This is a genomic window from Halopiger djelfimassiliensis, assembly GCF_000455365.1.
GTDB classification, from domain to species: Archaea; Halobacteriota; Halobacteria; order Halobacteriales; family Natrialbaceae; genus Halopiger_B; species Halopiger_B djelfimassiliensis.
The window spans coordinates 454,229-511,899 of sequence record NZ_HG315686.1; the positions used below are offsets into that span (position 1 = coordinate 454,229).

General features: G+C 63.7%; 48 protein-coding genes (1 of these 48 cut by a window edge). 29 read left to right on the forward strand and 19 right to left on the reverse strand.

Annotation, left to right across the window (positions count from 1 at the left end):
- Positions 1–138 precede the first annotated feature (138 nt).
- Both TX80_RS13265 and TX80_RS13270 read right to left on the reverse strand, forming a co-directional pair.
- Positions 139–1,161 (reverse strand): polysaccharide pyruvyl transferase family protein, encoded by a 1,023-nt coding sequence (locus TX80_RS13265; protein WP_049923602.1) that lies wholly within the window; start codon positions 1,159–1,161, stop codon positions 139–141.
- A 14-nt stretch (positions 1,162–1,175) separates the two neighbouring features.
- Positions 1,176–2,675, reverse strand: a complete 1,500-nt coding sequence (locus TX80_RS13270) for a flippase (protein WP_081661599.1) — start codon at positions 2,673–2,675, stop codon at positions 1,176–1,178.
- Positions 2,676–3,042: 367 nt separating this feature from the next.
- Between TX80_RS13270 and TX80_RS13275 the strand changes: the two genes are divergently transcribed.
- Entirely contained in the window at positions 3,043–3,957 is a 915-nt protein-coding gene (locus tag TX80_RS13275; RefSeq protein WP_049923604.1) for an NAD-dependent epimerase/dehydratase family protein, read from the forward strand.
- 2 nt (positions 3,958–3,959) lie between these two features.
- Here TX80_RS13275 and TX80_RS13280 read toward each other — a convergent pair whose 3' ends face one another.
- Positions 3,960–4,928, reverse strand: a complete 969-nt coding sequence (locus TX80_RS13280; protein ID WP_049923605.1) for a sugar phosphate nucleotidyltransferase — start codon at positions 4,926–4,928, stop codon at positions 3,960–3,962.
- A gap of 153 nt (positions 4,929–5,081) precedes the next feature.
- Between TX80_RS13280 and TX80_RS13285 the strand changes: the two genes are divergently transcribed.
- From TX80_RS13285 to TX80_RS13305, 5 genes are all read left to right on the forward strand, one after another.
- A complete protein-coding gene (locus tag TX80_RS13285; RefSeq protein ID WP_049923606.1) occupies positions 5,082–5,837 on the forward strand; it encodes an ABC transporter ATP-binding protein in 756 nt (251 codons plus the stop codon).
- Positions 5,834–7,051: an ABC transporter permease gene (locus TX80_RS13290; RefSeq protein WP_049923607.1), complete on the forward strand. Its 1,218-nt coding sequence runs from the start codon at positions 5,834–5,836 to the stop codon at positions 7,049–7,051. Before TX80_RS13285 ends, TX80_RS13290 begins: the two co-directional genes overlap by 4 nt.
- Complete coding sequence (locus TX80_RS13295; RefSeq protein WP_081661601.1) at positions 7,051–8,283, forward strand: ABC transporter permease; 1,233 nt, start codon at positions 7,051–7,053, stop codon at positions 8,281–8,283. The genes TX80_RS13290 and TX80_RS13295 overlap by 1 nt, the downstream gene beginning before the upstream one ends.
- Before the next feature lie 48 nt (positions 8,284–8,331).
- Positions 8,332–9,516: a thiolase family protein gene (locus TX80_RS13300; protein WP_049923608.1), complete on the forward strand. Its 1,185-nt coding sequence runs from the start codon at positions 8,332–8,334 to the stop codon at positions 9,514–9,516.
- A gap of 80 nt (positions 9,517–9,596) precedes the next feature.
- The gene (locus TX80_RS13305) at positions 9,597–10,667 is read left to right on the forward strand and encodes a quinone-dependent dihydroorotate dehydrogenase (RefSeq protein WP_049923609.1); all 1,071 of its coding nucleotides are present in this window, start codon (positions 9,597–9,599) and stop codon (positions 10,665–10,667) included.
- 81 nt (positions 10,668–10,748) lie between these two features.
- Here the strand turns inward: TX80_RS13305 and allB are convergent, their stop codons facing one another.
- A complete protein-coding gene (gene allB / locus TX80_RS13310) occupies positions 10,749–12,113 on the reverse strand; it encodes an allantoinase AllB (RefSeq protein WP_049923610.1) in 1,365 nt (454 codons plus the stop codon).
- 166 nt (positions 12,114–12,279) lie between these two features.
- Here allB and TX80_RS13315 point away from each other — a divergent pair, with 166 nt between their 5' ends.
- The 4 genes from TX80_RS13315 (at position 12,280) to TX80_RS13335 (ending at position 17,503) form a co-directional block, all read left to right on the forward strand.
- The gene (locus TX80_RS13315; protein ID WP_049923611.1) at positions 12,280–13,242 is read left to right on the forward strand and encodes an NAD-dependent epimerase/dehydratase family protein; all 963 of its coding nucleotides are present in this window, start codon (positions 12,280–12,282) and stop codon (positions 13,240–13,242) included.
- Positions 13,243–13,411: 169 nt separating this feature from the next.
- Positions 13,412–13,765 (forward strand): hypothetical protein, encoded by a 354-nt coding sequence (locus TX80_RS13320; protein ID WP_049923612.1) that lies wholly within the window; start codon positions 13,412–13,414, stop codon positions 13,763–13,765.
- Between the two features lie 801 nt (positions 13,766–14,566).
- Positions 14,567–15,073: a helix-turn-helix transcriptional regulator gene (locus tag TX80_RS13330; protein ID WP_049923614.1), complete on the forward strand. Its 507-nt coding sequence runs from the start codon at positions 14,567–14,569 to the stop codon at positions 15,071–15,073.
- Between the two features lie 144 nt (positions 15,074–15,217).
- On the forward strand, positions 15,218–17,503 hold the full coding sequence (locus TX80_RS13335) for a DUF7282 domain-containing protein (protein WP_081661603.1): 2,286 nt from the start codon (positions 15,218–15,220) through the stop codon (positions 17,501–17,503).
- 39 nt (positions 17,504–17,542) lie between these two features.
- Here TX80_RS13335 and TX80_RS13340 read toward each other — a convergent pair whose 3' ends face one another.
- Both TX80_RS13340 and TX80_RS20155 read right to left on the reverse strand, forming a co-directional pair.
- A complete protein-coding gene (locus TX80_RS13340) occupies positions 17,543–18,046 on the reverse strand; it encodes a DUF7344 domain-containing protein (protein WP_049923616.1) in 504 nt (167 codons plus the stop codon).
- Between the two features lie 301 nt (positions 18,047–18,347).
- Positions 18,348–18,518, reverse strand: coding sequence for a DUF7563 family protein (locus tag TX80_RS20155; RefSeq protein ID WP_449271534.1), 171 nt, complete (start codon positions 18,516–18,518; stop codon positions 18,348–18,350).
- Positions 18,519–19,152: 634 nt separating this feature from the next.
- Between TX80_RS20155 and TX80_RS13350 the strand changes: the two genes are divergently transcribed.
- The 3 genes from TX80_RS13350 to TX80_RS13360 all read left to right on the forward strand — a co-directional run bounded on the left by TX80_RS13350 (position 19,153) and on the right by TX80_RS13360 (position 21,241).
- The gene (locus TX80_RS13350; RefSeq protein WP_049923618.1) at positions 19,153–19,485 is read left to right on the forward strand and encodes a winged helix-turn-helix domain-containing protein; all 333 of its coding nucleotides are present in this window, start codon (positions 19,153–19,155) and stop codon (positions 19,483–19,485) included.
- A 200-nt stretch (positions 19,486–19,685) separates the two neighbouring features.
- Positions 19,686–19,961, forward strand: a complete 276-nt coding sequence (locus TX80_RS13355; RefSeq protein ID WP_049923619.1) for a PadR family transcriptional regulator — start codon at positions 19,686–19,688, stop codon at positions 19,959–19,961.
- Between the two features lie 290 nt (positions 19,962–20,251).
- Entirely contained in the window at positions 20,252–21,241 is a 990-nt protein-coding gene (locus TX80_RS13360) for a DUF1616 domain-containing protein (RefSeq protein ID WP_049923620.1), read from the forward strand.
- 377 nt (positions 21,242–21,618) lie between these two features.
- Here the strand turns inward: TX80_RS13360 and TX80_RS13365 are convergent, their stop codons facing one another.
- Positions 21,619–22,167: a DUF7344 domain-containing protein gene (locus TX80_RS13365; protein ID WP_049923621.1), complete on the reverse strand. Its 549-nt coding sequence runs from the start codon at positions 22,165–22,167 to the stop codon at positions 21,619–21,621.
- 438 nt (positions 22,168–22,605) lie between these two features.
- On the opposite strand from TX80_RS13365, the gene TX80_RS13370 reads away from it, so the two are divergent.
- The 5 genes from TX80_RS13370 to TX80_RS13390 are packed head-to-tail and all read left to right on the forward strand — an operon-like array spanning position 22,606 to position 28,018.
- Complete coding sequence (locus tag TX80_RS13370; protein WP_049923622.1) at positions 22,606–23,184, forward strand: acyltransferase; 579 nt, start codon at positions 22,606–22,608, stop codon at positions 23,182–23,184.
- On the forward strand, positions 23,181–24,350 hold the full coding sequence (locus tag TX80_RS13375; protein ID WP_049923623.1) for a DegT/DnrJ/EryC1/StrS family aminotransferase: 1,170 nt from the start codon (positions 23,181–23,183) through the stop codon (positions 24,348–24,350). Before TX80_RS13370 ends, TX80_RS13375 begins: the two co-directional genes overlap by 4 nt.
- Positions 24,347–25,360 (forward strand): Gfo/Idh/MocA family protein, encoded by a 1,014-nt coding sequence (locus tag TX80_RS13380; RefSeq protein ID WP_049923624.1) that lies wholly within the window; start codon positions 24,347–24,349, stop codon positions 25,358–25,360. The genes TX80_RS13375 and TX80_RS13380 overlap by 4 nt, the downstream gene beginning before the upstream one ends.
- Positions 25,357–26,916: a nucleotide sugar dehydrogenase gene (locus tag TX80_RS13385; protein WP_049923625.1), complete on the forward strand. Its 1,560-nt coding sequence runs from the start codon at positions 25,357–25,359 to the stop codon at positions 26,914–26,916. Before TX80_RS13380 ends, TX80_RS13385 begins: the two co-directional genes overlap by 4 nt.
- Complete coding sequence (locus TX80_RS13390) at positions 26,903–28,018, forward strand: glycosyltransferase family 2 protein (RefSeq protein ID WP_049923626.1); 1,116 nt, start codon at positions 26,903–26,905, stop codon at positions 28,016–28,018. Before TX80_RS13385 ends, TX80_RS13390 begins: the two co-directional genes overlap by 14 nt.
- On the opposite strand, the gene TX80_RS13395 is transcribed toward TX80_RS13390, so the two are convergent.
- Both TX80_RS13395 and TX80_RS13400 read right to left on the reverse strand, forming a co-directional pair.
- Positions 28,003–28,209, reverse strand: a complete 207-nt coding sequence (locus TX80_RS13395) for a hypothetical protein (RefSeq protein ID WP_049923627.1) — start codon at positions 28,207–28,209, stop codon at positions 28,003–28,005. The genes TX80_RS13390 and TX80_RS13395 overlap by 16 nt on opposite strands.
- A 61-nt stretch (positions 28,210–28,270) precedes the next feature.
- On the reverse strand, positions 28,271–29,371 hold the full coding sequence (locus TX80_RS13400; protein ID WP_049923628.1) for a DUF354 domain-containing protein: 1,101 nt from the start codon (positions 29,369–29,371) through the stop codon (positions 28,271–28,273).
- A gap of 158 nt (positions 29,372–29,529) precedes the next feature.
- On the opposite strand from TX80_RS13400, the gene TX80_RS13405 reads away from it, so the two are divergent.
- Positions 29,530–30,447 (forward strand): glycosyltransferase, encoded by a 918-nt coding sequence (locus TX80_RS13405; RefSeq protein WP_049923629.1) that lies wholly within the window; start codon positions 29,530–29,532, stop codon positions 30,445–30,447.
- A gap of 37 nt (positions 30,448–30,484) precedes the next feature.
- On the opposite strand, the gene TX80_RS13410 is transcribed toward TX80_RS13405, so the two are convergent.
- From TX80_RS13410 to TX80_RS13425, 4 genes are all read right to left on the reverse strand, one after another.
- Complete coding sequence (locus TX80_RS13410; protein ID WP_049923630.1) at positions 30,485–31,462, reverse strand: NAD-dependent epimerase/dehydratase family protein; 978 nt, start codon at positions 31,460–31,462, stop codon at positions 30,485–30,487.
- Positions 31,459–32,403 (reverse strand): DUF362 domain-containing protein, encoded by a 945-nt coding sequence (locus tag TX80_RS13415; protein ID WP_049923631.1) that lies wholly within the window; start codon positions 32,401–32,403, stop codon positions 31,459–31,461. Before TX80_RS13415 ends, TX80_RS13410 begins: the two co-directional genes overlap by 4 nt.
- 2 nt (positions 32,404–32,405) lie before the next feature.
- Positions 32,406–33,521 (reverse strand): Gfo/Idh/MocA family protein, encoded by a 1,116-nt coding sequence (locus TX80_RS13420; protein ID WP_049923632.1) that lies wholly within the window; start codon positions 33,519–33,521, stop codon positions 32,406–32,408.
- Between the two features lie 79 nt (positions 33,522–33,600).
- Positions 33,601–34,557 carry a polysaccharide deacetylase family protein gene (locus TX80_RS13425; protein ID WP_049923633.1) on the reverse strand — a complete coding sequence of 319 codons (957 nt, stop codon included), beginning with the start codon at positions 34,555–34,557 and terminating at the stop codon, positions 33,601–33,603.
- Positions 34,558–34,946: 389 nt separating this feature from the next.
- Here TX80_RS13425 and TX80_RS13430 point away from each other — a divergent pair, with 389 nt between their 5' ends.
- Both TX80_RS13430 and TX80_RS13435 read left to right on the forward strand, forming a co-directional pair.
- A complete protein-coding gene (locus tag TX80_RS13430) occupies positions 34,947–36,539 on the forward strand; it encodes an alkaline phosphatase family protein (RefSeq protein WP_049923634.1) in 1,593 nt (530 codons plus the stop codon).
- Positions 36,540–36,604: 65 nt separating this feature from the next.
- The gene (locus TX80_RS13435) at positions 36,605–36,988 is read left to right on the forward strand and encodes a hypothetical protein (RefSeq protein WP_049923635.1); all 384 of its coding nucleotides are present in this window, start codon (positions 36,605–36,607) and stop codon (positions 36,986–36,988) included.
- Between the two features lie 42 nt (positions 36,989–37,030).
- Here TX80_RS13435 and TX80_RS13440 read toward each other — a convergent pair whose 3' ends face one another.
- Positions 37,031–38,338 carry a hypothetical protein gene (locus TX80_RS13440; RefSeq protein WP_049924085.1) on the reverse strand — a complete coding sequence of 436 codons (1,308 nt, stop codon included), beginning with the start codon at positions 38,336–38,338 and terminating at the stop codon, positions 37,031–37,033.
- Positions 38,339–38,727: 389 nt separating this feature from the next.
- Here TX80_RS13440 and TX80_RS13445 point away from each other — a divergent pair, with 389 nt between their 5' ends.
- From TX80_RS13445 to TX80_RS13460, 3 genes are all read left to right on the forward strand, one after another.
- Complete coding sequence (locus TX80_RS13445) at positions 38,728–40,518, forward strand: hypothetical protein (protein WP_049923636.1); 1,791 nt, start codon at positions 38,728–38,730, stop codon at positions 40,516–40,518.
- A gap of 467 nt (positions 40,519–40,985) precedes the next feature.
- On the forward strand, positions 40,986–41,930 hold the full coding sequence (locus TX80_RS13455; RefSeq protein ID WP_049923638.1) for a hypothetical protein: 945 nt from the start codon (positions 40,986–40,988) through the stop codon (positions 41,928–41,930).
- Between the two features lie 460 nt (positions 41,931–42,390).
- Positions 42,391–44,463, forward strand: coding sequence for a hypothetical protein (locus TX80_RS13460; protein WP_049923639.1), 2,073 nt, complete (start codon positions 42,391–42,393; stop codon positions 44,461–44,463).
- Between the two features lie 357 nt (positions 44,464–44,820).
- Here the strand turns inward: TX80_RS13460 and TX80_RS13465 are convergent, their stop codons facing one another.
- On the reverse strand, positions 44,821–45,420 hold the full coding sequence (locus TX80_RS13465) for a DUF7344 domain-containing protein (protein ID WP_049923640.1): 600 nt from the start codon (positions 45,418–45,420) through the stop codon (positions 44,821–44,823).
- A gap of 764 nt (positions 45,421–46,184) precedes the next feature.
- Here TX80_RS13465 and TX80_RS13470 point away from each other — a divergent pair.
- Positions 46,185–47,138: a transcription initiation factor IIB gene (locus TX80_RS13470; RefSeq protein ID WP_049923641.1), complete on the forward strand. Its 954-nt coding sequence runs from the start codon at positions 46,185–46,187 to the stop codon at positions 47,136–47,138.
- Here the strand turns inward: TX80_RS13470 and TX80_RS19490 are convergent.
- The gene (locus TX80_RS19490; RefSeq protein WP_195893082.1) at positions 47,131–47,307 is read right to left on the reverse strand and encodes a hypothetical protein; all 177 of its coding nucleotides are present in this window, start codon (positions 47,305–47,307) and stop codon (positions 47,131–47,133) included. The genes TX80_RS13470 and TX80_RS19490 overlap by 8 nt on opposite strands.
- Before the next feature lie 72 nt (positions 47,308–47,379).
- Positions 47,380–49,110: a methyl-accepting chemotaxis protein gene (locus tag TX80_RS13475; RefSeq protein WP_049923642.1), complete on the reverse strand. Its 1,731-nt coding sequence runs from the start codon at positions 49,108–49,110 to the stop codon at positions 47,380–47,382.
- A gap of 303 nt (positions 49,111–49,413) precedes the next feature.
- Between TX80_RS13475 and TX80_RS13480 the strand changes: the two genes are divergently transcribed.
- A complete protein-coding gene (locus tag TX80_RS13480; protein ID WP_049923643.1) occupies positions 49,414–51,318 on the forward strand; it encodes a DEAD/DEAH box helicase in 1,905 nt (634 codons plus the stop codon).
- On the opposite strand, the gene TX80_RS13485 is transcribed toward TX80_RS13480, so the two are convergent.
- Positions 51,315–51,653: a hypothetical protein gene (locus TX80_RS13485; protein ID WP_049923644.1), complete on the reverse strand. Its 339-nt coding sequence runs from the start codon at positions 51,651–51,653 to the stop codon at positions 51,315–51,317. The two genes, TX80_RS13480 and TX80_RS13485, sit on opposite strands and share 4 nt — an antisense overlap.
- Positions 51,654–52,202: 549 nt before the next feature.
- Here TX80_RS13485 and TX80_RS13495 point away from each other — a divergent pair.
- The gene (locus TX80_RS13495) at positions 52,203–53,933 is read left to right on the forward strand and encodes an ATP-binding protein (RefSeq protein ID WP_049923646.1); all 1,731 of its coding nucleotides are present in this window, start codon (positions 52,203–52,205) and stop codon (positions 53,931–53,933) included.
- Positions 53,934–53,936: 3 nt separating this feature from the next.
- Here the strand turns inward: TX80_RS13495 and TX80_RS13500 are convergent, their stop codons facing one another.
- Positions 53,937–55,058 (reverse strand): DegT/DnrJ/EryC1/StrS family aminotransferase, encoded by a 1,122-nt coding sequence (locus TX80_RS13500; protein WP_049923647.1) that lies wholly within the window; start codon positions 55,056–55,058, stop codon positions 53,937–53,939.
- A gap of 226 nt (positions 55,059–55,284) precedes the next feature.
- Here TX80_RS13500 and TX80_RS13505 point away from each other — a divergent pair, with 226 nt between their 5' ends.
- Both TX80_RS13505 and TX80_RS13510 read left to right on the forward strand, forming a co-directional pair.
- The gene (locus tag TX80_RS13505) at positions 55,285–56,910 is read left to right on the forward strand and encodes an alkaline phosphatase family protein (RefSeq protein ID WP_049923648.1); all 1,626 of its coding nucleotides are present in this window, start codon (positions 55,285–55,287) and stop codon (positions 56,908–56,910) included.
- A protein-coding gene (locus TX80_RS13510; RefSeq protein WP_049923649.1) for a lipid II:glycine glycyltransferase FemX crosses the window boundary here: on the forward strand, positions 56,907–57,671 show its 5' portion. 246 nt of this gene lie beyond the right edge of the window; 765 of the gene's 1,011 nt are visible here — the first part of the coding sequence; it begins with the start codon at positions 56,907–56,909; the stop codon falls past the right edge of the window. The genes TX80_RS13505 and TX80_RS13510 overlap by 4 nt, the downstream gene beginning before the upstream one ends.

A 57,671-nucleotide genomic window follows, 5' to 3' on the forward strand; every position in this document is an offset into this window, starting at 1 on the left:
TCACGTCCTTGTTCGAAGGATTCCCCTCAGCGAGCCACGATGCCGAGAACGAAACCGATTCGACGGGCGAGGGTCGGAGTCCTCCGATACCAGAAAGAAAACGGGATGAAATCAACGTTGCTCAGATGAGTGATCGATTCAGGTCCGCTCCCGCAAGACATCGACAGTTTCGCGTAACTGCTGTACCTGTTGTTCTTTTTGCTCCTCGATGTTCTCGTTCAGCGTTACGGGTCGCTCGGTAATCTCGGAGAGTCCGACGTTATCGAACAGTGCTGCACGCGGCGTATCGAAGTGGAACTGTGCTTGATTCCCGTAGGCAAGCGTTGGAATGCAGGCATGAATTCGATCGGAGTGCGTGACTTCGGTGTTGGCATAAAGGAACAAGTAGTCAGTGATAAGGTCCGAGACGAACACGTTCCCTCGGTTGAAATCACCGTAGCTCTTGATCCGATCCCAGACGTTCCTTACGATGCCCTGATACGGTTTCGAGCGGCCAAGCGGGTTGTGGTCGGGCCTGATCGTTCGGGTATCCGATCGCAACGGCGGCTCTTCGACTTTGTCGAAGGCGGCAACGGAGAACTTCTGGTTGCTCTCCGAAGGAGTATGCCACTCGTCAATGAAGAATGCACAATCGATTCCATTGTACGCGACGTCGACCGTATCAGCATACGACTCGTATGCCGGTGTGTCTCGAGAGATCAACCCGCAATTATCAAGCCGACTGAGTTTCTCGGTGACACATCGACGGGTTTCACGATCGTAGGACCCACCACCGGCACCCAGAAGTACGATCGGGATGTCGCGGGCCTGAAGTTCAAGCAGCGTCGGGAAATACGGCTCTAACGCGACATCGTATAAGACACAGCCCGGGAGGATCGCGAGGTCGACATCCACTAGTTCGCTGATACTGACCATGTTCTGGCGTACTGGATGATCACGAAGCCTCCGTCCTCGGAATTTCTCGCCTGGAGCGCCGAGCTTCTGCCATACATTACCGGCGAGGGGGCCAAGCGCCACGTTCTCCTCGGCTTTGTTCGGAAATCCGGAGATCTCAATGATTTCGGAATCAGGGAACGCTCGTCGGATAATCCGCTTTGCGCCCTTATCGATAAACCCGTTTCCGATGTTCGTGATCCACGTTCTTAACAGAGCTATCTTCATCTATATTAGTTATCTCAGCGCACGTTGGAAAGTGTATCGAAAATATTTTTGACTGTCTCCTTATCCCTACTATTGATGTAATTGAATTTATATAGTGAAAACACCCCCGTAACCAATGAAGTAGCGGCGACAGCAACGACGAACAATACTTCGATTACAAGCCCACCTGTTTCCGGCACTATAACTGAAATAATACTGGCGGAACTGATAGAGACGATCGTATAGAGGACGGAGCCACGGTCGAAGAGATCGAACTGATGATTGAGATAGAGATCTCCCGTTTTGAGAAGATTCATACAGAGATAACCAACCAGAGAAGATATCGCAGCTCCGACTATTCCGTATACTGGAATCAACAGTATGTTCAGAACGATATTAACCGAGACGGCGATGCAGTTGTATACGAATACTGTTCGTGATTTTCCGAATCCTAAAAGCGCTTGACCGTTCGGACCTAAAACAGAATCAACGAGTTTTGCGCCTGCTAGTATTGAAATGGGTACGTAAACTGGATCCAATGCGTAATCATTCCCAAACAAATCGACAAAGAATGCAGGCCGAAGAATAATAACAGATAGCAGTGGTGTCGTGAAAACGAGTATCCACCTCGTGGCCTGATTGTAAAGTGGCGGAATCAGCTTTTGTTTCCCGTCAGAAACAAGCTCGGAGATACGGGGGAACAATAGAAATGAAAACGACTTATGAAACACTGTAAGCAGCGATGCGATCGTCACGGCGACTTCGTACTGGCCAACAGTTGCAGTGGCCGAGGTGAAATACCCGATCATCAACTTATCAGCCCTTGTTAAAAGAATATATAACGAAGAAGAAAACAAAAGGGGAAGACTAAACGAAAAGAACGAGAGTACGCCTACGTTCGTATCAATCGTGGGACGCCATCCACTCCAACAGACAAACACGAGACCAAAGACAGCGGTAGCGACGTAAGCAACCACGATTCCGAGAACAACAGCGATTCCGCTTCCAACGATCAGTAACCCAGCCACTGCGGCAAGCAGGCGGCCGCCTGAGAGTGCTATTTTCGAGACGAGCGTGTACGAGACGGTGTCTTGGTAGCCCCGAAGAGTTCCCGCAGATAGCTTGATTATCGCATAAAACGGAAGGGCAACAAGGGTAATTATCACAAAACCCCTCGAGACTGAGTCAGCAAAGACGGTTCTCCGGATGTAGTCGAGAGAAAGCATTCCAACGGCCGTTAGCAGAACGGACGTTACAATGACAGTCGCAATTGAGACCGTAATATACGTGTTTTGTTCGCTATCTCCACGACTTGTGGAAGGGAGGTGTTTTACGAGCCCTTGGTTGAGTCCGAAAAGACACCCCATCACAGCGATATCAAGCACTGATAACATCAAGATTATTGCCCCGAAAACGTCTTGAGGAAGTCCTCGAGCCAAGGCAATCCGCAATAGATAGAACGCAAACATGCTCACACCGGTCCCGAACAGAACGATCAGTCCGGATCGACCAATGTCAGTTGCATCGGATGTCATGGCTGAACAGCGCGAGTCATATTGTGGTGACTTCCAAACCGGTGTCTACAGAACAATGGATAGTAGCTCCGCTCGTAGACTGGGGTTCCTTGGATTTCATGTGATAAGTATCCATCATGGAATCCATTTACCGGCTCGACGACAATCATTAGTTTAATCTTCCATGGATAGCAAATAAGGCTTCCTAAATGAATTAATAAGCCGCTCCGGGTCAAGCCCCGAGGCACTCAGCCTGCGCCGCCTGTAGAAAGACACCACAGAGACATAAATTGTTAGTATACTTACTGTTGGAAAGGAGTTTAGGATGGATATTTTAATTATATTACACCGATTTATTTTTATACCACTGTATATCAATAATACATAAATGGAAATACTGATTACAGGTGGCGCTGGGTTTGTGGGTTCACACCTGGCTGAACGACTTCTTCAAGACGGACACGAGGTTACGATCGTAGACGATCTATCGAACGGCCGTCAGCGGTGGTGTCCTACCGGTGCCGCGTTCGTAACCCGGGATCTGACAACGCAATCCGCTATCGACGACGTCATCACGCCCGATATTGACCTCGTCTTCCACCTTGCATCACGGAAAGCCGTAAACGACGACAATCCGCGGGATCAGTTCCGTGAGAACACCGAGATGACTTACGAACTCGTCGAATCGATACTCGAGGCCGGTGTTCCCGAGTTCGCCTTCACTTCGACATCGACCGTTTACGGGGAGGCACCGAGACCGACGCCCGAAGACTTCGCACCGCTCGAACCGATCAGTTCCTACGGGGCGAGCAAACTCGCATGTGAGGGCATTCTTTCCACGGCGGCACACTCTCACGAATTGACGGTCTATAACTTTCGGTTCGCTAATATTGTCGGTCCACGGCTTCGCGGTGCGGTGATCCCAGATTTCATCGAAAAACTCCGTGATGACCCGGAATCGATGACCATTCTGGGCAACGGCTTGCAAGAGAAATCATACATGCACATTGATGATTGTATCGACGCCATGCTCCACGTTTGCGAACACGCTAATGAACCAATGGCAACCTATAACCTCGGTACCCGAACCACCACGTCTGTCGATCGCATCGCGGACATCGTCGCCGATGAAATGGGGGTCGATCCCGATTACGAGTATACTGGCGGGGACCGCGGATGGACCGGCGACGTTCCAAAAATGCGTCTTTCTATCGAAAAGCTGAAATCACTCGGCTGGACGCCATCCCTGGAAAGCGATCAGGCAGTTCGCAGTTCCACGCGAGAGTTGCTGGACGAACTCTGAGATCAGTCGTCACTGACGATTTTCGTATATTCACTGACAACAGCGTCCTCCAGATCGATCCCCTTTACGTGCGTTGCCTGATCGATGATTGCGTTCCGAACGGAACAGTCGGTGATCTCCGTTTCGGGAAAGATAATTGCGTTCTCCAATTCCGCGTTCCGGAGTATCGCTTTGTCCATCACGTACACGTTCTCTCCGAGAGAGCAATCGACGGTCGTCGCCGACGGCGAAACATGGGAGTCTCCGTTGAGGATCCACTCCATGGCATCGAGATAGCTGTCCGGTGTTCCAATATCATACCATGCACCGTCGAATGGAAACGCATACACCGACTGACGAGACTGTAGCCAATCGATGAACCAGCCTGGTTCGTCGGGATTGTTATCCCCTGCAAGATACTCATCGAACAGATCCAGCGTCTCCTCGGGGAGAGCATAACACGCAATCGATACCAGGGTACTCTGTGGATCGTCCGGTTTCTCCTGAAAATCAACCACGCGATCTCCCTCGAGTTGAACGAGTCCGTACGCTTTCGCTTTTTCTCGACTTCCGACATCGTAGGCAGCAAGCGTCGGTCCGCCGTGTTCGTGAAAACAATCGATGAACGCCGTCAGATCGAAACTGATGAGATTATCGCCAGCGACGATCAGCAGATCATCGTCGATATCTTCCCGATCGATGAGCTTCGAAAGCGCCCAGACCACGCCCTGTTTCTCCGCTTCAGCGGCTATCGGTTCGACGGAAACGCTTGGTTTTTCAAACGCCTCATTTGAAAGGTGCTCCCGAAACACCCCGGCGAACCGTTCGTTCGTACTCACGTATACGTCGTTGATTCGGTCGTCCTCTTCCAGTTCGGCGAGAATCCGATTGATGATGATCGAGTCCCCCAACGGCAGCAGCATCTTCGGACGATCCTTCGTAATCGGCCACAGTCGGGTCGCGTACCCTCCTGCTAACACGACTGCATCCATTATTTTATACTCACATAGATACCAAATAAATTTTCCTAACTAGTTGATGTCCGATAATTTATCTCTCCCTGTCGATTCGGAATCGACCCTTCGGGATACATAGCTTACCATCGAACCGCACCAGTTAATTACTGCCGATGGACTGATTAACGTATGGCGTCTCCCGCTGTCAAACCTACGACTGACTCACCCTCCGTCGTCAGCGCAGCCAACGTAACGAAAACGTACACGAGGGGGTCGGACCCAGGACGGATCGGTCGCTGGCTCGGCCGTCCCGAAGCGCCAACCGTCCGCGCAGTCGAGGACGTTTCGATTACCGTCGAACAGGGCGAAATCGTCGGACTTGCCGGTCCAAGCGGAAGCGGGAAATCGACGCTCCTGCATCTACTCGGCGGCTTGGAGCGTCCGACCGAGGGAACGATCCGGTTTCAGGATTCGGATCTGGCATCGCTGTCGAACCGAAAGCGGACCCGATTACGACTCGAGCACATCGGGATCGTCTTTCAGCACTTCCATCTGATCGAGTCGTTGTCCGCTCGAGCGAACGTTGCGCTCCCGCTCGTCGAACTCGGCGTCGGAACGCGGAAACGCCGCGAGCGAGCGACTGCGTTGTTAGAGCGGGTCGGACTCGGCGATCGGACGGACCATCGGCCGGGGGAGCTAAGCGGTGGGGAGCAACAACGGGTTGCGATCGCACGCGCGCTCGCGACCGATCCGACGCTTGTCATCGCCGACGAGCCGACGGGCGAGTTAGATACCGACACGGGACGGCGCGTTCTCGAGGAGTTCAAACGAATCGCGGACGACCGAGCGGTCGTTCTCGCGTCACACGACCGGGAAACGCTGGGGATCGCCGATCGTCTCGTTCGACTCCGCGACGGAACGATCATCGATACCGTAGATACATGAGCGTTCGTCAACTGCTTACCCGCTGGATCGGGCTGACGCTCGTCGGGATGCGTCGGACGCTCTCGCGGGCGACACGGACGGCCCAAAAACGCGTCCAGTTTACCGTTCTCGGCGTCGTCGTCACCGTTGCGTTGTTGGTTATCGTCACTGGAATCGGTATTGGCCTCGTGACCGGGGCCACGGTAGCCGACGACGATATCGATTACTGGATCGTTCCCGAGACCGACGGGGACCGATCGCCGTTACTCGCGACCGACCAGCCGCAGTTCGGAGATGTCCACGAAATGAACGCCCAAATCAGTACGATTGACGACGTTACGTTTTCGACGCCGGTGCTGGCACAGGTCCTTTCCGTCGAAGCGAACGGGGCGGACGAGTACGTCCTCGTGGTCGGAATTATCAACGGGCCGTCGGTCGACCAGGTCACCGGCGTCTCGACCGACGGACTCACACCCGACGATCCGTACTACGGAAGCGGAACCTACGACGGGGAGTGGACGGGAGACGTCGTGCTGTCACGGAGCGCTGCAGGGCTACTCGACGCCGAACCCGGGGATTCCGTGACGATCAGCGACAACAGTTCGTTTACTGTCGCCGCCGTCGACGACGAAACCGGCGGCGTCGGAGAGACCCCGGTCGCGCTCGTCCAACTCAGTGAACTGCAGACGCTTACCGGCTCCGACGCGTACGATCAGGCCGATCAGTTCGTCGTCGGAGCGCAGTCCTCGGCCGTCGAATCGCAACTCGAGGACCTCGACCCGGAATCGTCGGTCTACACTCGAGGCCAGTTGCTCGCGACCGAGACGACGGACTCGGATCTGCCGCTTGCGCTTGCGGTAACCGCGTTCGTCGTTGCCGTCGCCGTCGGGACGCTGTTCGTTCTCACGACGAACGGACTCGAGATCGCTGCCGACCGGCGGCAACTGGCGACGATGTCCGCGATCGGAATCTCGGTTCGGAGCCAGCTTCAGTTGGTCGGCGTACAGACGGTCGTACTCACCGGCATCGGCGGTGTCGTCGGCTCACTCGTGGGAATGGTCGGCATTCGAGCGGCCAACTGGGTCGCCATGGAGACGATCACGACCGAACCGATCGCGATCTCACACCCGCTGTTTATCGCGTACGGAACCGGTGTTGCACTGTTGATCGGGCTGCTCTCGTTACCGTATCTCTTGGTGTTGACCCGTCGCGTCACCGGAGGTGTGCCACACTAATGATCGGACGATGGGGCAGTCGAGTCCGTGCGGCCGCCGGAATCGCGGTCGGTCAGCTTCGACACCACAAACTTCGGCTCGGACTGGCAATCGTCGGCGTTTCCCTCGCCGTGCTCGCGATAACGTTGCTCGCCGGGACGGGGCTCGGCGTTCTCGAGACCGGTCAACAGCAGTTCGAGACGGCGGACCGTGATCTCTGGGTTACCGCAAACGAAACCCGGATTACACCGGCCGGCCGCAGCGGATTCGAGAACACGCTCCACGATTCCCGAAGCGTCGCGGCCGATATGGAAACACACGAGGGCGTCGACAACGCGGTCCCGCTCGCGTTCGAGACGGTGTACGTCGGGACATCGGCGGACGACGAGTTTCGGACGTTCGTCGGGACCGGCGTTCCCGGAGGCAGCGCGACGGTACAGATCTCCGAGGGAGAAGACCTCTCCGGGGACCCGCACTACGCCAACGGAACGTACGAGGGCGAACGGACGAACGAAGTCATCGTCGACAGGGAAACCGCACGGAACCTGGATATCGAGGTCGGGGACACGATTCACGTCGGCGGAACGCTCGCTGCCGCCCGGGAAAACGAAGTCACCGTCGTCGGGATCTCCCCCACGTTCGAGAAAATGCTTGGCACCTCGACGGTCGTGATGCCGCTGAGCGAACTTCACGACGTTACGGGAACCACTCGCACTGAGCCGGCGACGTTTATCACGATTACCGTCGACGACGACGCGGATATCGACGCGGTACGGGACCATCTCGCGGCGGCGTACCCCGACTACGAGGTGCGATCGAACCAGGAACAACTCGAGGCGGTGTTGCAGGAACAGGTCCTCGTCCTCGCCGCCGGCGGTGCACTCGTCGTTCTGGCGGTCGGGGCCGGCATTGCCCTGACGTGTAACCTCCTCGCACTGGTCGTCTTCCAGCAGCGCGCGGCGTTCGCGGCGCTTAAAGCACAGGGGGTCTCCTCGGCGCTGCTCGTCGTCTCGGTGCTCGGACAGGGGTTCGCGATCGGACTCGTTGGCGGCCTGTTCGGCGTCGCACTCACGCCGCCGGCCGTCGATCTTTTGAATCGACTCGCGGCTGCCGTCGTCGGCTTCGAGGGACTCGTTCAGACCGACGCGACGGTCCTCGGCGGCGCGTTGGTGATCGCGGTAGGCGTGGGGACGATCGCCGCTGCCGTCGCCGGATGGCGGGTCGGCCGGACGTCCCCGCTCGAGTATCTCTGACTGATACCGCCTCCAACTTTCTTTCACTTCGATATCGTGGCCTCACGTATGTCAGCTGAAAAACGAGAGTCGGATGTCGTAATCGTCGAGGGCGCACGGACGCCACACGGAACGTTACTCGGTTCGCTCGCGGACGTCGAGGCCGTCGAGCTGGCCCGGACGGCGCTCGATGGAGTGCTCGAACGCGCCGCCCTCGCGGGTTCGGCCGTCGACTGGGTAAGTCTCGGAAACGCTATCCAGGCCGGCATCGGTCAGGTCCCGGGCCGACAGGCCGTCGTCGAGTCGTCACTGCCGAACGACACTCAGACGACGACCGTCAACGAGGCGTCAGGGTCCGGGCTCCGGGCGATCGCGCTCGCGGCCGATCGCATCGAGGCCGGACGCGCGGACGTCGCGGTGGCCGGCGGCTTCGAATCGATGACGAACGCGCCGTGGATCCTGCCCGAGTACCGCAAGGGGCGGCGACACGGCGACGTCGAACTCAAAGACTCGATGATACTGGACTCGCTGTGGGACGTCAACCTCGACGTTCACATGGGGGAGATCACCGAACGGCTGGTCGATCGCGAGGGGATCCCTCGGGAGACACAGGACGAGTACGCGCTCGAGAGTCACCGGCTGGCGGCCGAGGCAATCGACTCGGGCGCGTTCGACGCGGAGATCGTGCCCGTCGAGACGCGGGACGGGACCGTCGACACGGACGAGGGTCCCCGGCCGGACTCGACGCTGGAGGATCTCGCCGAGCTGCCGGCGTCGTTCCGGGATGACGGCACTATCACGCCCGGCAACGCCTCGAAACTCAGCGACGGGGCCGGTGCGGTGGTGCTGGCCGGTGCCGACGCGGCCGCCGATCGGGGGCTCGAGCCGATGGCGACGCTCGCCGACTACGACCTCGTTTACCGCGATCCCGACGAGTTCAACGAAGCCGTCGGCGACGTCGTCGAACGGCTCCTCGAGCGAAACGACCTCGAGGTTGCGGATATCGACGCCTTCTGGATCAACGAGGCATTCGCCGCCCAGTCGGTGTACGTCATGGAGCGGGTCGGAATCCCCCGCGAGAAGCTGAACCCCCGCGGTGGCGCGGTCGCGTTCGGCCACCCGATCGGTGCCTCCGGCGGAATGCTCACGGCGAGTCTCGCGTCCCAACTCGACCGCGACGACGCGACGCGCGGACTGGTGGGAATGAGCGTCGGTGGCGGCGGCGCGATCATGGCGTTGCTCGAGGACCGGTAACGAAGTCGCGTGCCACAGTCGCCGGTTTGGGCCGGCCCGCTCCGGGACGTTTACCACCGACCCGTCCCCAACGTCGAACAATGACGCTGTACTCGCGGGTGCGCCCCCTCGCGTTCAAACTGCCGGCCGAGACGGCACACGATCTCGGCAAACGGACGCTCAGGGCGGCCCAATCGTCCTGGCCGACGCGAACGGCGCTGTCGTACGCCTACCGGTACGAACACCCGGCACTCGAGGTCGACCTGTTCGGGGAGACGTTTCCGAACCCCGTCGGCGTGGCCGCCGGGTTCGACAAGAACGCCGAAGTGACCCACGCGCTCGAGGCGCTTGGCTTTGGCTTCGTCGAGATCGGAACCGTCACGCCCTACCCGCAGTCGGGCAACGACCGGCCCCGGCTCTTCCGGCTTCGGGAGGACGAGGGGATGGTCAACCGGATGGGCTTTAACGGTCAGGGGATGGAACGCGTGAAATCGCGGCTCGAGACCGATGGGACACCTGAGTTCCCGCTGGGAGTCAACATCGGGAAGATGAACTCCTCGAGCGAGCGGGAAGCGATCGAGGACTACCGGCGCGTGTTCGACCGGCTCTCGCCGTTCGCGGACTACGTCGTCGTGAACGTCTCCTGTCCGAACACGCCGGACGAGTTCGACGAGGCCTCGCCGGAGCACCTGCGCTCGATCTTCGAGACGCTTGCGGCCGAGAACGACGCCGACGTCCCGATGCTCGTGAAGATCGGTCCCGACGAACCCGACGACGCCGTACTGGATCTCGTGGACATCGTTCGTGAGTTCGGCCTCGACGGTATCGTCGCCACGAACACCTCGACCAGCCGTGAGGGACTCGAGTCGCCAAACCGCAAGGAGTGGGGCGGGCTCAGCGGCAAACCCATCGAACCCCGATCAACCGAAGTGATCCGAACGATCGCCGACTACACCGACGGCGAACTCCCGATCGTCGGCATCGGCGGCGTCGACTCGCCGGAAAGTGCCTACGAGAAGATCCGGGCCGGCGCGTCGCTCGTCCAGCTTTACACCGGGTTCGTCTACGAAGGGCCGTCGACGGCGAAACGGATCAACGAGGGGCTGGTCGAGTTGCTCGAGCGCGACGGCTTCGCGTCGGTCGAGAACGCGGTGGGTGCGGACCTCGAGTAAGCGTGCCAAGGCTGGTCCCGGCCGCCGACTCACTCGCCGCGGGCGTGACGGACCGCCGATCCGGTCCGCGCTGGGGGTTCGTTACTCGACGTCGACGCGTGACCCGTATCCGGATTCGCCGACGACCTCGCCGTCCTCGTAGACGATCTCTCCGCGCACGACCGTCGTGACCGCTTTCCCCCTGAACGACTCGCCCTCGAACGGCGTCACGCAGTTTTTCGAGTGGAGGTCGTCGGCGTCCAGCGTCCACTCGTGTTCGGGATCGACGATAGTAAAGTCGGCGTCGGTACCGACCTGCAGCGACCCTTTCTGTGGGTACATTCCCCAGACCTGCGCCGGACGTATCGAGTGGCGACGCACCCATTCTTCCATCGTGAGCCGTCCCCGGTCGACGAATGTAAGCATGACCGGAACCTCGGTCTCGAGACCGACGAATCCAGAGATGGCGTCCCACGTGTTGCCGAACGGATCGTCGACCTTCTTCTCCTCGGGGGTATGGGGCGCGTGGTCGGTCGCGATGCAGTCGATCGCGCCGTCGTCGATGCCGACGTCCCAGAGCGTCTCCTGCTCCTCGGCGTCCCGGATCGGCGGCTGGATGCGGGCGACGTTACCTTTCTCGTGCATCACGTCCTCGGTAAACCAGAGGTAGTGTGGCGTCGTCTCCGCGGTGACGTCGACGCCGCGTGCTTTCCCGCGGGCGACGGCTTCGGCGGCCGATCCCGAGGAGACGTGGAACATGTGGACCTTCGCCCCGGTCTCCTCGGCGAAGGTGATCATTCGTTCGACGGCCTCCTGCTCGGCGATTACGGGTCGCGAGTGGGAGTGATCGATTGGGTCGTTCCGACCGTCGGCCTTGAACTGCGCCGTGTAGTGGTCGATGATCTCGCCGTTCTCTTCGTGGAAGCCGAGCCGCTTGCCCGTCTCGCGGATCCGTTCCATCGCCTCGAGGATCTCGCCGTCGTTCGGCGGCGGGACGTCGCCGACCGTCGAGCCGAGAAAGACCTTGTACCCGAGCGCGCCGGCCTCGTCGATGTCGGGGATCAGATCGAGGTTCTCCGACGTGACGACCGCGTAACTCTGGAAGTCGACGTGGGCCGTGGCCTCGCCACGTTCGAACTTCAACTCGAGGTGTTCGGGCCGGTCGATCACCGGATCGGTGTTCGGCATCCCGACGACGGTCGTGACGCCGCCGGCCGCGGCCGCCCGCGTCGCGGACTCCCAGTCCTCCTTGTACTCGAGGCCGGGTTCGCGGTTGTGGATGTGACAGTCGACGATCCCGGGAACCAGCACGTTCCCGTCCGCGTCGACGACCCGGTCGGCGTCGGGGAGGCGATCGCTTCGGCCGACGGCGACGATGTCGCCGTCTTCGACGGCGACTCCCGCGTCGGGCGTCCGGCCTGCGGGCGTCACCACGGTACAGTTGCGTACGACGAGGTCGACAGCCATTGCCGGTGGCTTGCCGAGGCGCGTGCATATAGCTTCTGTTGCCCCCGTTCGAGTGCCAGCGAACGCACAGTATCGTCCTCATACCGTGCCGTTGGCCGGGCGTATGCCGAGGATACGGTGCGTACGGGAATCCATACTAAACCGCGTCGCGGGCGTCGACAGGACAATGGATTCGCCAGCGATCCGCGACAGGACGGTGCTCGTGACTGGCGGCGCGGGCTTTATCGGCAGTCATCTCGTCGACGCCTTGACGCCGTACAACGACGTCCGCGTTCTCGACGACTTTTCGACGGGCGAGCGGGCACGGCTGCCCGAGGACGTAACGGTGATCGACGGGGACGTTCGCGATCCGATCGCACTCCAGCGAGCGGCCCGCGGCGTCGACGTGATCTTCCATCACGCTGCAATCGTCAGCGTGACCCAGAGCGTCGACCGGCCCCGACAAAGCAACGAAACGAACCTCGGCGCGGGATTGCTCGTGCTCGAACAGGCCCGACAGGAGGACGCCAGGGTCGTCGTCGCCTCGAGCGCGGCGATCTACGGCCATCCGGATCAGTTGCCGGTATCGGAAACCGCATCGGCGAACCCGACCTCTCCGTACGGCGTCCAGAAACTCGCACTGGATCGGTACTCACAGCTTTACGCGGAGCTATACGATCTCCCGACCGTTTCGTTGCGGTACTTCAACGTCTACGGACCGCGCCAGCGAGGCCCCTACAGCGGCGTCATCGCGACGTTTCTCGAGCAGGCGCGGGCTGGCGAGCCGATCACGATCGACGGCGACGGAACCCAGACCCGGGATTTCGTCCACGTCAGCGATGTCGTTCGAGCGAACCTGCAGGCCGCCACGACCGACGCAGTCGGGCGCGCCTATAACATCGGAACCGGCACACGGACGTCGGTCGGGGACCTCGCCGACACGATCAGGGACGCCGTCGGGTCGTCCTCACGGATCGTCCACCGTGAATCCCGATCCGGTGATATCGAACACAGCGTCGCGGACGTTTCCAGAGCCGAGCGTGAACTCGGGTTCGAGGCACGCGTGGACCTCGAGTCGGGGATTCACTCGCTCGCGACCGAGGACGAAATCGCGACGGTACCAACCGAACCGGGGGCGTCCGACGATTGAGGGCCGCTACGGCGTCGAATGCCGTTTTCGTACGGGACCCCACGGCACGGAAGTACGATCTTAGTTCGAGATAGAGTTGCCGTAACCGCCCCTAGACGATCGATCGTCGTCCGTGCAGGTTCGTGTATGTGAGAGATAACTATCGGTACGCGCGGTCACAGTCGACGATATGATCGACAATCTCATCGTATTCGCCGCCAGCTTGCTGATCGGCGCACTCGGCATCTACGTCGGTGCGAGCGTGATCGTCGACGCGGAAGACTACACGTACGCGATCATCACGGCACTGATCGGAGCGATCGTCTGGGCAGTCGTCGGGTTCTTCTTCGGCTGGATTCCGCTGCTTGGCCCGCTGCTGGTCTTCGTCGCATATATCGCGGTTATCAACGCCCGGTATCCCGGCGGCTGGGTCGACGCCGCGGCGATTACGCTCGTGGCCTGGATCTCGGTGCTGGTCGTCCTCTACGTCCTCGCAGTCATCGGGGTGACCGGCTTCGAAGCCGTCGGTGTGCCCGGCGTCTAGGTCGTCGACTCGCGGCCGAGATGCTCTCGATCGACCGCCGCCGGAGTCAAACGAAGCCGATGCGTTGCAGCTCCGAGACCACCGGGCGAAAGCCGTGGTTTTCCGACCGAAACGAAACGCCGGCGATTCCTGAACCTCTCGAGCGCACGCGCTCGTAACGCAGTCCGGCCGAGCGATCGGTCGTCCAACCGATCGGAGAGACCGATCGTTCGGACTCGGCTCCGGGCCTGAGGCTCCGTCGAACGTCGCGGCAGATCCATCCGTTTCTCGTCCTCGCTGCCGAGACGAAACGCCCGGTGTGTCCGGGAGGCGAATATCGACCGATACCTGAGACTCATCGAAAGATGGGCTTACGTGGTAAATCCGGATCGAATTCGGACAAATCGTTGGAAACCTCCGGTCGAGTTTATTCGAGGCGTTAGCCAAGGGCGCTCCAAAGCTACATGAAACACAGCTATCACCGTTACGGTCGGATCGACGACTCTCGCAGTCGGACGTAGCGGTCCGGTCGAGGCCGGAGGTGGTTACCGACACGCACGTCGAGACGCGGCCGGTATGATCGATGCGAATCGGCCCCTCATCGAGGCCGAGCCCGTCGCGAATCACGGATCGAACACGGGAGCGATCGGAACGAGTGACCCGCGGTAGCACCCGTCTCTCGTTCCGTCGGCACGCGAACGTGCCAGTTGCCGTGAAACAACCCGAACCCGATAACAGTACATGAGCCATAAAAAGTACTTTGTAGACCCGTCACGACGGTACAGAGACGAGTGAGCACGCCTCTCCCCCTGCATCAACGCCATGAGCATCCACTTCCGAGATCCGATTCACGCCGTCACGCTCACTCTCTCGACCAGCGGCTCCCTCGTCCTCGCGTTCGAAGGGAGGAGAACCGTCTCGACGCTTGCAGCCGTTCCCGAAGCGGTCGTTCCAGCGCAGATCGGTGGCCCCCATCTCGCAGCCCTGATCGGGATGATCGCGCTCGCGCTCTTGGGTAGTGCCCTTGCCGTTCGCAACCGGCTCAAGGAAACCGACTCGCTCGCGACGAACCGGGAACCGCGTCGCGAAGAGTTCATGACCGATCAACAGAAAGTCCGGCAACTGATCAGCGAGAACGGGGGCCGGATGAAACAGTCGCGGATCGTCGAGTCGGTCGACTGGTCGAAAGCGAAGGTGAGTCGACTGCTGGCCGAACTCGAGGAGGACGGACAGATCACGAAGCTTCGACTCGGCCGGGAGAACCTGGTCTGTTTGCCGGGTCACGAGCCGACGGCGTCCAAATCACCGGAACAGCCGAAAAACGAGTAGCACGCCCCGTCATAATTTTGTTTTTCTCTCGAGGAACAACGCAGCCAAGCGGCTGCGCTGCCCGAATTGTCGGGTTACCCCCCGTAATGGTTGTATCGGTTTATTCGCCGGAGCATCGATGAGCCGCTGCCGTCGTGGCACAACATGAACGTACGCAATCAACTACTCGTACTCCTCACTGCGCTGATGCTGGTGTGCTCGAGCGGGGCGATGGTTGCAGGGGCAACGCCTGCAGCCGTCGACGAGCACGACACCGGCGTCAGTGAGAACGGAGTCGACGCAAGCGAGACGGACGCACCGGATCCGAACGAGACGACCGCCGATGAGACCGACGACGCTGTGGCCCAGCCGACACCCGACGACGATTCGCAGGCGGCGTACGTCACGTTCGAGGACCAATCCACAGCCGGCGAGACAGTCGTCGTCGACGAGGTGACGATGGCAAGCGGTGGCTTCGTCGCCATCCACGACAGCAGTTTGCTCGTCGGAAACGCCGTCGAGAGCGTCATCGGGGTCTCCGAGTATCTCGAAAAAGGGACCCACGAGGACGTCACGGTGACTCTCGACGAACCGCTCGAGCAGGACGAAACGCTGATCGCGATGCCACATCGCGACACGAACGACAATCAGGTGTACGATTTCGTCGAGACCGAGGGCCAGGCGGACGGTCCGTACCTCACTCCGGACGGTGAACCGGTGACCGACGACGCCGTCGTCACGCTCGATGGGGAGGAGGTGCCCGCGAGGGAAGAACCAGTTGACGAGGAACCGGCTGAAGAGGAGCCGGTCGAAGAGCCGGTTGAAGAGGAGCCGGTCGAAGAAGAGCCGGTCGAAGAAGAGCCGGTTGAGGAAGAACCAGTAGAGGAGCCGGTTGAGGAAGAACCAGTAGAGGAGCCGGTTGAGGAAGAACCAGTAGAGGAGCCGGTTGAGGAAGAACCAGTAGAGGAGCCGGTTGAGGAAGAACCAGTAGAGGAGCCGGTTGAGGAAGAACCAGTAGAGGAGCCGGTTGAGGAAGCGCCCGAAGCAGTAGCGATCGACGTCGTCATCGAGCGGGCAAACGTCATCGTCGTCGAGGACTCGGCACAGCTGCCGGACGACGTACCGATGGACGACGGTGTACTCGAGGAGGACGGCAGTGACGATGCACTTGAGGAGGACGATGCCGTCGATGAATCGAACGCGATTGCCGATGCCGACGACACCGAACTGAACGCCGGCCTCGATGGACTCGTCCACGAGGCAAGCGGCGAGCAGGTCGACGTCTCGATCGAAGAAGCTTCAGTGACGTCGGTCGGCGAGACCGGTCAGTTCGGCGAGGCCGAGCAGGCCGCTATCGGATCGGCGACCGTGTTCGTCGACGTCGCCGATCTCGACGTTTCGGGACCTGCTGCCCACGACGCCACGACTTCCGAGACCGACGTTGACGAAACCAACGAGTCCGCGTCGGCCGACGAGCGGGTAGCGGTCACTGCCGGTCAAGCGACGATCTTCGTCGTGGTCGAATCGGACGACGGGGAGACGGTGACGGAGGAGTCTGACGAGACCGACGACTCGCGAACGGTCTCGATCGACCGGGCGACGATCGTCGTCGTCGCGGACGCACCGACTCACTCGGCCGACGACGTTTCGGCCGACGATGTCTCGGCCACCGGTGACGAACTGACCGAAGACGAGCTCGACGAGGATACCGACCTCGAGTCCGAAGACGAACTCGACGACAACGGCGATCTCGACGACGAGACGGAAACAGAAGCCGAAGGCCAGATCGATGTCGTCATCGAACGAGCGACGGCTTTCGTCATACTCGACGGTGTCGACGAAGTACCAGCGGAAGAGCCGGTCGAGGAGCCAGTTGAGGAAGAACCGGTCGAGGAGCCGGTTGATGAGGAGCCGGTCGAGGAGCCAGTTGATGAGGAGCCAGTTGATGAGGAGCCAGTTGAGGAAGAACCGGTCGAGGAGCCAGTTGAGGAAGAACCGGTCGAGGAGCCAGTTGATGAGGAGCCAGTTGAGGAAGAACCGGTCGAAGAGGAACCGGTCGAGTCGTTTACCGTCGATGATCTCGAGGCTCCCGAAACGGCGGCTGTCGGCGACACGGTAACCGTCAGTGCGACCGTCACGAACCCGGCAGAGACGGAGTCGACCCAGCCCGTCCAGTTCCGTCTCGACGGAACGCTGGTCGAGTCACAGGACGTGACACTCGAGGGCGGGGAAAGCGCTCAGGTGGAGTTCGAGTTCGATACGTCGACCCTGGACGCTGACCAGTACGTCGCGATGGTTCTGACGACTGAATCCGGCGAGATCGCGATCCTCGACCTCACCGACGCGGAAACGGACGACGAGTTCGACGACACAACCGACAGTGACGATCTCGAGGAGACCGACGAGCCGGCAGAAACCGAGCCCGCGATCGGCGTCGCTGGAGCAGCCTGAGAACCCGTCGCCGGACGGAAAAGCGGTTTTTTCTTTGGATCAGGCGAACAGCCGATAGAGGCTACTGGCTGCGACGACGAGTAACACGAGCACGCTCCACAGAACCGGGTCGATACTCGAGAGTATCGGAAGGTGCAGCCCCGAGAGGGCGATGACGGCGAGGCCGAGAAAACACGCGGCGAGGTGAAACCGGAGCACGGTCGACTGGTTGCCGCCGTGGCTGTCGACGTACGTGAGAACGTCGTCGAAGTTGGGACCCGGCTGGATCGTCTTCGCGTCGGTATCGTACTCGATCACGGCGTCTTCCTCGAGTTGCGGGAGATGCGTCTGCTGGAGGGAGACGTAGACGCTCTTGTAGAGGTTGTTTGGGACGGGAGTGGTATCCGATTCGGTCGCCGCGATTTCGGTTGCGACGTCGGAGACATCTACCTGCCCGGATTCGTTTGCGAGCAACTGCACGATCGCCCGTCGCCGGTCGTTGCCGAGGATGTGAAATACCTCGCTTTCCGCGAGCGAATCGGAACGGCTCGTCTGGACAGACATTGGTCAGCAGGAGATCACGGAGTCGTTATCGACGGGCAGTCCATCATCGACCATCATACACGTCATCCGTTTTGCTAACCACCGACTTTAACTTGCGGTATTTTTTACAAATCAGTGTATGGGAAACGATTACTCTCTCGTGAGAAGGGCCGACCTTCCCGGCGGACGGGGTCCGGGTCGTGGTTCTAGCGGTGCCGACCGCTCATGGTCGTGAACAGGCCGGGATCGACGGCGGAGAGACGCGTCTCGAGACGAGCGGACGGTCGGCCGGTCAGTCCGGTGCCCGGACCGATGGGGCCGGTTACCGTCGTTCGTTTCCGGGAAGGTGACCTCCCGATTGCATCTCTCGATATGTCGTACACGCCGGACAGCCGTGTACCACGTCGCCGTTGTCGCCGAAGACACGGGCGAACTGCTGTGTAACGTGGGTGCCACAGTTTCGACAGCGTGCGCCTGCCGTCGACGATTCCATCGGTCGCCAGTTTTCTTGGGAGTTCATGGGTAGCCAGGGGTGACGTACGCGGACGGGTCCGTCGCAGTCGGGACGGTCGTTCCGGCGGGACTCGGTAGCGTTCGATCGCCGTGGATCGGTGATCGAACCGCCGCCCGCCGACGGAACGTCCAATCACACGACCGGACACGTCCGGGCATCACTACGACCGAGGGGAGTAGATACGAATAAAGGACGTAGTCCGTTCACCCGAACAGTGCGTCGCCAGCCCGGGAAACACGGTGTTTCCGCGCCGGGATCGGGCCGATCTCGTTCACACACCGGTTCCCAGCGTCTCGAGCGGGACGGGTTCGATCGTGGTGAGTTTAGGTGAATTGGCCGACAGTTGGCCACAAAAGGGTCGATTAATCACGGCGTTCGATCGTTGAAACCCGGTGTTTCGCTCACGAAATGCGACGTTTCGTCGAATAATGGGTTTCCTTCGATCGCGAAGGTACATCGTTATAAAATACCGCTATCGCTTACCGATTGTATCGTTGGCACGTAATGCAGGGACCTTCGATACCAGTCTCGAACGGCTCCGATCGCCTCGTATCAACACCTCCCGCCACGAGGAGCGAACCGAACCGGCCCGCGACGACGGAAGAGAATACCGATGGCAACGAAGGCGAGTAATACGCGCTCGGAACCGTCTACGGATCCGTCGGCTCAGCTTGACGTCCTCGGGGACGAGTGTGCGCGAACGATCCTCGTCGCGACGAGTGACGGGCCGAAGACGGCAAAGGAGTTGACAAAGCGGACGGATAGCTCGTCGGCGACGGTATACCGACGGATCAACAATCTCTTGGAGAGCGACCTCCTCGCGGAGTGCGTTCGCTTCGAGGACGACGGCTCACACACGACGGCCTACGAAGCGACCGTCGAGAAGCTTCAGGTTCGGATCGGCGCGGACGGAATCGACGTCACGCTGTCGAGTACCGACGGGTAATCGCATCAGTGAACTGTCCCATCGAGTCCGATCTCTCGGTATCGCCCCGTGAAACGATACCGGTGAAGGTTCTCGAACCAAGGACGGTCACGAGAACGGACAATTTAGTACGGGTCCGATTTTCTGAAAGATGTACTAACGAGGCTGTATGATACGGATAACAAATATCTACTCAGTGGAACGGTCACTGTGATTGAGCAATGCACGATCTGACCGGCTTCCAGCGGGATCTGCTGTACGTGATCGCGGGTGCCGATCGACCCTCCGGGCAAACGGTCAAAGACGAGGTAGAGAAGTACTACAGCTCGGAGATCAATCACGGACGGCTGTATCCCAATCTGGATACGCTCGTCAACAAGGAACTCGTCGAAAAGGGACAACTCGACAGGCGAACGAACTATTATGCGATCACCGACGCCGGTCGACAACAGATCGACGAGCGCCGAGAGTGGGAAGAACAGTACGTCGATTTCTAACCGGGTCCGCCGGCGGACGACAGCGCCCGAAAATGGGGGCCGTACGTTTCCCGCGTTCCGTTTTCCGACTCGAGCCGCCGACACATATCGGCGTCCCCGTATCGTCCGGTCGATCCGTGCAGTGTGATCGCCGTCGGTTCGCCCGACGGCACGAACGGTACTGACACCCGGCGAGTGCGGATAGCACGGCCATAACAAAGCACCGACACGGTGACTGTGCGCTCGAGAATGGTATTCGGATCGTCCGTGATCGAAGCAGTTGCGAATCGACAACTCCGGGTGTATCGGCAATGAGTCTCCGGACGAGTACTCGACTGCGGCTTGGCTCCGTCCGGCAGTATCCGGTCGATCTCGCGGTCGTCTCGGTCGCTGCGGTCGTCGCGTCCGTCGTCGTTACGTCGTTTGCCGCCGGGAATTCACTGCGGTTGCTCGCAACCCTTCCGCTGGTGTTGTTTCTGCCGGGGTACGCGCTCGTCTCGATGCTGTTTCCGGCCGCCGAGCGCGACGCACGCGAGACGGCCGCGACGGAAATCGAAACCTATCCGCGCGGTATCGATGTCGCCGAACGGCTCGGCCTCTCGTTCGTGCTCTCGATCTCGATCCTGCCGCTTCTCGCGCTCGCGTTGCCGGCGACCGAGTGGGGACTGGCTACCGAACCGCTCGCAGGGGTACTCGGCGCTATCACCGTCGTGTGTGCCCAACTCGGCGTGGTTCGACGGCTTCGGACGCCGGACGCGGAGCGGTTCACGGTGACGCCGCTGGTCTCGTTCGCTTGGCTTCGCCGCGGCGAGGGGGCCGTCGCGACGGCGTCGTCGATACTGCTCGTCGCGGCGGTCGCGACGGCGGTCGGTGCATTGCTCGTCGGGTTCATCGTGCCGACCTCGACCGGCGGCTTTACCGAACTCGGACTCTACACCGAAAACGAGGACGGCGACCTCGTCGCCGGCGAACTCCCCGACGAAATCGAACCCGGCGAGTCGATTCCGGTAACCGTCACCGTCGAGAACCACGAGGGCGAGGAGACGGCATACACGCTCGTCATCCAAGAGCAGACCCTCGAGGACGGAACGGTAGTCGATCGGACACGACTTCAGGAGATCGACGCCACCGTCTCGGCCGACGCGACCGCCACTGGCGAGCGGACGATCACGCCGACAGCGACCCCGGGCGAGACGGTCCGGATCAGCGCCCTCCTCTACGAGGGGGAGCCGCCGGCGGAGCCGACCAACGACAACGCCGCCGAGGACACGTACTTCTGGATCACCGTCTCCGACGAGTGACGTCGCCCTGAGCGGCACAGTCGTCGCGTCTCGTTCGACCGGACTCTTCTCGAGGGACCGTCGGAGGCTCGAGCACGGGGTTTCGTCACGGCTCCGGATCGCTCGCAGCGTCGAACCGATCGGTTCCGGTTCGAGATGCGTTCGCCGTCGGTCCCGAACGTTCCGCCGGACGGGAATGGACCATCGGTCCCCGTGGCTCACGAGCTGGGGTAACCGGCGAGGACGGGTCCGGGCGGGAATCGCCGCGGCGTCGCTCGAGATCGGGAACCGGTGGTGCCGTGTCTGAAATCAGCGGCCGACACCGACGGCGGTGGACTGGACGGGCGGGCCTCGGTGTCGGAGTGTGAGTTATCCAGTCCGGAGGGCAGTGAGAAACGCTACTGGTGTCGACTCGCACGGCCACGCTCGAACGGGAACTGCAGTCCGGGCCGTCGCGAGACGTGCTGTACGACCGCGATCGCGAGAACGACGAGGCAGACGGCAAGCGCGACGAACGGCGCAACACCGGCCGTTACGGGGCCAACCGAAAGCCACGTGACCGCGAACGCGCCGACGCCGAGTGCCGTGGCCGCCGCGTAGATGCGGTGCCAGGGCCGCTGGGTCCCCAGCCGTCGATCGAGGTACGGCTCGAAGACCTCCTCGTCGGGGAGCAACTCGATCGTGTGGCTGTCGGGGTCCCAGTCGACGATGCCGTGCTCCTCGAGCATCGGCAAGTGGGTCTGGTACAGCGAGATGTAGACCCGTCGTCGCTGGGTGCGCGTTACGTCGTCCGGATCGGTGTCGTTCTCCCAGGCGGCGACCTGTTCGACGAGCGGCGCGAGATCGCAGGAGCCGCGTTGCTGTTTCAGATACTGCACCGTCCGCCGCCTTCGGGCGTTACTGAACACGTCGAACAGTTCGGCCTGGGTGAGATCGTGTTCAGACATGGGTGCCCTCGCGTTCCCGAGTCGGATGCCGATCGGGGGTGGTCGGATACCTCACACCACTGCCTGACAGCCCAGTACCCTTTACTATCGCACGGCTACCCATCCGAAATCGAATTGTACCGGTTAGCTGCCGTGACTGACGGCTAATCCGACGTTTCCGGGCCGCTACACGACGGCTGCTGTCGATCGGCCGATACCACCGCAACTGCGAGCAAGAGACCGAATCGAACCCCCGCTCGAGGCTGTAGTTTCCGGCTACGGACCCGTCAAGGCGGGGATAACAAAACCTCGTTACCGGCTGTATCAGCACGATTCCCTCGCGGGTATCGAGTAAGCAATGACACAACACGAACGACGCTACCGACGATTGCGAACTCGATCGCATACGACCGGGCCGCCCGCTCGCTCGAGAGTCGAAGTCGGCGGAGGTGGTCCCCAATGAGCGGGTACGAGTCCGGAACGGGGTGTACGATCGACGACGAAGCGACGGTCGGTTACGGCGAGTTCGACGAGCCGACCCGAATCGGCGACGACGCGACGATCAGAGCCGGGTCCATCGTCTACGGCGACGTGACGATCGGCGACGAGTTCGCGACCGGCCACGACGTCCTGATTCGCGAGTCGACGACCGTCGGGGACGACGTACTCGTCGGGACGAAGACGGTCATCGACGGGCAGACGACGATCGGTTCGCACGTCAGCCTGCAGACGAACGTCTACGTGCCGACCGAGACGACGATCGAGAGCAACGTCTTCATCGGCCCCGGTGCGGTCCTGACGAACGACGAGTATCCGATCCGGACCGACGACGGTCTCGATGGCCCGACAATCGAGACCGGCGCATCGGTCGGCGCGAACGCGACGCTGCTTCCGGGCGTCACCGTCGGCGAGAACGCCTTCGTCGCGGCGGGGGCCGTCGTCACCGACGACGTGCCCGCCGAGAGTCTCGCCGTTGGATCGCCAGCGACAACCCAGCCGCTCCCGGACCCCCTCGAGGGGCCGAACCAACTCGCATGACCGATCGGAAGACCTCCGCCCGGACCGAACGGACGGCCGGCTCGGAACGCGAGTCGGTCCCGATCGCCGATCCGGCCCTCAGTCGGGCGGCCATCGATCGCGTCGAGTCGGTCCTCACTGGAGGGTCGCTCGCGGACGGCCCGGAGGTCCGGGCCTTCGAGTGCGAGTTCGCGACCTACTGTACCACCGAGCACGCGGTTGCGACGTCGAACGGGACGACGGCGTTACACGCCGCGCTCGAGGCCCTTGGCGTCGAGGAGGGGGATGCAGTACTCACGTCGCCGTTCTCGTTTATCGCGAGCGCGAACGCGATCCGTCTCGCTGGCGGGACGCCCGTCTTCGCCGACATCGATCCCGATACCTATACGCTGGACCCCGACGCCGTCGAACGGGTCGTGACGGACCGCGACGACATCGTCGGTCTCTTGCCGGTTCACCTCTACGGGTTGCCCGCGCCGATGCCGGCCCTCTGTGAGATCGCGGCCGAACACGACCTGTTCGTGCTCGAGGACGCCTGTCAGGCACACGGAGCGATGATCGACCGGATCCGCGTCGGCGGGTTCGGCGACGCCGCCTGCTTCTCGTTTTATCCGACGAAGAACATGACGACCGGCGAAGGGGGGATGGTCACCACCGACCGCGACGACGTGGCCGCCGCCGTCGAACGATACGTCAACCACGGCAGGGGAGCCGACGACGCGGGCGGGTACGACCACGTCGAACTGGGACACAACTATCGGATGACGAGTCTCGCCGCCGCGATCGGTCGGGCGCAACTCGACCGGCTGCCGGAGCTCAACGACGCGCGGCGGGAAACAGCGGCCTACTACGACGACCGGCTCGCGACGGTCCCCGTCGAGACGCCGACGGAACCGGACGGCTACCGGCACGTCTACCACCAGTATACGATCCGAACCGACGACCGGGACGGACTCGAGGCGACGCTTGCGGACCGAAACATCGAGACGGCGATCTACTACGACACGCCGATCCACCGCCAGCCGGCCTACGAGACGATCAGCACCGCCGCGGCGTCGCTGCCGCGATCGGAGCAGGCAGCCGACGCGGTGCTGTCCCTGCCCGTCCATCCGACCCTCTCCGAGGACGATCGGCAGGCCGTCGTCGAAGCGATTCACGATCACTTCTCGCAGTCTGAGTCTTCATGACCACGGAACGAACTTCCACAGCGGCACGGACGGTACGGGTCGGCGTCATCGGGGCCGGGTCGATGGGTGAGAACCACGCGCGCGTCTACAGCGCGCTTCCGGATGCGGACCTCGTGGGGATCGCGGACCGCGATCGCGCCGTCGCGAGACGGGTCGCCGACGAGTACGGCACCGAGGCGGTCGACGTCGAGACGTTGCGAAAGCGCTGTGATGCCGTTACCGTCGCCGTCCCGACGTGTGCCCACTACGAAACCGTCTCGCGGTGTCTCGAGGCCGGCGTCGACGTTCTGGTCGAGAAACCGATCGCCGAGACGGTCGAGCAGGGCCGGGAGCTGGCGGCTCTGGCACGGGATTCCGGCGCGGTCTTGCAGGTCGGCCACATCGAGCGGTTCAATCCGGCGGTCCGGGCGGTCGCCGATCTGATCGAGGACCTCGACGTCATCGGGATCGAAGCGGAGCGACTCGGCCCGCCGGTCGACCGAACGGCCCCGGGGAACGTCGTCTTCGACCTGATGGTCCACGACGTCGACGTCATCGGTGCGTTACTCGGCGAGCACCCGTCATCGCTCACGGCGATGGGTGCCGGAGACGGTCGGTACGCGACCGCGACGATACAGTACGACGACGTGCTCGCGTCGCTGACCGCGAGCAGGGTAACCCAGAAGAAAGTCCGAAAGCTCACGGTGACCGCCCGGGAGTGTCTCGTCGAGGTCGACTACCTCGAACAGTCCGTGTTGATCCACCGCGATTCCTATCCCGAGTATCTCGTCGACGATGGGCAGCGACGGTACCGCCACGAGCGGGTCGTCGAGCGGCCGCGAGTCGACAACGGCGAACCGCTCCGCCACGAACTCGAATCGTTCGTCGAGACGGTCCGGTCCGGAACCGACCCCGAAGTCACCGCGGCGGACGGCGTCGCGGCCCTCGAGACCGTCCAGACGATCGATGCGTTGATCTCCGACGGGGACCCGGATCGGGAGCAGGAACTCGAGGGGGTGGGAGCGGGATGACCGACCGATCGGACGACCCGGACGAGGGAACGGATTCGGGGTCCGATCCGGCCGAATCGGTCGGACTCTACGACGCGAGCGTTCCCGAGAGCCGACAGCGGGAGCGACTGGTTGGGGGAGCGATACCCGTCGCCGTCTACGGACTCGGCAAGATGGGGCTTCCGCTGGCGGCGGTCTACGCCGAGACGACCGGCAACGTAATCGGCGTCGATGTCGACCCCGCGGTCGTCGAGACGGTCGACGCCGGCGAAAGCCACGTCGTCGGCGAACCGGGGCTCGACGAACTCGTCGCCGAACAGGTCGCGGCCGGTCGACTCTCGGCGACCACGGGCGGCCCCGCGGCCGCCGAAACAGCGAGGATCCACGTCGTCATCGTCCCGACGTTGCTCGACGAGGACGACGAACCGCGGCTGACGACGGTCGAGTCGGTGATCGACGACGTCGCGGCCGGCCTCTCGCCGGGTGATCTGGTCGTCGTCGAGTCGACCCTCCCGCCGGGAACCTGTCGTGACGTCCTCGAGCCGCATCTGGCGGCCGAGAGCGGGCTCGAGAGCGACGCGTTCGGGCTCGCGTTCTGTCCGGAACGGACGTCCTCGGGGACCGCGCTGCGGGACATCCGCGGCCAGTACCCGAAAGTCGTCGGCGGCATCGACGACGAGAGTACGCGGGCCGCCGCAGTCGTCTACGACGAACTCTCGAGCAACGACGTCCACGAGGTGTCGGACGCGACCACGGCGGAGGCAGTGAAGGTGTTCGAGGGGATCTACCGCGACGTCAACATCGCGCTGGCCAACGAACTGGCCCGGACCGCCGACGAACTCGGGATTTCGGTCCGCGAGGCGATCGGGACGGCCAACGACCTGCCGATGTGCCAGCTTCACGACCCCGGTCCGGGCGTCGGCGGCCACTGTATTCCGTACTACCCGCATTTCCTGCTGTCCCGGGTCGAGGAACCGCTGGAACTGACCCGGACCGCACGGCGGGTCAACGACGGGATGCCGTCGGTCGTCGTCGACCGACTCGAGCGGGAGCTGTCGGCAACCGGGGTTGCCGTCGCCGACGCGTCGGTGGCCGTGCTCGGGCTCACCTATCGTCCCGGCGTCGAGGAAACGCGGGCGTCGCCGGCGCTCGAGGTCATCGACGAACTCCAGGCCCGCGGCGCGGACGTCGCCGGCGTCGACCCGCTGGTCGATCCGGCCGACTACGGCGCGTGTCCCGTCGGGATCGATGCTCTCGGCGAGCGCTCGTTCGACGGGGCGGTGCTCGTAACGCCACACGACGCGTTCGAGCGGATCGACTGGCACGACCTCGAGCCGATGATCGTCGTCGACGGCCGGGATGCGGTCGATCTCTCGCGGACCGACCACCGGGAGTATACGCTCGGGGGAACTCAGCGCGGTCGGCCGCCGGGGCCGACGACCGACGACCATGACAGCGGAACCGATCCGATCGCGGGATCGTCGACCGACCGTCGCGACGATCCCGACGATCAGCACGACGAATCGTCGACTGTACCGCGTCACTCGACCGAAACGAGTACGAATGTACAAAGGTAAATCGATCGCAGTCGTCGTCACGGCGTACAACGAGGAAGGGTTCGTCGATCGCGTCATCGAATCGATTCCGGAGTACGTCGACCGGATCTACGCCGTCGACGACGCATCGCCGGACGGGAGTTGGGAGTCGATCCAGCGAGTTGCATCACGCATCAACGACACCGCTGAACCGGAACGGGCGGTGGCCGACGGCGGTGACGGCCGCCGGGTCGTTCCGATCCGCCACGAGCAAAACCGCGGCTACGGGGCGGCGGTCAAGACCGGCTACAAACGCGCCACCGAAGACGATATCGACGTCGTCGCCGTGATGAACGGCGACGGACAGATGGATCCCGCGATCCTCCATCGGATCATCGATCCCGTCGCTGCCGGCGACGCCGACTACGCGAAGGGGAACCGTCTCCTCCACCCGGACGACCGTGACGGCATGTCGACGTTCCGGCTCGTCGGAAACGCAATCCTCACCGGCCTCTCGAAGTTCGCTTCGGGCTACTGGACGATCGGCGATCCCCAGAACGGATACACCGCGATCTCACGCGACGCCATCGAGGAACTCGATTTCGAGCGGCTGACCGACAGGTACGGCTTCCTCAATCATCTGCTCACCCACCTCAACGTCAACGACTGCCGGGTCGCCGACGTCGCGATGTCCGCGGTCTACGGCGACGAGGAGAGCAGTATCCGATACGTTCCGTTCGTCCGGTTCGTCTCCATGCTGTTGCTTCGGAGCTTCTGCTGGCGACTCAAACGCCAGTACGTGGTCGAACGGTTCCATCCGGCCGTCGTCTTCTACGGGGCCGGCGCGTCGGGACTCGCCGGCGGAGCCGGCGGCTTCGTCGCCTCGCTTGCCCGACTCGCTCGCGGCAACGACGGGTTCACCGGCGCGCTCGTATCGTTTGTCACCGTCCTGCTCGGACTCGTCTCGATCGGGATCGCGATCTCGATGGACGCCGACGAGAACGACCACCTCGAGGTCACGAGATACGAGTACAGCGGTCAGCAGCCCCCGGCCGAGATCGAACGGCCGGCGGAACAGAACCAGGAGCGGGGACAACACCAGTCGCAGCGGCGGACTCGGACCCGCACTCAGTCGATCGAGTAGGTGACGATATCGTCGCCGTCACAGGCGGGACAGCGGGTCGTCTCGGCCGAAACGTTCGTGCCACAGTTTCGGCACTCGTGGATCACCGTCGTTGCGGCGGCGTCGGATTCGGACGCCCCCGTTTCGACGGGGGACTCGGTCGTCTGGTCCGAATCCGAGAGGAGTCCGGAGAGCAGGCTAGAAAGACTCATAGAACTGTGTGACCGGATCTTCTGTGGTATGGTGGATAAGTGTTTCGTGACTAATCGTCACTTACTGCGACCGGGACTGGGGCTGTAACGAACGCCGCGTCGACGAACTGAGTCGATCGATCGTCCCACCCGCTTCGGCCACATCGACCAGGAGTTCGGTCACGTTCACCAGTTCACCGACGTACGCCTGCCGTCGCCGTTCCCAGCGGGCGGCCGCGCCGTCGTCGCCGAGGAGTTCGAGCGCACGGTCGCAAACCCCGTCGTACTCGTCGTACTGTTCGGCGAGGCCGACGCGCTCGAGTTCGCGGAACTCGCCGTACGCGTGGTCGTCAGACCCGCGGTACCGTAGGGCGGGCGTGCCAAGCAGCGCGGCCTCGGTGACCATCGTTCCGGTGTCGGCGACCACGAGCGATGCCTCCGCCATCGCGTCGTGGATCAGTGCGGGATGGAGATCGTACGGCCGAGCGGGGAGTTCCCGGCAGTCCAGTTCGTCGCCTTCGTCGGAGACGAAAACCGTCCCCCGATCGCTCAGCCGCCGGATCAGATCCCGACGCTGTGACCGCGTGAACCCCTCGAGTCCGGCGTCGTGAAGTGCGTCGAGGGCGTTGAACCGGACGATCGCGTACGGCTCGTCGGGGTCGACGGCGAGGTAGTCCCGGACGGCCTCGTCCGGTTCGAACACGTCGGGATGGAGGTACGCACACTCTTTGAAGCCCTCGAAGGCGTAGTGGGCGTCGCCGAGGTCACGGCGGGTGACCGCCGGCGAGAGGATACAGTCAGCGAAGGGGCTAGAGACGACGTGGTTGAAGTCGCCGGGTTCGTCGTCGAGGACGAGGACGACCGGCGTGTGCGTGAGCGTACCCGCGAGTGCGGCGTAGGGGCCGCGACCGAAGACGACGTCCGGCCGAAACCGGACCGCCGCAGTCGCGATCCGCCCGAACTGTTCGGTCAGCTCGCGGGCGAACTGTCCGGTCGACGGCGCGGTCGTCCCGTGGGAGCCGTACCGTTCGAAGGGGAGACCGTAGAACTCGAGTAAGTCCGTCGTACAGGCGTACTCCCGGGTCAAAACGAGCACGTCGTGACCGGCGTCCTCGAGCCGGTCGACGGCGTGTCGGTACAGGTGTACGTGCGCAGGGGTGTTAGCGAAGACGAGAATCCGCATCGAGTCGGAATAGCCGACGGCGAGGCTTTGTAATAGTACACGTACAGACGAACGTCGCGCGGTCGCCGCGTCGGTGTCGCCCGCGACGGCGGTCCCCGGACTGGACAAAGGACCCGGCTAACAAAGCGTCGGCGGCCGGTGTGTCCGCCCAGCCGGAGATGCACGTGCTCACGCTGACGACGAACGCCGACGCGCCGTTTATGACCGAGCAGATGCGCGCGCTCGAGCGGCGCGGCGTCTCGTTTTCGACGCTGTCGGTGGCGGGCGAGATCGACGGGGCCAGTTCCCGGAGTCCGACCGCCTACCTCCGATACTTCCCGGAAGTCATCAGGGAGGCCGGCAACGGATACGACCTGATCCATGCACACTACGGACTGACTGGCCCGATGGCGCTGGCACAGGTGCGAAAGCCGGTCGTGCTTTCCCTGTGGGGATCGGACGTGTACGGTCCCGTCGAGCCGATCAGCCGCGCGTGTGTCCCGCTGTGTGACGAAGTCGTCGTCATGTCCGAGCGGATGCGGGAGACGATCGGCCGGGACTGTGCGGTGATCCCCGACGGCGTCGACCTCGAGAAGTTTCGGCCGGAACCGCGCGACCGCGCTCGCGAGCGGGTCGGCTGGGACGACGACGCGTTGCACGTGCTCTTTCCCTACCACCCGGACCGGGAGGTGAAGAACTACCCGCGCGCTCGACGCGTCGTCAACGCGGTCAACGGGTTGCTCGATCGCCCGGTTCGGCTCCGGACCGTCTACGACGTCGACCACGACGCGGTCCCCGATTACATGAACGCCGCGGACGCGCTCCTGTTGACCTCCCACAGCGAGGGGTCGCCTAACTCGGTCAAGGAGGCACTGGCCTGTAACCTGCCCGTCGTCGCCGTTGACGTCGGCGACGTTCGCGAACGGCTCGCGGGCGTCGAGCCGTCCCGCGTCGGAACCACCGACGAGGAACTGATCGACGGGCTCCGGGCGGTCCTCGAGCGCGGCGACCGGTCGAACGGCCGGGACGCCGCGGCCGAGGTCAGCGTCGACCGCACGGCAGCGCGGCTGCTCGAGGTCTACGAGCGGGCCGTCTGATCGGATCGGGAAGCCAACGACGGCCCGTTTCGCGGGGCTACCGATACGCCCGCCGGTACCACTCCATCGCCGCCGGCAGGTGCGTCTCGAGGGGGTCGTACTCGTAGCCGAGTTCCTCGTGGGCCTTTCGTGACGTGTAGAACAGTCGCTCGGTCGCGAGCCGGGCCATCCGTCGGTTGAACGGGAAGACGTGGACGCCGGCGACGGAGCCGGCGGCCTCGGCCACGGGGCCGGCGGCACGGATCGCCGTCGCCGGGACCCGGATGCGAGCGGGGGAGCCGCCGACTTCGTCGGCGATCCGCGAAACGGCGCGATCGTAGGTGAGGTTCTCGCCGCCGAGGATGTAGTGTTCGCCGCGACCGCCCGCCTCGGAGGCCGCGATCAGCCCGTCGACGACGTCGGAGACGCCGACGATGCTCAACCCGCCCGGGAGGTGTGCGGGCATCGTCGGCTCGAGGGCCATCGCCAGCAGCTGAGCGGTGAACGTCCCGTCGCCGGGACCGAAGACCGACGTGGGGTGGACCGTCACCGCGTCACCGTCCGTCGCGGCGTAGCGGTCGACGAGCCGCTCGGCCGCCGCCTTCGAGGTCTGGTAGGCCCCGATCGGCTCGGCGACGTCCGTCTCGTCGGCGAACTCGTCGCCGCCGGTCGGGCGTCGCGTCCCCGCCGTACTCGTAAACACCAGCCGGCCGGCGTCGCGGTCGCGACAGGCCTCGAGCAGGGCCGCCGTACCGTCGCGGTTGACCCGCTCGACCGTCCCCGGATCGGCGCTCCAGAGCCCGACGCCCGCGAGGTGGAAGACGGCGTCAGTGCCGTCGACGAGCGATCGAAGCGTCCCCCCGTCGAAGAGGTCGCCGACGTACCAGTCGATCGGTTCCTCCTCGAGGGGACCACGATCCGACGTCGGGCGGCTGAGGCCGCGTACGTCCCAGCCGTCCTCGAGCAGCCGTTGACAGAGGTGGGTGCCGAGAAACCCGGTCGCCCCGGTGACGGCCGCGGTTCGTGTCCCCGTCATCGCCGACCCTCGAGCTGTGGCGGCACGGCATCGCCGCCGAGCGCCGCGTAGAGTCGGTAGGCGGCCGATACGGCGGGGTGCGTTTCGTCCGACGGCGGTAGCTCGCCGGCTGGCAGCCGCGCTCTCATGGCCGCGAGGTCGAACCCGGCGTCGGTTCCGCTGCCCTCGACGGCGACCGCCGTCCCGTCGTCCGAAAGGGCGACCCTGAGCGCGTCGTCGTCCTCGGGCGATCGCTCGAGGAGCGCGGTGCCGACGGCGTCGACCGCGGCCGGCGGCCCCGCAAACAGGGTGTCGGCCGCGTACGGTCGGCCGCCGTAGGTCGTCGTGGCGTCCAGAACGGCGACCGTCGGCTCGACGGCACGCGTCGCGGCGACCGGTCCGATCGGTGACTCGTCGGGGCCGTCGACCAGCCTCGCGAGCGTGCGCATCCCGCCCGCGATCGGTCCATCGGCGGTCGGGCGCAGCGTCGGCACGACGACGACAGCACCCTCTCGCAGCCGCGTCGGAACGGAAACCGCGAGCGACTCGTCGCCGATTTCGACGACGGTATTGATCGCGTCGGCGGCCGCGCAATCGACGAGTGTCGCGTCGAACCGATCGAGCAGGTCGTCGTAGCCGAGGTAGGCGGCGGTCCGCTCGAGGTCGATGTACTCGTCGCTTGCGCCGGCGACGGCGACGTCGGCATCCGTCCGCTCCTCGAGTACGGCGACGGCCGCTCCGGTCACCGCGGGATCGGTCACCATCCCGGTCGATGGGTGAAACGGGTAGTGCACGTCGGGAACGATCGTGATCCGATCGGCCGCGAGCGACTCGAGACGAGGGGCAAGCAGGTCACGAACCGGCGATTCGAGGGCTGCCAGTCGCGCGTCGACGTCGGGTTCCCAGCCGTCGCGTCGATCGAGGTCGGCCGCCGGAACCGTGGTCGCTTCGACGGTGCGCATCGTCACCGCGTCACCTCCGCTTCGGGGACCGCGAGGTCGGCATCGTCACCGTCGGCTCGGTCCGCCAGTTCGTAGGCGGTCTCCGCCAGTTCGAGACAGCGCCTGCCGTCCTCGCCGTCGACCGGCGGCGTCTCGTCTTCACGGATCGCGTCACAGAAGGCCGCCAGCGCATCGTAGTGGGCCTGCAGGTAGAATGTCGGTCCGAAGACGTCCGGATCGCCGCCGGTGAGCCGACGCGCCACGTTCGACAGCGCCGACCGGGCCGCGCTCGCATAGAAGTTCGCTGGGAGGTGGTCCTCGTTACTGATCGTTCCGGTGATCCCCTCCAGTTGCAAGCGGGTGTTCACCTCGGGGAGTTGCTCCCACTGGTAGGAGCCACAGTGCAGCGTGATCGTCGTTCCCGTCTCGGGTGCCCGCAGGAGGACGGTCGCCGCGTCCTCGACGGGGAGCTCGAGCGTCCGCCCGATCGCCGCATCGCGAACCTCGAGGTCGCCGAACAGCCACTCGAGGAGGTCGAAACAGTGGATGCCGAGCTCGAGGAGCGAGCCGCCGCCGGCCGCGTCGGGATCGAGCGGCCACGACGGCGGCGCGTCCTCGACGGGCGGACGACCAAGCGGCCCGTCGTTGATGCGCGTGATCGAGGCGTACGGCACGTGCCCGACCCGGCCCTCGTCGTAGGCCGTCTTGACGCCAACCATGTCGGGCTGGTACCGCAGCGTGTGGTCGACGCCGACGGCGATCCCGCCCGCGGCGGCGGTCTCCAGCAACCGGTCGGCTTCGTCGGTCGAGCGGGCGAGCGGTTTCTCGACGAAGACGTCGACCCCGGCGTCGGCGGCCCGCTCGACGGCCGCCGCGTGCAGGCTGGGCGGAAGCGCGACGACCGCCGCGTCCAGCGACTCCGACTCGAGGAGGGTCGCGTAGTCGTCGTACGTTCGAGCCACGCCGGCCCGGTCGGCCCTGCGTCGGTTCTCCGGAGCCGCGTCGGCGACCGCGGGCACGTCGACGCCGGGCATCGAGAGTGCCGATTTCAGGTGCACCATGCCGATGTTTCCGACGCCCAGCACCCCAAGCGAGAGGGCGCTCGAATCGGTCCACCGACTGAGCGGTGACGAGATCATCTACACTGGGACGGGCCGCCAGCGGGCTTTGTTATCGGCGTCGTACAGTCTGTACCCTCAGAATAGCAGTTCGGACGGGTCAGTCGTCGCCGTTGCCCGCCGGTCCGCTGGCGGCCGCGACCGTTCCGCCGTCGACGCCCCGGGCGGCCGCGACCCGTCGTGCGACCTCGTCCATCGTCTCGACGGTGAGCCCGGTTTCGGCGCGACGCCGGTCGAGATAGGCGAGGATCGCACGCATTCGACGGTCGTCGCGCTCGTGAGTCAGGTTGTTCGGATGCAGCCACATGTGAAAGAGTCCGTCCGTCCGTGCCGCTTCGTCGATTCCTCGTCGGGCCTGAACCACCATCGGATCCTCCCAGATCGACTCGGCGACCGTCCGTGCCGGCCCTTCGAACCCGAAGAGGAACATCGATGCCGGAACGTTCACCAGCCCGTACTCGTCGACGACGGGCTCGACCAGCATCGATCGATCGCGGACCGCCGAATCGAACAGTCCGCGAACGCCGTCGCTCGTCGGCGATCGGCCCCGGTACGCGCTGATTCCGTAATCGACGAGGACGTCCCGGTGACCGACGTCGTTGCGCGGATAGACGAACGAATCGACCGTCTGACCCCAGTCAGAGGCGATCTCGAGGCTGCGCTCGAGTTCGGCGGTTGCGAGTTGGCGGTCCGTCTCCGGCCGGCCGAACAGGACGTGAGAAAACGAGTGGCTGGCGAACTCGTGGTCGACGTCCGACGACAGCAAGGCGTCGACGAGGTCCGGACCGAACCGCAGGTCCGGCCGGTGACGCCACTCGCCACGTTCGCGTTCGAACCATCCCGGCGGTGCCGGGTGCGTGGCGTGGTCGCCGTCACAGGACTCGAGCATGAGGTGGCCGACCACGGCCCAGGTCGCCGGCACGTCGTACTCCGAACAGAGTTCGAGCAGGACCGGCCACCCGCGACGACCGGATTCGACTCGCTCGATCGGCGGCGTCTCGAAGTCGTGAAATCCCCAGCCGAGTTCGGCGTCCACCGAGAGCACGACGCTACCCATACATCCCACCACGCGGTGCTTGCATACTCCTGTGGAGTTGCGTGGACGGTTTTGTTATTCAGGTCCTTTCCCCCGTCGACTCCCGTTTACCCGCGCGAACGCCTCGATAGGCGCTGAAAACGGACGATCCGGAGCCGCCGCGTCGGACGGGAAGCCCCGGCCGTGTCGGTGCGATCACAGGTCCGTCGACGGAGTGGTTTGCCGTCGAGACATCCGGTACGACGGGACGGTCCCGCGAAGCGACGGTAACGACACCGAACACCGTCGGCCGCCGCGCTTCCGAGCGTTAACGCGACCGAACGGGGACGACGGCGCGCCGGTCCGCCCCTGAACAGTCCCTATAACAAAGCAATCGTCCGGCTACCTCCTCGACAGCAGGCTTTTGGATCATGAGCGGATCTTCCCTTCCATCCGAGAGAGCGTTCGTACTCGGACTCGACGGTGTCCCGTGGCGACTCATCGAACAGTGGAGCGATGCGGGAGAACTCCCGCACTTTGCCCGACTGCGTGAGAACGGTGCGGCCGGAACGCTCGAGAGTACCTGTCCGCCGACGACGCCGCTTGCGTGGCCGTCGATCGCGACCGGGGTCTGGCCGGACAAACACGGAATCTACGGCTTCCAGAATCTCTCGCCGGAGTACACCCACGAGATGTACACGAGCCACGATATCGAACAGCCGGCGCTGTGGGACCAGCTTTCGCCGGCCCACGCCGGCAACGTCCCGATGACCTATCCGGCACGCGAGATCGACGGCACGATGGTGACCGGGATGATGACCCCCTCGACCGAACAAGCGTTTACGTCGCCGCCGGAACTGCGGCGCGAGATCGACGATCGCATCCCGGAGTACGAGATCAGCCTCGACTATCCCGACTACGCCGACCGTCTTGACGACTTCGAGGTCGCCGTCGACGAGATGCTCGCGAAACGCCGCGAACTCATGCGACTCCAGATGGAGCGGGCGGGTGCGGACTGGCGGCTGTTCTTTTTCGTCTACACCGCACCGGACCGGTTCCAGCACCTCATCTGGGATATGGATCGACTCCTGTCGCACTACCGGGCCCTCGACGACGTTCTCGGCGAGGTCATGGAGTACACGGCGACACATGACGCCGACCTCTATGTCGTCTCCGATCACGGGTTCGGCCCCCTCGAGAACCTGATCTACGTCAACTACATCCTCGAGCAGGAGGGATACCTCGTCAGACGCGACGACGAGGGGACACGAGGCGCGCTCGCGAGCCTCGGGATCTCACGCGAGCGTATCACCGACGCGCTCGAGCGGGTCGGCATCTCCGAGGAGTTGCTCGTGTCGACGCTCCCGCGAACGTTGCTCGACTCGGTGGCCGAACAGATCCCCGGGGATCACGCCCTCTACGACGTCGATTACGACAATACCGTCGCGTTCGTCCACGACGCGGGAAACTGTTATATCAACGATACCGAACGATTCGAACGCGGCGTCGTCGCCCCGAGCGACGTTCCGGACCTCAAAGCCGAACTCGTCGACGTTTTCGAGTCGGTCACCGACGAACAGGGCAGGCAGTTGCTCGAGGTGTACGACGGTGCCGAACTGTTCCCCACCGACGATCGGTCGCCGGACCTGATCGTCAACGGCCGTGACGGCTACGAGGTGCGCAACGCGATCACCGACGAACCGGTCGGCGATACCGGCACGTACGCGGCAAGCCACCGCAGCGAGGGAATCGTCCTCTGTCAGGGGCCGTCCATCGCGGCGGACGCGACGCTACGGGGTGCCCGCGTCGTCGACATCGCACCGACGCTGTTACACGGGATCGGCGAACCGGTACCGGCGAACGTCGACGGACGGGTCCTCTTCGACGCGTTCGACGACGATTCGCGGCCCTCTCAGACGAAAGTCGAACGGACCGACGTCTCGACGACGGATCACGGCGAGACGGTCGACGAGGACTTCACCGACGTCGAGGATCGGCTGAAGGGTCTCGGGTACATGGAGTAACCGCTTGTCCGGAACCGTTCCTGCGCAAGCACACGCACTACCTCATTGGCGACGGTACCGTCGGTATGGTCGAGGAAGACCTCGAACTCGAGCGGGACCTCGGCGAGGCGACGATCGTCTACGAGGACCCTCACGACGAGACCGTCAGCAAGACCGTGCCGAACGAGCACGTGGCCTACTTTCAGGACCACTGGATCATCAAGACCGACGAGGACGAACAGGGACACGACATCGTGAGACGGATTCCCGCCCGACGGGTCCACTACGTCGAGCGTTCCGTCGAACAGTTCGAAGAGGAAGTCCAGACGCTCGTCGATCAGGTCCAGTCGTTTGCGGCCGATCTGCGAACGAAGATTCCGGTCGGTGGCGACGATAGCGAGAGCAGCGACGTGCGTCCGATCGAGGTCCGGCCCGAAGAAGACGACGGCGGCGACCGACGCGAATCCTGATCGACGTCTCCGGACTCGAGCCGTCGACGAACCGCTTCCCTGCTACCGGCCGAACCGTCCCCGCTGCAGTCCCGACTTCACCGTTTTCCAGGCGGGGTATGCGGCGTTGTAGACGCGATTCGGTGCGTTTCTCGCGCCCGCACGGAGGAGTCGATGGGTCAACGGCGGCTCCGCCTCGGAGACGAGTTCGTCGAGATCGACCGTCCCGAGCCACTCGAAGAACGCCCGCTCTTCGGGGCCGTCCGGCTCCGTCTCCCGGACGCGATCGCGGATGTCCGCCCACATGTACCGCTCGTCCTGTCCCAGCACCCACTCGCCGCGCTCGAGGGACCGGCGGATCTCCCGGTAGGCCGACGGCGAGAACGGATAGCCGTGGGCCGTCGGCTCGAGTCCCGAAAGCCGAAGCCCGACGGCGGTCCGGTAACACTTCTCACACTCGCCGCAGTTACCGTCCATCCGTTCGTTACAGGTCTGGAGTTCGAGCGTGGGCGCTTCGCGCTCGACGTACTCGGCGATGACGTCGAGGCGTTCCTGTCGGGTGAGTTCGTAGGCGTCGTGGTGACACCGGGTGCCGGTCCACCGGACGTGCTCGTCGATATCGGGGCGTGATCCCCACTCGAGATCGATCCCCTCCCAGTGGGTCGCGGCGACGTACAGGTCGTCGATTCCCCGAACGTACGCCATCGGCGCGCACAACCCGAGCAGACCGAGGCCGTGACCCACGGAGCTGTACCAGGCACCGTCGACGTGTCGCTTGTAGTGAGCGAGCAACATCGCGTGATCGAGCGCCGAGAGGGCGTTTGTCTCGAGAAAGGCAGTCTCGAGGCCCCGTTCGCCGGCGAACGACGAAACGCGTCGGCGAAGATGATCCCAGTCCTCGTCGTCCGCCGGATCGGGCGTGATCGTCCAGCCCCGGATGCTCACGAGCGTCGGCGACGCCTCGCGGTGGCGGACGTAGGAACACGTCGAATCGACGCCGCCGGTAAACAGCAGCCCGCTCGCGCCGCGTTCGTCGCGTTCGGGGTCGATCGTTCGGGACGCGTACAACCGCCCGCCCTCGAGGAAGTCGTGTAGCGAACACAGCGACCTGCCGACGTCCTCGAGCGCGCGGGCGAAGGTCGCGTCGACTTCCTCGACGTACACGTCGGCCCCGTTCGCCCACGCGACGGGACAGACCTGTGCGAGGACCGGCACCGCAAGGAGACCGTCGGGGACGGACTCGATGGAACGATCGTAGTCGGTTCGGAACGGCTCGCCGGTGAAGAATCGGTCGAGGTCACGCGACGGGGACACCGCACACTCGAGCGTGGTCCCGTCGGCGGTGATCCGGTCGATTGTGATCGATGACATACCTGAGAGGGTCGGTCGGCGATCGCTCGCGGCGGGATCGCCGTCGGGCCGACCGACCACGGACCGTGCCAAAAACCATCGGAACCGTTGATCGATCGGAACCCGTGAAATCCCTCCGTAGCCGACTGTCCGCGATCGACAGGGGATGCGTACAGGCGAGGCCGTAGGGCATCCCGCGGGCCAGCTTCGGCGGCGTCGGTTGCCATCGACGGCCGCAGTCGCTCCCTCGGTGTACGACGGTCGTACCGATTTCGAGCCGCTCGAGGGGTGGAACCGGCGACGTTCGGCCGTCAGCGATAGGAGCCGTATAACAAACCGCGCTCTCGTCGGCGACTACACCGACTCATGCGTATCGACACGAAACCGGTTGCGGCCGATATCGGGATACTATGAAACGGACGACACTCGACGTGACGTTCGCGATCGGCTTTTTCGCCGTCGCGGTTGGACTCCTCGTCGCACGCGCAAATCCTGCGACCTCGTACGAGGCATCGATATTCACCGGCCCCCCGACGGTAGTCTGGATCGGGTTCGCCCTCGCGCTCGCGATCGCCGTCGGCACGACGCTTGCGTGTCGCGGCCGCCAGCAGGCGATCGGGATCGGACTCGGAGCGACGACGGTGACGGCGATCGTGAGTCTGCCCGTCGTCAGGAACTACCGGTTTATCGGGATGGGCGACGCGCTCACACATCTCGGGTGGACGCGAGACATCGTCAACGGGGCGCTTCAGCCCCACGAGCTGTTTTACCCCGGCGTGCACTCGATCGCCGCCGTCTTCCATTTCGTCGGCGGGATTCCGATCGAGCGCGCTCTGTTGCTCACCGTCGTCGCCCTGTTCGTCCCGTTTCTGGTGTTCGTCCCGCTGGTCGTCCGGGGGGTCACCGGCGACGGACTGGCGGTCGGCTGTGCGGCGATCGTCTCATGGATGGTGTTGCCGATCAACAACGTCGCGACGCACATGGGCGTGCACACGAACTCGAACGCGCTGTTTCTGGTGCCGGTCGTCCTCTTCGCGTTCGTCGCGTACCTCCGGCGGCGGGCGACGATCGAGCGGCTTCCGTTCGGACTCTCGCCGTTTAGCGTCCTCGTCTATCTCACCGGCATCACGCTGTTGCTGGTCCACCCCCAGCAGATGATCAACGTCGTCGTGCTGGTCGGGACCGTCGCGGGCATTCAGTTTCTCGCCCGCCGCCGGTTCGACGACCATCCGATGGTCGCACACTCGACGATGTACACCCCGACGATCGTGCTCGGAGCCGCCTTTGCCCTCTGGGCGGCGACAAACGAGCGGTTCAGAAACGCGATCAGCGGTCTCGTCGAGGGCATCCTTTCCGCGGACGTCGGTGCCGGTGCCGAGGTCGGACAGCGAGAAGCATCGCTTACCGAAATCGGCGGGAGCCTCGGGGAACTGTTCGTGACGATGTTCTTCGAGGCAGCGCTGATCGGGGCCGTCGTCGGACTCTTCGTACTGGTGATGTGGCTCGGCTGGACCGAAACGGATCGGGAGACGTCGTCGTTCGTCACCTACCTGGCGCTTGCCCTCGTCCCGCTCGGGGGCATCCTGCTGGTCTACCTCCTCGGAACGCCGACCATGGCGTTTCGCCAGATCGGGTTCATCTACGTCGTCGTCACGATCCTCGGCGGGATCGCCCTCGCCCATACCATCGGCGGTCTCTCGCGAGTCATCACGACTCCCGGCGCGAACGCGGTCGCGGCCGTTGTTCTCGGGGCCTGTCTTGTACTCGGGCTGTTGACCGTCTACGCGTCGCCGCTGATCTACAGCCCCAGCCAGCACGTAACCGACGAGATGTACAGCGGCTACGAGTCGGGACTCGACCACGCGGTCGACGACCGGCCGATCGCGGGGCTGGGATACGACCCGTACCGGTACGATCACGGCCTCTACGGACTCGAGCGCGATCAACCGCTGACCAGTGCGGGGACCGCAAGCGGCGAAGTCGACCCCGAAGCGTTCGAGGCGGGCAACTACAGCGGCGCGTACCACGGATCCCAGTACTACTTCGCGGTCACCGAGTTCGACGTCACCCGGGAGGTCGACGTCTATCGGCAACTCCACTACAGCGACGCGTCGCTCGAGGCCCTCGAACGACAGCCGACTGCGGACAAGGTCGTCTCGAACGACGAGTTCGAACTGTACGCCGTCGACGGGACGGCCTGATAACGCAACCGCTGCCCCACGGAGTCGACCGTCGACCGATCGGGAACCTTCGGCCGACGAGCCGCGTCCCATTCACCGTCGATCGGTATTTCCTCTTGGATCACTGCGCACGCGAGACCATTCGGTGGCCGTCACTGCGACGGGGCGTGACGACTCGAGCGAGCGGCCGCTCCAGTAACGGATGCTTAGCCCGCTGGCGCGAGTCGGTCCGTGCAACCGCTCGATCGACCTCGAGTGTTCCCATCCACCGTCGATCGGCCGGAACACGAACGCTCCGTGCGGTAATCAGTCGTTTACCGGGAAAAACCGGATTCCGCATCCCGTTTCGATCCGAATCCAGATCGTAAATTCGGAAGCGATCAACCATACATTGTGACTAGTTCGGTAGTGTTTGAAATATATTCCGTAAATTTAATCCATTTTTCCAAGGAAAAGTTTATGAGTGTAAGCCGGAGTTACGCAAGTGTATGGCGCAGAACCCCCGTACGTCCGAGACGGACTCATCTCCGACTACAGGCCGTAATACCGAATTAACCCGCCGCAACTACGTGCGTTCGTTCGCGGCGGTCGCGGCTGCAGCGACGTCGCTCGGTGCAGCCGGCACGGTAGCGGCACAGGACGACTACGAGGTCATCGAAGCCGCGAATCAGACCGTCCAGATCAGTTCCGGTGAGACGTTCGAGAACAAACTCATCGACATGACGACCGGGCAGGACATCATCATCACTGCCAGCGGTTCGGATTGGACGATCCGAAACGTCGGCTTCAAGGGCGAGAACACCTCCGGCACCGGCTCCGCTACCTTCGGAATCTACGACACGGGTGGCTCGAGCACCGTCGAGAACGTCTACCTCGGCGACGGCTCGGACAGCCGCAACGGAAGTTCTTCGGGCCACGGCCAGACCGCGTTCTGGGTGAACCCGGACCATTCCGGCCACATCGACTTCCGCAACGTCAACATCCAGAACTTTGCGGACAACGCGATCTACGCGTCCGCGCCCGGAACCGGCGGCGGCGGCACGATCCACATCGACCGCTCGTTTGCCGCCAACTGTTATGTCTCTCACTTCCGGCTGGCGACCGAGGGCAGCAAGGTGACGAACTCGAGCGTCTACATCGACGACGAGGGGTATCAGGGCCGCGGTATCTGGGCCTGGGCTCCCGGGACGATCGAGGTCGACAACTGCCAGCTCGAGATGAACGGCCAGAACGTCGCGATCGACGCCGGTGCAAACGGCAGCGCGACGGAGGTCGTGGTCACGGAGACCGACTACGACGAGCAGGCCGGTATTCAGGAACACGCCGGCTCGACCGTCCAACTCGGCGACAGCGTCGGGACCGACCCCGAGGCGTTCATTCCGAGTGGCGTCCCCACAAGCCCCGAAGAAGCGGCCTCGGGCAGCGAGAACTAACGTCGCGATCGTTCCTTGCCGTCCCGGCACGGTCCCCGCTGACGCTGCGACCCTCCCCGATTCCCGCTGACGCTGCGACCCTCCCCGATTCCCGCTGACGCTGCGACCCTCCCCCTGCTGTTTTCCGCCGTCGGTAGGTTCGTTTTGCTCGAGCGACCCGATACCGCCAGCCCCGGTTTCCCTGCTCCCGATCCGACTCGAGTCGCGGCAGGATACGGACCGAAGCCACCCCGAACGGCCGGTGATGGGGAGTAATGTATCATTACGCAAGGTATCGACTCCGAACGACGGGTTCGATACCGCTAGTTCTGTATCTAAGGTAATATGATCTGATTGATTAATTTCTAGGTGGAAATACGATGGTACTGTGAATGAATAGTCAGATATGGATGAATATACGTAAATTTTAAGTATTTTGGAGGAGAAAGTTTATGGCGGTAGTCTCAAATTACCCGGTTGCATGGCACGCGAACCTTCGGTACTGGACGAAGACGAATCCGTCGACGAGACGGCGCCGGGCGGCGGTAATGACGGATTACTCCGCCGACGATCGTATTTGAAACTGGCCGGGGCGACGACGGCGACGGCGGCCCTTTCGGGGGCCGCCGCCGCAGCGGACGACTACGACGTCGTCACGGCACGCGGACAGGTTTTCAGGATCGGACGCGGCGAGACGTTTGAGAACAAACTGATCGATCTCACGAACGGAAACAGCGTGTTGCTGCTCGTGGAAGGTGGCAACTCCGTGATTCGGAACATCGGGTTCAAGGGACTCCATCGCGGCGACGCGTTCATGATCTCGATCACCGCCACGAGCGGTGACGTCCTGATCGAGAACGTCTACCTCGGCGACGGCTCGACCAAGGAAGGCGAGAGCTTCGTCCACGGACCCGGTGCGGTCTTCTATCACCGAAATGCATCCTGCAACGTCACGTTTCGGTACTGTAACGTTCAGGGGTGGCCCAACAACGGCTTTTACTGTTCGAACACCGCCTACGGCGGGTCGGTGCGCTTCGAGAACTGCTACGGAAAGAACAACGGCGTCAGCACCTACCGCGTCGCCGGCGGCGACGACGAAATCGTCAACTGCGTCGCGTACAACGACGGGACCGACTACGGCCCCGGGTGGGGCGGGTATACCGAAGACGCCGGCCGTCCGGTCTGGGTCTGGCCCGGCGGTCCCGTCACGATCGCGGACTCGAATTTCGCGAGCGGTCCTTATCCCCACGCGATGGTCCTCCGTGGCAGCGGTACCGCCCGGATGACCGGCGGCGGCATCCGCGGCAACGTTCAGGGAAGCGGCCTCTCCCGGTCGAACGTCTCGAGTTCGCCGGATCTGTCCGTTCCCGAGGGCGTCCCGACTACCCCCGAAGAAGCCGCTACGGGGAGTACAAGCGCCGATCCGTCCCCGGGGGATGACGGTAACGGAACGGACGCGGACGAGGGCAACGACGGCGACGAAGACGAGCGACTCCCCAACGTCGTCGTTTTCGATGGCCGCGGAACGTCCGGGACGACGAGCTACGAGTTCGTCGTCAGCGACGCGGTCGAGCCAAGCACCGACGAGGACGCGACGGTCGACGACGCGGCGATGGTCGAGGGAACGAACGCGAGCGGCGTCGTCGCCGACTACCTCGACGCCTGGCGCTTCGACGGCGAGATCGAACGGCTCAGCGTCGAGGGCGACGCGGCCGTCCGCGTCAACGGCGTCGCGGTCGATCCGGACGACTTCGACGACGTTCTCGAGAACGTTCTCATCGTCGACGGCGACGCGTCGGACGTGACGCGGTACGAGTTCGCCGTCGACGGGGCGGCCGAGAAGGCAACCGCTGACGGCGCGTCGATCGACGACGAGGACGAGATCGAGGACGGGGTCGTTCACGGCGTCGTTGCCGACTGGAAGGACGCCTTCCGATTCAGCGGCGATCTCGAACGACTGACCGTCGACGGCCCCGGAACGGTCACCGTCAACGGCGACGTGGTCGATCCCGCCGACTACGGCCCGGAACTGCCCCACGTTCTCGAGGTCGAAGGACGGGGCGCGCCGACGAGTTACGAGATCACGGTCGACGGCACGATCGAACTCGACTCGGAAGCGGCCCCCGAACACGAGGCCACGACGATCTCCGGCTCGACCGTCCAGAGTTCCGTCACCGATTCGACACAGACATATCGGTTCTCGGGAGCTTTGACCGACGTGACGTTTACCGACGGCGAGGCTGCCGTGTTCCTCGACGGGGAACGGATCGATACGACCGAGTACGGCGAGCACTCGCTGTTACCGCACGCGCTGGTCATCGACGGGACCGACGCCGACGGACCGAGCACCTATTCGTTCGCGGTCGACGGGACCGTCGTCGCAGCCGACTACCGTGACGCCTCGATCAACGACGACGACGTGATCGAAGGGCGGGCCGTGCGGGGCGCTATCGACGACTGGCTCGACGCCTACTGGTTCGATGGCGACGTCACGGACTTTACGCTGCTCGGCGATGCGACGGTCGATATCCAGTACAACGCGCGAAACCAGTGATCGAGGTCTCCGACAGTCTCGACCGGGAGGTTCGGGTGTCGGAAACGGCGTCTCACGGCGACGATTCTCGAGCGGGCCGAGCGACTGACCGGGACTGACCAGTCCGCGGAAGGAAGGATGGCCCCCGCGCCGCGAACAGCAAGCTGGCACGCGAACTGTCCGGTACGTGAGACGGTCGTCGGGAGCCATGTGGAACTACGTCCGACGCGAGTAAAAGTCCTTCTCGAGCGCGCCGGGAGTTCGAGCGATTCCAACACCGACCGCACGATCAGTGGTGACTCGAGAGGCGAGCGGAATCGGACGGGTCGGAATCGCAGGCTGCGAAACCGATCGACCATATCACGAGAGCGTGGTGCGTCACTCTATCCGGGACAGTTTGCCGTCGACGTCGCGTTCACGCCGGTAATTCGTCACGGCGTGTGCGATCGAAAGCAGGAAAAACGAACCGACGACCGCGCCGGCGAGTGCAAGCGTCGGCACCGATGCAAGCGGTGGAACACCGAGGACGGTCCCGGCGATGAGGACGGCACCGACCACGCTAAGCGCAGCGTACCACCGGTCCCATCGATCCTGACGGTGGGTGTCCGTATCCAGATACATCATCAATAGATCGGCGTTGTCCGACAGCGAGATCAGTCCGCGGTCTTGATCGTACTCGACGATCCCCGCGTCGTCCATCTTGGGTAAATGCGTCTGATAAAGGGCGACGTAGACCCGCTTTCGCTGGTCGGAACTGAGCGCGTTGACGTCCGTATCGTTTTCCCAGGCGGCGATCTGTTCGGCGAGCTCGCCGAGGGTGACCGTCTCTTCGGCCTCGAGCAAGTACGTGAGGACTTCTCGACGTCGTCGGTTCTTCAGAAGTTCGAAAATGACGTCCTTCGAGAGTTGCTCGTCGGCATCGGAATCGCCGACCGACGACGCGATTTCGTCGGGGAGTGACGTATCGATAGATGACATTATCGCGAGCCTCCGACTGCCGGTCCGCCAGAGCGGGCTGTATTCTGCCGTCTCCGATGGTCGAGATCGCCACCGGGCTGTCGGATCGACAGCGACCGCTGTACTCTCGAACGGCGATTCGTAATCACGATTGACACACCAAGTTGTACACCAACAGTGACACTCTTAAACACGGCCACGTTTCGCACCGGCTGCAAAGGGGTACGGGTCGACTTCCCGAGCCGGTGGGTACCGGAACCCGGTCACGCCGCCGGAGACGCGATCGACAGCGAGCGGGGGCGTTCAGTATCGACGGATTGCCCGCGTATATCGACGGCGTACGTGCGGGACGAGCCGGGGATGACGATACGGGGACGGGGTCTCGATGATGCGTCGGCAACACGGCACTGGTAGGAAACGTTCGACTCCATCGACATAAATTCGAGCGTCAGTTTACAGTCGAAAGCGGATTTTACCCGATGAATCCCGTATTTACACCGCGAATACGGGCGCAACGATGCGGACGGTTCATGAGTCGTGTTCACGTCGAGCACGATGGTCGAAGCGGTTCGGTTGATCGCTTCGTCCGACGACGATCGATGGGACACGGTCTCGGCACGGCCGGTAACCGCCTCGAGCGGGCGGGTGGGACTTCGTGCCGACTTTCTTTGTACGGTTTTCCGCCGTTCTTCCGTTGTATTTCGCTGACGTGTGGTCGTAAGTGGGGGTTTCTTTCGAAACCATGTAAACCCCTTACAGTGCCGGCATGGTTTCGTCCACTACTGATGACGCAGTCCATTATCGATCATACGAGACGGGAAACCCAGGAGGCGGAGGCCGGCCTGTGTCCAGACTGCGAAACCGATACGATCGTTCACGATCCGGATCGTGGCGAGCGAGTGTGCAAAGAATGCGGCCTCGTTTTGACCGAAGACCCGATCGATTACGGTCCCGAATGGCGCGCGTTCAACGCACAGGAACACGACGAACTCTCCCGCGTCGGCGCACCGCTTACGCAGTCGATGCACGACCGGGGACTGACCACGACGATCGACTGGCGGAACAAAGACGCCAACGGCCGCTCGATGTCGGCCGACAAACACGGACAGCTCCATCGACTCCGCGTCTGGCAGGAGCGAATCAGAACGAAGAACGCGGGCGAACGCAACCTCAAGTACGCACTCTCGGAGATCGACCGAATGGTCAGCGCCCTCGGCGTCCCGAAACCCGTCAAGGAGACCGCAAGCGTCATCTACCGACAGGCCCTCGAGCAGGACCTCATCCGCGGCCGATCGATCGAAGGCGTCGCGACCTCGGCGTTGTACACCGCCTGTCGTAAGGAGGGCATTCCCCGAAGTCTCGAGGAAGTGACCTCCGTCTCCCGGGTCGATCAACGCGAGATCGGCCGAACGTACCGCTACATCGCCGACGAACTCGATATCAACTTGGAGCCGACGAATCCGCGCCAGTTCGTCCCCCGGTTTTGCTCGGAACTCGACGTCGACAAGGACGTCGAGACCAAGGCGATCGAGATCATCGACCGCACGACCGATCAGGGACTCCACTCGGGGAAATCCCCGACGGGGTTCGCCGCGGCAGCGATCTACGCCGCCGGCCTCCTCTGTGACGAGACGATCCCCCAGCGGGCAGTCGCCGACACCGCACAGACGACCGTCGTCACGGTCAGAAACAGGTACCGCGAACAGCTCGAGGCGATCGACCAGTCGCCGGCTACATGATCGACCGCTCGTCCTCGCTGTAGACCTCCTCGTTCAGGAGGGCATGGAGGTTCGTGTACGGAACGAACGCGATGAAGTCGTCGGCATCGTTGTAGAGCTCGAGTCCTTCGTCGCTGTGGTCGTATCGCTCACAGACGATCTGTCCCTCGGGAAGGATCGCACGGAACATACGAGCCGATATGGTTTCGTGACGCATATAGATTGGACTCGGTTCCTGCAGGGCTGGGACGGCGTCGTCGAGCTAGTTCGTGACGGTGAACTCGGCCAACTGTCCGTTGAGTTCCGCAGCGGTGTCCGACAGCGAATCCACAGCCGTCGACAGCTCCGATATCGTCGCGGTCTGTTCTTCGGCGGCCGCCGCGACGCTGCTTGTCTCCCGCAGCGTCCGCTCGCTCAGTTCGGTCGCGTCGTCGACCATCGACACCACCTGTTGACTCGTCCGTGCCTGCTCATCAGTTGCGTCGTTGATCGATTGCACGCCATCGTTGGCTTCCTGTACGTCGTCCGCGATCCCCTCGAGGGCGGCGAGACTCTCGTCGATCGTTTCCGTCCCGTCGGCGACGTCCCGTTGCATGCGACGGATCTCCTCGACGGCGTCCTGCGCCGACGCCTGGACGCTGCTCACGAGTTCGTCGACGTCACGGGTCGCCTCACCGGTCTCCTCCGACAGCGACTGGATCTCGTTTGCTACGACGGCGAACCGTTTGCCGCTTTCGCCCGCTCGAGCGGCCTCGATCGAGGCGTTGACCGCGAGCAAGTTCGTCTCCTCGGCAATCCCGTCGATCACCTCGACGATATCGCCGACTTCACCCAGTTCCCCCTCCAGCGCTTCGATCCGATCGACGATCGCCTCCGTCCGGCGCTCGATCCGCTCGAGTTCGTCGATGGCCTCGCGCGCGGTCTCACGTCCCGAACGAGCGTGGGTTGCGGCCCGGTCGGAGACGTCCGCGACGCCGTCTGCGGTCGACGCGATCTCCTCGATCGTCGCCGAAAGGGCGCTCATCTCACCGCGGACGCCCTCGAACCGATCGTTTTGCTCGTCCGTCATGTGGGAGATCTCCTCGGCCGATTCACTGACGGAATCGCTTGCGGTTTCGATCTCCTCGACACTCGTCGAGACTTCTCGTCCGACCTCGTCGACCTCGTCCGCGAGGGCCTGGACGCTGTGGAGCATCCCCTCGATGTCGTCGAGCATGGCGTTTACCCCGTCGGCGATCTCCTGCATCGCCTCGTGGTCGCTTTCGATCGTCACGCGGTGGGTGAAATCCCCGTCGGCACACCGTCGTAACACCGCGCGACACCGTTCGGCGTCGGCCTCCAGAGCCTCGTTTCGCCGCTCGACCGTCTCGCGCTGACGTTCGATTCGCTCGCGGCTCTCCTCGAGTTCGTCGATCCGGGTTCGGAGGCCGGTTTGCATCCGTTCGAGGGAACTACCGAACGCCCCGGGAACGTCCTCCTCGAGGACGTCGGCCTCGAAGTCCTCTCGAGCGAGCGCGTCTGCCTGCTCGGCGACCGTCGTCAGTGAGGCGTACATCGCGCCGAACGACTGGTGTAGCTCGCCGATCTCGTCCGACTGCGCGGCCGGCTCCGGTCGATCCTCGAGACGGCCGCTCGCGATCTCGTCTGCGATGCCGCGAAGCTTCCGAAGTGGCTCGATAACGTCCTGTCTGGCGATCAACAGCGTGTTGACGAACGCGATCACTGCGAGGGCGAACACGACCGCCGTCAGGACGAGCTGCCCGGTCGGAAAGACCTCGATCGCCGTTCGTGGACCGAGAAACGCAAGCGGCAGTGCGAACACGACCAGCGTCGAACAGAACTGCAACACGACCGCAGCCATGATCTTCCGTTCAACGCTGCCCGTGATTCCCAGTCTGTCCATCGTTCCCCACAGCAGCGACTCGTATCGCTCGCGTAACGCCCCCGAGCGACCGTCCGCCGTCTCGAGCCGATCGCGAGACACTGTCGACATACGCCGTAGACGTTCGGGGGAGGACTTAAACTCCCCGTAGATTACCAGTTCGAAGTAACTGAAATTTAATTTGACTTGCGATCCGGTTGGTACAACAGACACGACAGGAAAACTATTGAACGGGCGTTCTCGGAGCCCGTGTCGTCAAGAGCGGCGAATGCGTCGAATCGCTCGAAACCGTCGGCGAACATCACACTCCTTCGTCGATCGAAACCGTGCGTCGTAGCCCCTCCAGTCGCCGACTGGTTCACAGCGCGTGCGCGAGCGAAATCGGTTTATCCGCACCGCCGCTACGGGTTGGCAGTGACCGACGAACGTTCTTCGATGCCCTCCGAGGAGCAGCGAAGCGAGTCGACGCCGTCGACCGACGACCGCGACGGTACCGGCGCGGACGCCGAGGCGTTTACGATCGCCGACTTCCACGAGGCCAGCCAGCAGGCGGGACGGCCGGTGCTCACGGCGGCGGCGGTCGCCCGGGCGCTCGAGATCCCCCACGAGGCGGCCAGCGATCGCCTCGAGTCCCTCGCGGACGGGGGCGACCTCGAGCGGCTGTCGGTGTCGACCGACCCCGTCGTCTGGTATCCGAGCGAACTCGAGGATCTGACCGACCGCGAACGGGTCGTCGTCTTTCCGAAACGCCGGGAGATCGTCGTCGACCGGCCCGACCAGTTCACGCGCGCGCAACTCGCACAGTTCGCCCACCTCGAGGACGCAAACGGCGAGCAGGGCTATCGCTACGTCGTCCGACCCGAGGACGTCTGGCAGGCACCACACGACTCCTTCGAGGGGCTGGCACGGACGATGCGTCAGGCGCTCGGCCAGCGCTCGGAGCAACTGGAAGACTGGGTCGAAAGCCAGTGGGATCGCGCCCACCAGTTCAGACTGGTGACACACGAGGACGGCTACACGGTCCTCGAGGCCAAACGCCCCGAGATCATGGGGAACGTAGCCCGCCAGAAACTCGACGAGGAACACGTCCACGCTCCAATCTCCGAGACCGAAGACTGGGTCCGTGAGGGGGCGGCGGCCGCGATCAAGCGCATCCTCTACGAAGCCGGCTATCCCGTGCAGGATCACCGGGACCTAGAATCCGGCGAGGCGCTTTCGATCGACCTTCAGCTCCGACTTCGGGACTACCAGCGGACCTGGGTCGACCGGTTCGCCGAGGCCGGCGAAGGCGTCTTCGTCGGCCCACCGGGCAGCGGCAAAACCGTCGCCGCGATGGGCGCGATGGCCCACGTCGAGGGCGAAACTCTGGTGTTGGTTCCGAGCCGAGACCTCGCCCGTCAGTGGGCCGACGCGATCGCCGAGTACACGTCGCTCGAGCCCCACCAGATCGGACAGTACCACGGCGGACAGAAGAACGTTCGGCCGGTCACGATCGCCACCTACCAGATCGCCGGCATGGACCGCCACCGGTCGCTGTTCGACGACCGCGAGTGGGGGCTGGTGATCTTCGACGAGTGCCAGCACGTCCCCTCGGACGTCTACCGGCGGAGCACGCACCTGCAGTCCCGACATCGGCTGGGACTCAGCGCCAGCCCCATCCGCGAGGACGATCGCCAGACGGAGATCTTCACGCTCGTCGGCCCGCCGATCGGCACCGATTGGCAGGCGCTGTTCGAGTCCGGCTTCGTCGCCGAGCCCGAACTCGAGATCCGCTATGTCCCGTGGGGCGACGACGAACAGCCAAACGCCTACGCGTCGGCGGAGGGCCGGGAGAAGTACCGTATCGCCGCGAAGAATCGGGGCAAGATCGACGAGGTTCGATACCTGCTGTCCGCACACCCCGATTCGAAGGCGCTCGTGTTCGTCGATTACCTCGAGCAGGGACGGGACCTCGCGGCCGCCCTCGACGTCCCCTTCCTCAGCGGCGAGACCCCGCATCACGAACGCCGGCGGCTGCTCGAGGAGTTCCGGCGGAACGAGCGCGATCTGTTGGTCGTCTCGCGGGTCGGCGACGAGGGGATCGACCTCCCGACGGCCGACCTCGCCATCATCGCTTCGGGACTCGGCGGTTCGCGCCGGCAGGGAACCCAGCGGGCCGGCCGAACGATGCGGCCCGCGGGCGGCGCGCTCGTGTACGTGCTCGCGACGCGTGGCACCCGCGAGGAGGACTTCGCCCGCCGACAGCTCCAGCACCTCGGGCGCAAGGGGATGACGGTGCGAGAGAAAACGATCGAGCGCGAATCCGAAACCGAGGATTAGCCGACCTCGGCGATCGGCGGCGCGTCGGGTTCGACCGCTTCGACGCGTTCGACGTCCTCGACCGCTTCGACGCCGACGCCGGCCTCGAGTTCCCGGCTCGCGAGCGCGGCGAGGCTCTCGTCGTCTGCGGGGATCTCGAGGGCGACGCGGACGCGGAGGTCGACGGTCGTATCGTTGAGTCCGGGCGAGACCTGCCGGACATCGGCGTCGGCGATCGCGTCGACGGCCTCGATTCGTTCGACGACCCGAACCGCGCCGTCCGCGAGGCTGCCGGTCGCACCGAGCGGGACGCGCACGGTGAGCGTTGCGACGACTGAATCACAGTGGCGCTGCATACACCCCCGTCGAGACTCGAACTCGACGCTCGGGCGGAGCCCGCGTGTTGACCAGTACACTACGGGGGACCGTGTCCCGGCGCCGAACGGACCTGCTGACCGGTTACCAACGAGGGAGGAATCCCGAAAACCAGTCCAGTCGGCCGTCCGGCCGGGAGCGTGATTACGCGGCACGGACGGAACCGACACCGACCGGGACGAGCCCCGACAGCGGGCCCGGATTCCGTCCACGCGTTCCGTACTCGAGCCTATACCCGTGGGTCAGATACACGGGGGCGGACTCGAGGACCCACTTCCCGGCGCGAGTAGCGCCGTCGAAGCGAGTCGAGTGCGTGGTCGGAATCATCGGTCGGGAGACATCGACAACATTCCGTGGCAACGATATAATACTTTCCCGGGGATGTTCACAAGCCGCATTATCGGGCCGCGAGCGCTTCCCGACCGCGTCCCGGTTCTCGGAACCGCGGCGATGAGGCCAATCTTCAAGGTACCTGGTTCGAAGTGTTGTGATAGCATGAACGCGTCGCGCGTAGTCGGGGTGGGGCACCGGTGAGCGAACAACGGGAAATCCTCGTCGGCGAGACAGACGACGGGTCGGAGCTGCATCTCCCCGTCGTCGAACTGCTGACAGGACGCGGATTCGTCACGGGCAAGAGCGGTTCCGGGAAGTCAAACACCGCGTCGGTCATCGCCGAGGAACTGCTCGAGGCCGGCTTTCCGCTACTCATCGTCGACACGGACGGCGAGTACTACGGCCTGAAAGAGGAGTACGAGATGCTCCACGCCGGGGCCGACGAGGAGTGTGACATCCAGATCGGGCCCGAACACGCCGAACAGATGGCGTCGCTCGCGCTCGAGGAGAACGTGCCGGTGATCCTCGACGTATCGGGGTATCTCGACGAGGACGTCGCGGACGAACTCCTCCGGAAGATCGCACGTCAACTGTTCGTCAAGGAGAAGAAACTGAAAAAGCCCTTTCTGCTGGTCGTCGAGGAGGTCCACGAGTACATCCCCGAGGGCGGCGGCGTCGGCGAGACGGGCAACCTCCTGATCAAGATCAGCAAACGCGGTCGGAAACACGGGCTGGGCATTCTCGGCATCAGCCAGCGCCCGGCCGACGTCAAGAAGGACTTCATCACGCAGGCGAACTGGCTCGTCTGGCACCGGCTCACCTGGGATAACGACACCAAGGTCGTCGGCCGGATCATCGACACCGAGTACGCGGAACTCGTCTCGGATCTCGACGACGGGCAGGCGTTCGTCCAGACCGACTGGACCGAAGTCGACGTCCGCAAGGTCCAGTTCCGCCGGAAGCGAACGTTCGACGCCGGTGCAACCCCGGGCCTCGACGACTTCGAACGGCCCGAACTCAAGTCCGTCTCCGACGCGTTGGTCGGGGACCTGCAGGAGATCTCCGAGCGAAAGGAGCGCAAACAGGACCGGATCCACCAACTCGAGGCCGAACTCGAGAAGAAAGAGACCCGCATCGAAACCCTGGAGGACGAACTCGAGTCCGCCCGCGACGTCTCGAACGCGGCCAAACAGATGGCCGATGCCCTGAGCAACCCGGGGACGGTCCAGACGCAACTGGGTGGCAACGACGAGGAACTGCGACGGCTCCACGAGGAGGTCGTCGAACTCGAGACCGAACGCGACGAACTCGAGGCCGAACTCGCCGACCGCGACGATCGCATCGACGCGCTCGAAACCGAACTCGCGGACCGAGCCGATCGCATCGAGGATCTCGAGGCGGAACTCGAGTCACGGACGGAGACGGTAAACCGGCTCCGCGAGGAGGCCAAACGACTGCGGGAACGCGTCCAGACGCTCGAAACGGAGGGCGACGCCGAAGACGAGGGCGAAACCCCGTCCGAGACCGACGACGAATCGATCGTTCAGGCCGGCGGGACCGGGTTCGAGTTCGGGTACGCGACCGTCGAGCCGGACGCCCCCTCGAACATCCGCATCGCTAACGTAGACGACGACAGGGACCTCGTCGATCTCCTCGAGCCGACATGGATCGGCGAACGACTCGAGTGCGCGAGCGAACAGTCGCAGTGTTCGGTGGAGACGGCAGCCCGCGTCCTCGCCGTCCTCGCCCGCTCTGGCCCGCTCGAGACCGAGCGGATCGCGAGCCGCGTCGGGCGCTCGACGGTCGCGGTCCAGAGTCTGCTCTCGGAGTTGCGAACCGAATCGGTCCTCGACCGGCGGGGCGAGCGTACCTACGCGATCGACGACGACGTCCGTTCGAAGCTGTCCGCGATGGCGGCTGACGACTGACCCTTACCGGGAAAGACGGTCGCCGACCGCCTCGATCGCCGACGGGGTGACGTGTTGGTGGACCGGAAGCGTAACGATCTCCCGGGAGAGCCGCGTCGCGGTTTCGTAGGCCGAGTCGTCGACGACTGCTCGGGAGAGCCGCGGCCAAGTGTGTGCGCCGACACCGCAGTCGTCCAGTTCCTCGAGAAACGCCGTCGGCCGCTCGGCCCGGACCGGGAACGTTTGCGGACAGATCCCGGGCGGAAGCGACTCGAAGACGATCTCGAGGTCGTCCCGCGGGGCGAGCAGTCGTCGCCACGTCCGGTAGTTCTCCCGTCTCCGGGTTCGGACCGCCGCCGGATCGGCGTTCTCGACGACGGTCGCTGCGAGCTTCGACATCCGCGTTTTGCCGTCCTCGTACCGTTCGGCCGGCCCGCCGACCGCGGGCGACGACCCCTCGTCGGCGACGACCGACTCGAGCGCCCGCCAGAGCGTGCCGTCGGTGTCGAACAGTTTCCGGGCGGCGGCCGCGAGAACGAACCGACAGTCCGCCGCGTCGATCCGATCGCGAACGCCGGCCAGCGGCGACGGATCGTACGCGTCGATCGCGCCCTCGGCGTTCAGATAGAGCAGCGCTCCGTTGGGGATCGGCAGGAGCTTCCAGAGGCTCGTTACTCCGAGGTGGCCGCGGGTCCCGAGCAACGTCTCGCCGTCGACGCTGAGCGGCGCGTGGGCGTTGTCGTCGACGTGATAGCAGTCGTAATCGGCGGCGATAGCGGACAGCTCCTCGAGCCCGGGCTGGGGAAAGCCGAAGTAATCGACCGAGACGACGGCGACGGAGTCGTCGTCGATCCGGCGCTCTAGATCGACGAAATCAGGAGCGAGGGTGGGTTCGACGGCGTAATAGCGCGACTCGAGGCCGAGTTCGGAAAGCGGCTCGACGACGGCATCCGGGAGGTACGCGGGAACGAGGACGTTCTGGCCGGGTTCGACGAGACCCGAGAGACCGTCGCGAAGCGCCACCTTCCCCGACCCGTAGACGGTGACCGCCCGAGCGTGACCCTCGAGAAACGGCTTGATGCCGGTCGACTCGCCGGCCGACGGCGGCTTCGGCGCATCGAACAGCGACGGGGCGTTTCGTATCATCCGTCCGGAGTCGAACGAGGGCTGCTGGTCATCGAGACGATCATCCCGTCGTGGCTTTACCGAACCGGACCTTAGTGATAGAGCCGATACGACGGTCGCGATCGGGGCAGGCGGAGCTTACACGGCCCCATCGTTCAATGGCCGAATCGCGAGCGACGACTGAAGAGCCGGCTTACACGGGCCAAGCGCTCGCATAACAAAGCGCAGACGGATCCTCCCGTTTCGTATGGACGATTCGACCGACGAAGACGGGCTGCGTCTCCTCGTTGTCGGACTCGATGCCGCCTGTCGACCGGTGCTCGAACCCCTGTTCGAATCGGGAGCGACCCCGACGCTGGAGCGGCTGTTCGAAACCGGAACGAGCGGCCCGCTCGAGTCCCAGATCCCGCCGTGGACGGCGAGCGCGTGGCCGTCGCTGTACACCGGGAAAAACCCCGGCAAACACGGCGTCTACGACTTCCTGTCGTTCGACGGCTACGATTGGGACGTCGTCAACTCGACCCACGTCCGGGAACGACCCGTCTGGGAGCTGTTGAGCGAGCACGGGGTCTCGAGCGTCGTCGTCAACGTTCCCGTCACCCATCCCTCACGGGAGTTCGACGGCGCGTTGCTCCCCGGGATGACCGCCCCGGAAGACCCGGTCTGCCATCCCGAAGGGATCCTCGAGGACGTGAAACTCGCCTGTGGCGACTACCGGATCTATCCACAGAGCGGACCGGAACCGGACCGGTCGATCGACGGCTACGAACGAACCATCGAACTCCGGGGGAAGGCGTTTCGTTACCTCTGCCGGCGGATCGATCCCGGGTTCGGGTTCCTCCAGTTCCAACAGACCGACTCGGTGTTCCACGAACGACCCGGGGACAAGGCGGCGATCGAAGCCGTCTACCGGGAAGTTGACCGACAGCTCGCCGAAACGATCGAGGAAACCGATCCCGATACCGTACTGGTCGTCAGCGACCACGGGATGGGACGGGTGTCCGGCCCCGAGTTCCGGATCAACGAGTTCCTCCGGGAACAGGGGTACGTACGGACACAGAACGGCGGCGAGGGGATGCCCGACTGGTCGAAAGCCTGGGAGAACGACCTGCTCGAGGGAGAGGACGCCGGCGATCACGAGGAACGCGTCCTCGAGAGAGCCATGAACGTCGCCGCGACGTTCGGGATCACGACCCAGCGGGTCGCGGGGGCGCTCGATCGGGTCGGTCTCGCGGAGCCGATCGGCCGCCGGATTCCGAACGATATGATCCGAGCGGCGAGCGAACAGGTCGACTTCCACAACTCGAAGGCGTACATGCGCTCGAAGAGCGAACTCGGCGTTCGGATCAACCTCGCGGGCCGCGAGCCGAACGGGCAGGTGCCCGAATCCGAGTACGAACGCGTACGCGATGACATCATCACGGACCTGTCGGCCGTTCGGACACCCGGCGGCGAACCGATGTTCGATGCCGTCGAACCACGGGAGACGTTCTTCGAGGGACCATACGTCGACGACGCTCCCGACATCGTGACCGTCCCCGCCGACTTCGACACCGCGGTCGTCGCCGACCTCGGCGCGGAGCAGTTTGGCGACCCCCTCGAGCCGTGGAACCACAAACGCACCGGCATCGTGGCGGCCGCCGGCGCTGGGATCGACGACAGCGCCGCGCTCGAGGGGGCAACGATCTTCGACGTCGCGCCGACGATCTGTTCGCTGTTCGACGTGCCCGTCGACGCCGCCATGGACGGGACGCCCTTGCCGATCGTCGACGGCGGGCGGGAGGCGGAGTATCCCGCCTACGAGCCGGAGCCGATCGCGGCCACCGACGATCGGGTCGTCGAGGAGCGACTCTCCGATCTGGGGTACCTATGAGCGTCGAGGTGTCCGTTCTCGATCCACACACCGACGCGGACGAGTGGAACCGGTACGTCGAACGCTCCGACGGGTCGAACCCGTTCTTTCGGGCCGAAGCCATCCGGCTGCAGGCCACGGATACGGAGACGAAACCGTACCTGCTGGCCGGCTTCAAGGGGCAAGAACCGGTCGGGGTCTTCCCCGTCTTCGAGTACACCAAAGGTCCCATCACCGGCGTCTTCTCCCCGGCCCCGAAGTCGTGGTCGTGTTACCTCGGGCCGGCGCTGTTGAACGTCGACAAACTCAAACAGCGCAAGGCCGACCGGCGCATCAAGGCGTTCCTCGAGAACTGCCTCGAGTGGATCGAGGCGGAGATCTCACCGCTGTACAGCCGGATCATCGCGGCCGAGTTCGATGACGTCCGGCCGTTCGTCTGGAACGAGTACACCGTCGAACCGGAGTACACCTACGTCGTCGACCTAGACTGTTCGGAGTCGGAGCTACTCGATCGGTTCAGCAGCGACGCCCGCAGCAACGTCCGGAACGCTGACGCGGACGCCTACGTCATCGAGGAAGGCGACATCGACGATGTCGAACGAATCGTCGATCAGGTGGCACAACGCTACGAGAATCAGGGTCGATCGTTCCAGTTGAGTCCCTCGTTCGCACGCGGGGTATACGAGGAACTCCCTGACGGGTCGATCCGCCCCTACGTCTGTCGGGTCGACGGCGCGTTCGCCGGCGGGATCCTCGTCGTCGAATCCGAGACGACCAGGTAC

Excerpts from the sequence above, each read along its gene's own strand:
- TX80_RS13290 (WP_049923607.1), top strand. The coding sequence starts at position 5,834 with ATGAGCGTTCGTCAACTGCTTACCCGCTGGATCGGGCTGACGCTCGTC.
- TX80_RS13460 (WP_049923639.1), top strand. The coding sequence starts at position 42,391 with ATGGCACGCGAACCTTCGGTACTGGACGAAGACGAATCCGTCGACGAG.
- TX80_RS13435 (WP_049923635.1), top strand. The coding sequence starts at position 36,605 with ATGGTCGAGGAAGACCTCGAACTCGAGCGGGACCTCGGCGAGGCGACG.
- TX80_RS13285 (WP_049923606.1), top strand. The coding sequence starts at position 5,082 with ATGGCGTCTCCCGCTGTCAAACCTACGACTGACTCACCCTCCGTCGTC.
- TX80_RS19490 (WP_195893082.1), bottom strand. The coding sequence starts at position 47,307 with ATGTTCCGTGCGATCCTTCCCGAGGGACAGATCGTCTGTGAGCGATAC.
- TX80_RS13340 (WP_049923616.1), bottom strand. The coding sequence starts at position 18,046 with ATGTCTGTCCAGACGAGCCGTTCCGATTCGCTCGCGGAAAGCGAGGTA.
- TX80_RS13440 (WP_049924085.1), bottom strand. The coding sequence starts at position 38,338 with ATGTCATCGATCACAATCGACCGGATCACCGCCGACGGGACCACGCTC.
- TX80_RS13280 (WP_049923605.1), bottom strand. The coding sequence starts at position 4,928 with ATGGATGCAGTCGTGTTAGCAGGAGGGTACGCGACCCGACTGTGGCCG.
- TX80_RS13320 (WP_049923612.1), top strand. The coding sequence starts at position 13,412 with ATGATCGACAATCTCATCGTATTCGCCGCCAGCTTGCTGATCGGCGCA.
- TX80_RS13270 (WP_081661599.1), bottom strand. The coding sequence starts at position 2,675 with ATGACATCCGATGCAACTGACATTGGTCGATCCGGACTGATCGTTCTG.
- TX80_RS13445 (WP_049923636.1), top strand. The coding sequence starts at position 38,728 with ATGAAACGGACGACACTCGACGTGACGTTCGCGATCGGCTTTTTCGCC.
- TX80_RS13335 (WP_081661603.1), top strand. The coding sequence starts at position 15,218 with ATGAACGTACGCAATCAACTACTCGTACTCCTCACTGCGCTGATGCTG.
- TX80_RS13430 (WP_049923634.1), top strand. The coding sequence starts at position 34,947 with ATGAGCGGATCTTCCCTTCCATCCGAGAGAGCGTTCGTACTCGGACTC.
- TX80_RS13455 (WP_049923638.1), top strand. The coding sequence starts at position 40,986 with ATGGCGCAGAACCCCCGTACGTCCGAGACGGACTCATCTCCGACTACA.
- TX80_RS13470 (WP_049923641.1), top strand. The coding sequence starts at position 46,185 with ATGACGCAGTCCATTATCGATCATACGAGACGGGAAACCCAGGAGGCG.
- TX80_RS13485 (WP_049923644.1), bottom strand. The coding sequence starts at position 51,653 with ATGCAGCGCCACTGTGATTCAGTCGTCGCAACGCTCACCGTGCGCGTC.
- TX80_RS13385 (WP_049923625.1), top strand. The coding sequence starts at position 25,357 with ATGACCGACCGATCGGACGACCCGGACGAGGGAACGGATTCGGGGTCC.
- TX80_RS13380 (WP_049923624.1), top strand. The coding sequence starts at position 24,347 with ATGACCACGGAACGAACTTCCACAGCGGCACGGACGGTACGGGTCGGC.
- allB (WP_049923610.1), bottom strand. The coding sequence starts at position 12,113 with ATGGCTGTCGACCTCGTCGTACGCAACTGTACCGTGGTGACGCCCGCA.
- TX80_RS13355 (WP_049923619.1), top strand. The coding sequence starts at position 19,686 with ATGCACGATCTGACCGGCTTCCAGCGGGATCTGCTGTACGTGATCGCG.
- TX80_RS13390 (WP_049923626.1), top strand. The coding sequence starts at position 26,903 with ATGTACAAAGGTAAATCGATCGCAGTCGTCGTCACGGCGTACAACGAG.
- TX80_RS13360 (WP_049923620.1), top strand. The coding sequence starts at position 20,252 with ATGAGTCTCCGGACGAGTACTCGACTGCGGCTTGGCTCCGTCCGGCAG.
- TX80_RS13305 (WP_049923609.1), top strand. The coding sequence starts at position 9,597 with ATGACGCTGTACTCGCGGGTGCGCCCCCTCGCGTTCAAACTGCCGGCC.
- TX80_RS13365 (WP_049923621.1), bottom strand. The coding sequence starts at position 22,167 with ATGTCTGAACACGATCTCACCCAGGCCGAACTGTTCGACGTGTTCAGT.
- TX80_RS13375 (WP_049923623.1), top strand. The coding sequence starts at position 23,181 with ATGACCGATCGGAAGACCTCCGCCCGGACCGAACGGACGGCCGGCTCG.
- TX80_RS13300 (WP_049923608.1), top strand. The coding sequence starts at position 8,332 with ATGTCAGCTGAAAAACGAGAGTCGGATGTCGTAATCGTCGAGGGCGCA.
- TX80_RS13420 (WP_049923632.1), bottom strand. The coding sequence starts at position 33,521 with ATGATCTCGTCACCGCTCAGTCGGTGGACCGATTCGAGCGCCCTCTCG.
- TX80_RS13315 (WP_049923611.1), top strand. The coding sequence starts at position 12,280 with ATGGATTCGCCAGCGATCCGCGACAGGACGGTGCTCGTGACTGGCGGC.
- TX80_RS13465 (WP_049923640.1), bottom strand. The coding sequence starts at position 45,420 with ATGTCATCTATCGATACGTCACTCCCCGACGAAATCGCGTCGTCGGTC.
- TX80_RS13405 (WP_049923629.1), top strand. The coding sequence starts at position 29,530 with ATGCACGTGCTCACGCTGACGACGAACGCCGACGCGCCGTTTATGACC.
- TX80_RS13400 (WP_049923628.1), bottom strand. The coding sequence starts at position 29,371 with ATGCGGATTCTCGTCTTCGCTAACACCCCTGCGCACGTACACCTGTAC.
- TX80_RS13265 (WP_049923602.1), bottom strand. The coding sequence starts at position 1,161 with ATGAAGATAGCTCTGTTAAGAACGTGGATCACGAACATCGGAAACGGG.
- TX80_RS13505 (WP_049923648.1), top strand. The coding sequence starts at position 55,285 with ATGGACGATTCGACCGACGAAGACGGGCTGCGTCTCCTCGTTGTCGGA.
- TX80_RS20155 (WP_449271534.1), bottom strand. The coding sequence starts at position 18,518 with ATGGAATCGTCGACGGCAGGCGCACGCTGTCGAAACTGTGGCACCCAC.
- TX80_RS13425 (WP_049923633.1), bottom strand. The coding sequence starts at position 34,557 with ATGGGTAGCGTCGTGCTCTCGGTGGACGCCGAACTCGGCTGGGGATTT.
- TX80_RS13395 (WP_049923627.1), bottom strand. The coding sequence starts at position 28,209 with ATGAGTCTTTCTAGCCTGCTCTCCGGACTCCTCTCGGATTCGGACCAG.
- TX80_RS13500 (WP_049923647.1), bottom strand. The coding sequence starts at position 55,058 with ATGATACGAAACGCCCCGTCGCTGTTCGATGCGCCGAAGCCGCCGTCG.
- TX80_RS13410 (WP_049923630.1), bottom strand. The coding sequence starts at position 31,462 with ATGACGGGGACACGAACCGCGGCCGTCACCGGGGCGACCGGGTTTCTC.
- TX80_RS13415 (WP_049923631.1), bottom strand. The coding sequence starts at position 32,403 with ATGCGCACCGTCGAAGCGACCACGGTTCCGGCGGCCGACCTCGATCGA.
- TX80_RS13330 (WP_049923614.1), top strand. The coding sequence starts at position 14,567 with ATGAGCATCCACTTCCGAGATCCGATTCACGCCGTCACGCTCACTCTC.
- TX80_RS13370 (WP_049923622.1), top strand. The coding sequence starts at position 22,606 with ATGAGCGGGTACGAGTCCGGAACGGGGTGTACGATCGACGACGAAGCG.
- TX80_RS13275 (WP_049923604.1), top strand. The coding sequence starts at position 3,043 with ATGGAAATACTGATTACAGGTGGCGCTGGGTTTGTGGGTTCACACCTG.
- TX80_RS13295 (WP_081661601.1), top strand. The coding sequence starts at position 7,051 with ATGATCGGACGATGGGGCAGTCGAGTCCGTGCGGCCGCCGGAATCGCG.
- TX80_RS13350 (WP_049923618.1), top strand. The coding sequence starts at position 19,153 with ATGGCAACGAAGGCGAGTAATACGCGCTCGGAACCGTCTACGGATCCG.
- TX80_RS13475 (WP_049923642.1), bottom strand. The coding sequence starts at position 49,110 with ATGTCGACAGTGTCTCGCGATCGGCTCGAGACGGCGGACGGTCGCTCG.